General features: G+C 65.7%; 50 protein-coding genes (1 of these 50 only partly in view). 29 read left to right on the forward strand and 21 right to left on the reverse strand.

Translation table 11 applies throughout. From position 1 onward, the window contains the following. Positions 1–137 precede the first annotated feature (137 nt). The gene (locus HMPREF3088_RS08450) at positions 138–1,118 is read right to left on the reverse strand and encodes a hypothetical protein (RefSeq protein ID WP_246818133.1); all 981 of its coding nucleotides are present in this window, start codon (positions 1,116–1,118) and stop codon (positions 138–140) included. Between the two features lie 206 nt (positions 1,119–1,324). Here HMPREF3088_RS08450 and dnaJ point away from each other — a divergent pair, with 206 nt between their 5' ends. After that, positions 1,325–2,530: a molecular chaperone DnaJ gene (dnaJ, locus tag HMPREF3088_RS08455; protein WP_070759390.1), complete on the forward strand. Its 1,206-nt coding sequence runs from the start codon at positions 1,325–1,327 to the stop codon at positions 2,528–2,530. A gap of 26 nt (positions 2,531–2,556) precedes the next feature. Then, a complete protein-coding gene (locus HMPREF3088_RS08460) occupies positions 2,557–3,015 on the forward strand; it encodes a heat shock protein transcriptional repressor HspR (protein WP_070759392.1) in 459 nt (152 codons plus the stop codon). 86 nt (positions 3,016–3,101) lie between these two features. Here the strand turns inward: HMPREF3088_RS08460 and HMPREF3088_RS08465 are convergent, their stop codons facing one another. From HMPREF3088_RS08465 to HMPREF3088_RS08475, 3 genes are all read right to left on the reverse strand, one after another. Further along, positions 3,102–4,631 (reverse strand): basic amino acid/polyamine antiporter, encoded by a 1,530-nt coding sequence (locus tag HMPREF3088_RS08465; protein WP_070759394.1) that lies wholly within the window; start codon positions 4,629–4,631, stop codon positions 3,102–3,104. A 72-nt stretch (positions 4,632–4,703) separates the two neighbouring features. Further along, positions 4,704–5,993, reverse strand: a complete 1,290-nt coding sequence (locus tag HMPREF3088_RS08470; RefSeq protein ID WP_070759396.1) for an alpha/beta hydrolase — start codon at positions 5,991–5,993, stop codon at positions 4,704–4,706. After that, the gene (locus HMPREF3088_RS08475; RefSeq protein WP_070759398.1) at positions 5,990–6,550 is read right to left on the reverse strand and encodes a hypothetical protein; all 561 of its coding nucleotides are present in this window, start codon (positions 6,548–6,550) and stop codon (positions 5,990–5,992) included. The genes HMPREF3088_RS08470 and HMPREF3088_RS08475 overlap by 4 nt, the downstream gene beginning before the upstream one ends. A 224-nt stretch (positions 6,551–6,774) precedes the next feature. Between HMPREF3088_RS08475 and HMPREF3088_RS08480 the strand changes: the two genes are divergently transcribed. Next, positions 6,775–7,680 (forward strand): carbon-nitrogen hydrolase family protein, encoded by a 906-nt coding sequence (locus tag HMPREF3088_RS08480; protein ID WP_070759400.1) that lies wholly within the window; start codon positions 6,775–6,777, stop codon positions 7,678–7,680. Position 7,681: 1 nt separating this feature from the next. Here HMPREF3088_RS08480 and HMPREF3088_RS08485 read toward each other — a convergent pair whose 3' ends face one another. Continuing rightward, complete coding sequence (locus HMPREF3088_RS08485) at positions 7,682–8,920, reverse strand: flavohemoprotein (RefSeq protein ID WP_070759402.1); 1,239 nt, start codon at positions 8,918–8,920, stop codon at positions 7,682–7,684. 260 nt (positions 8,921–9,180) lie between these two features. On the opposite strand from HMPREF3088_RS08485, the gene clpB reads away from it, so the two are divergent. Continuing rightward, entirely contained in the window at positions 9,181–11,763 is a 2,583-nt protein-coding gene (gene clpB / locus HMPREF3088_RS08490) for an ATP-dependent chaperone ClpB (protein WP_070759404.1), read from the forward strand. Between the two features lie 126 nt (positions 11,764–11,889). Here the strand turns inward: clpB and HMPREF3088_RS08495 are convergent, their stop codons facing one another. After that, a complete protein-coding gene (locus tag HMPREF3088_RS08495; protein ID WP_070759406.1) occupies positions 11,890–12,990 on the reverse strand; it encodes a hypothetical protein in 1,101 nt (366 codons plus the stop codon). 165 nt (positions 12,991–13,155) lie between these two features. Between HMPREF3088_RS08495 and HMPREF3088_RS08500 the strand changes: the two genes are divergently transcribed. From HMPREF3088_RS08500 to HMPREF3088_RS08510, 3 genes are read left to right on the forward strand one after another with little or no spacing between them, the layout of a single operon-like run. Further along, positions 13,156–14,037: a sulfurtransferase gene (locus HMPREF3088_RS08500; RefSeq protein ID WP_070759526.1), complete on the forward strand. Its 882-nt coding sequence runs from the start codon at positions 13,156–13,158 to the stop codon at positions 14,035–14,037. 11 nt (positions 14,038–14,048) lie between these two features. Continuing rightward, entirely contained in the window at positions 14,049–14,627 is a 579-nt protein-coding gene (locus HMPREF3088_RS08505) for a PTS sugar transporter subunit IIA (RefSeq protein WP_246818134.1), read from the forward strand. Positions 14,628–14,631: 4 nt separating this feature from the next. Beyond that, a complete protein-coding gene (locus HMPREF3088_RS08510; RefSeq protein ID WP_070759410.1) occupies positions 14,632–15,174 on the forward strand; it encodes a hypothetical protein in 543 nt (180 codons plus the stop codon). A gap of 29 nt (positions 15,175–15,203) precedes the next feature. Here the strand turns inward: HMPREF3088_RS08510 and HMPREF3088_RS08515 are convergent, their stop codons facing one another. Next, on the reverse strand, positions 15,204–16,073 hold the full coding sequence (locus tag HMPREF3088_RS08515) for an SDR family oxidoreductase (RefSeq protein ID WP_210401516.1): 870 nt from the start codon (positions 16,071–16,073) through the stop codon (positions 15,204–15,206). Positions 16,074–16,179: 106 nt separating this feature from the next. On the opposite strand from HMPREF3088_RS08515, the gene gcvP reads away from it, so the two are divergent. The 12 genes from gcvP (at position 16,180) to HMPREF3088_RS08575 (ending at position 30,950) form a co-directional block, all read left to right on the forward strand. Next, complete coding sequence (gene gcvP / locus HMPREF3088_RS08520) at positions 16,180–19,101, forward strand: aminomethyl-transferring glycine dehydrogenase (protein ID WP_070759412.1); 2,922 nt, start codon at positions 16,180–16,182, stop codon at positions 19,099–19,101. 30 nt (positions 19,102–19,131) lie between these two features. Beyond that, on the forward strand, positions 19,132–20,322 hold the full coding sequence (gcvT, locus tag HMPREF3088_RS08525; protein ID WP_070759414.1) for a glycine cleavage system aminomethyltransferase GcvT: 1,191 nt from the start codon (positions 19,132–19,134) through the stop codon (positions 20,320–20,322). Positions 20,323–20,596: 274 nt separating this feature from the next. After that, a complete protein-coding gene (gcvH, locus tag HMPREF3088_RS08530; protein WP_070759416.1) occupies positions 20,597–20,980 on the forward strand; it encodes a glycine cleavage system protein GcvH in 384 nt (127 codons plus the stop codon). 99 nt (positions 20,981–21,079) lie between these two features. Further along, positions 21,080–22,750, forward strand: coding sequence for a type III secretion system chaperone family protein (locus HMPREF3088_RS08535; RefSeq protein WP_070759418.1), 1,671 nt, complete (start codon positions 21,080–21,082; stop codon positions 22,748–22,750). A gap of 241 nt (positions 22,751–22,991) precedes the next feature. Beyond that, positions 22,992–24,164, forward strand: coding sequence for a DMT family transporter (locus tag HMPREF3088_RS08540; protein WP_070759420.1), 1,173 nt, complete (start codon positions 22,992–22,994; stop codon positions 24,162–24,164). A 212-nt stretch (positions 24,165–24,376) separates the two neighbouring features. Next, entirely contained in the window at positions 24,377–24,934 is a 558-nt protein-coding gene (pyrE, locus tag HMPREF3088_RS08545) for an orotate phosphoribosyltransferase (protein ID WP_070759422.1), read from the forward strand. 58 nt (positions 24,935–24,992) lie between these two features. Continuing rightward, entirely contained in the window at positions 24,993–25,862 is an 870-nt protein-coding gene (locus tag HMPREF3088_RS08550; protein WP_070759530.1) for a lysoplasmalogenase, read from the forward strand. Further along, positions 25,862–26,593 (forward strand): TrmH family RNA methyltransferase, encoded by a 732-nt coding sequence (locus tag HMPREF3088_RS08555; RefSeq protein ID WP_070759424.1) that lies wholly within the window; start codon positions 25,862–25,864, stop codon positions 26,591–26,593. The genes HMPREF3088_RS08550 and HMPREF3088_RS08555 overlap by 1 nt, the downstream gene beginning before the upstream one ends. A 49-nt stretch (positions 26,594–26,642) precedes the next feature. Beyond that, entirely contained in the window at positions 26,643–27,824 is a 1,182-nt protein-coding gene (locus HMPREF3088_RS08560; RefSeq protein WP_070759426.1) for a glycoside hydrolase family 76 protein, read from the forward strand. A 190-nt stretch (positions 27,825–28,014) separates the two neighbouring features. After that, the gene (gene fbaA / locus HMPREF3088_RS08565; RefSeq protein WP_070759428.1) at positions 28,015–29,049 is read left to right on the forward strand and encodes a class II fructose-bisphosphate aldolase; all 1,035 of its coding nucleotides are present in this window, start codon (positions 28,015–28,017) and stop codon (positions 29,047–29,049) included. A 71-nt stretch (positions 29,050–29,120) separates the two neighbouring features. Next, positions 29,121–29,582, forward strand: coding sequence for a DUF3151 domain-containing protein (locus tag HMPREF3088_RS08570; protein ID WP_070759431.1), 462 nt, complete (start codon positions 29,121–29,123; stop codon positions 29,580–29,582). Positions 29,583–29,648: 66 nt separating this feature from the next. Beyond that, positions 29,649–30,950 carry an FUSC family protein gene (locus HMPREF3088_RS08575; RefSeq protein ID WP_070759433.1) on the forward strand — a complete coding sequence of 434 codons (1,302 nt, stop codon included), beginning with the start codon at positions 29,649–29,651 and terminating at the stop codon, positions 30,948–30,950. Positions 30,951–30,962: 12 nt separating this feature from the next. On the opposite strand, the gene HMPREF3088_RS08580 is transcribed toward HMPREF3088_RS08575, so the two are convergent. After that, complete coding sequence (locus HMPREF3088_RS08580) at positions 30,963–31,841, reverse strand: diacylglycerol kinase family protein (protein WP_070759435.1); 879 nt, start codon at positions 31,839–31,841, stop codon at positions 30,963–30,965. A 101-nt stretch (positions 31,842–31,942) separates the two neighbouring features. Between HMPREF3088_RS08580 and HMPREF3088_RS08585 the strand changes: the two genes are divergently transcribed. Genes HMPREF3088_RS08585 through HMPREF3088_RS08595 form a run of 3 tightly spaced genes read left to right on the forward strand, consistent with a single transcriptional unit; the run spans position 31,943 to position 35,144 of the window. After that, positions 31,943–33,280 carry a sodium/glutamate symporter gene (locus HMPREF3088_RS08585; RefSeq protein WP_070759437.1) on the forward strand — a complete coding sequence of 446 codons (1,338 nt, stop codon included), beginning with the start codon at positions 31,943–31,945 and terminating at the stop codon, positions 33,278–33,280. A 51-nt stretch (positions 33,281–33,331) separates the two neighbouring features. Further along, entirely contained in the window at positions 33,332–34,621 is a 1,290-nt protein-coding gene (locus HMPREF3088_RS08590) for an adenylosuccinate synthase (RefSeq protein WP_012361015.1), read from the forward strand. Beyond that, positions 34,602–35,144 carry a hypothetical protein gene (locus HMPREF3088_RS08595; protein ID WP_246818135.1) on the forward strand — a complete coding sequence of 181 codons (543 nt, stop codon included), beginning with the start codon at positions 34,602–34,604 and terminating at the stop codon, positions 35,142–35,144. Before HMPREF3088_RS08590 ends, HMPREF3088_RS08595 begins: the two co-directional genes overlap by 20 nt. Here HMPREF3088_RS08595 and HMPREF3088_RS08600 read toward each other — a convergent pair whose 3' ends face one another. The 10 genes from HMPREF3088_RS08600 to HMPREF3088_RS08645 form a co-directional block, all read right to left on the reverse strand. Continuing rightward, positions 35,145–35,762, reverse strand: a complete 618-nt coding sequence (locus HMPREF3088_RS08600) for a CueP family metal-binding protein (RefSeq protein WP_070759439.1) — start codon at positions 35,760–35,762, stop codon at positions 35,145–35,147. It abuts the gene before it with no gap. A 184-nt stretch (positions 35,763–35,946) separates the two neighbouring features. After that, positions 35,947–36,831, reverse strand: coding sequence for an urease accessory protein UreD (locus HMPREF3088_RS08605; protein ID WP_070759441.1), 885 nt, complete (start codon positions 36,829–36,831; stop codon positions 35,947–35,949). Between the two features lie 3 nt (positions 36,832–36,834). Further along, the gene (gene ureG / locus HMPREF3088_RS08610; RefSeq protein ID WP_012361011.1) at positions 36,835–37,452 is read right to left on the reverse strand and encodes an urease accessory protein UreG; all 618 of its coding nucleotides are present in this window, start codon (positions 37,450–37,452) and stop codon (positions 36,835–36,837) included. 159 nt (positions 37,453–37,611) lie between these two features. After that, positions 37,612–38,406, reverse strand: coding sequence for an urease accessory protein UreF (locus HMPREF3088_RS08615; protein ID WP_070759443.1), 795 nt, complete (start codon positions 38,404–38,406; stop codon positions 37,612–37,614). Beyond that, positions 38,387–38,863, reverse strand: a complete 477-nt coding sequence (ureE, locus tag HMPREF3088_RS08620; RefSeq protein WP_070759444.1) for an urease accessory protein UreE — start codon at positions 38,861–38,863, stop codon at positions 38,387–38,389. Before ureE ends, HMPREF3088_RS08615 begins: the two co-directional genes overlap by 20 nt. A 146-nt stretch (positions 38,864–39,009) precedes the next feature. After that, positions 39,010–40,725 (reverse strand): urease subunit alpha, encoded by a 1,716-nt coding sequence (ureC, locus tag HMPREF3088_RS08625; RefSeq protein ID WP_070759446.1) that lies wholly within the window; start codon positions 40,723–40,725, stop codon positions 39,010–39,012. Positions 40,726–40,779: 54 nt separating this feature from the next. After that, positions 40,780–41,091 carry an urease subunit beta gene (locus HMPREF3088_RS08630; protein WP_070759448.1) on the reverse strand — a complete coding sequence of 104 codons (312 nt, stop codon included), beginning with the start codon at positions 41,089–41,091 and terminating at the stop codon, positions 40,780–40,782. Positions 41,092–41,151: 60 nt separating this feature from the next. Then, positions 41,152–41,454 (reverse strand): urease subunit gamma, encoded by a 303-nt coding sequence (locus HMPREF3088_RS08635; protein WP_015381961.1) that lies wholly within the window; start codon positions 41,452–41,454, stop codon positions 41,152–41,154. Positions 41,455–41,790: 336 nt separating this feature from the next. Continuing rightward, a complete protein-coding gene (locus HMPREF3088_RS08640; protein WP_070759450.1) occupies positions 41,791–43,587 on the reverse strand; it encodes a choline/carnitine O-acyltransferase in 1,797 nt (598 codons plus the stop codon). A 10-nt stretch (positions 43,588–43,597) separates the two neighbouring features. Then, positions 43,598–44,827: a YibE/F family protein gene (locus HMPREF3088_RS08645; protein WP_070759452.1), complete on the reverse strand. Its 1,230-nt coding sequence runs from the start codon at positions 44,825–44,827 to the stop codon at positions 43,598–43,600. Positions 44,828–44,948: 121 nt separating this feature from the next. Between HMPREF3088_RS08645 and HMPREF3088_RS08650 the strand changes: the two genes are divergently transcribed. After that, positions 44,949–46,085 carry a nucleoside hydrolase gene (locus HMPREF3088_RS08650; RefSeq protein WP_070759454.1) on the forward strand — a complete coding sequence of 379 codons (1,137 nt, stop codon included), beginning with the start codon at positions 44,949–44,951 and terminating at the stop codon, positions 46,083–46,085. A 195-nt stretch (positions 46,086–46,280) separates the two neighbouring features. Further along, a complete protein-coding gene (locus HMPREF3088_RS08655; RefSeq protein ID WP_246818136.1) occupies positions 46,281–47,852 on the forward strand; it encodes an alpha/beta fold hydrolase in 1,572 nt (523 codons plus the stop codon). A gap of 101 nt (positions 47,853–47,953) precedes the next feature. Here the strand turns inward: HMPREF3088_RS08655 and metE are convergent, their stop codons facing one another. Next, positions 47,954–50,236 (reverse strand): 5-methyltetrahydropteroyltriglutamate--homocysteine S-methyltransferase, encoded by a 2,283-nt coding sequence (gene metE / locus HMPREF3088_RS08660; RefSeq protein WP_070759456.1) that lies wholly within the window; start codon positions 50,234–50,236, stop codon positions 47,954–47,956. Positions 50,237–50,693: 457 nt separating this feature from the next. On the opposite strand from metE, the gene HMPREF3088_RS08665 reads away from it, so the two are divergent. The 3 genes from HMPREF3088_RS08665 to HMPREF3088_RS08675 are packed head-to-tail and all read left to right on the forward strand — an operon-like array spanning position 50,694 to position 53,252. Next, positions 50,694–51,440: a glycosyl transferase family 9 gene (locus HMPREF3088_RS08665; protein ID WP_070759458.1), complete on the forward strand. Its 747-nt coding sequence runs from the start codon at positions 50,694–50,696 to the stop codon at positions 51,438–51,440. Further along, a complete protein-coding gene (locus HMPREF3088_RS08670) occupies positions 51,377–52,129 on the forward strand; it encodes an energy-coupling factor transporter transmembrane component T family protein (RefSeq protein WP_070759460.1) in 753 nt (250 codons plus the stop codon). The genes HMPREF3088_RS08665 and HMPREF3088_RS08670 overlap by 64 nt, the downstream gene beginning before the upstream one ends. A 4-nt stretch (positions 52,130–52,133) precedes the next feature. After that, positions 52,134–53,252, forward strand: a complete 1,119-nt coding sequence (locus HMPREF3088_RS08675; protein ID WP_070759461.1) for an ATP-binding cassette domain-containing protein — start codon at positions 52,134–52,136, stop codon at positions 53,250–53,252. A gap of 34 nt (positions 53,253–53,286) precedes the next feature. Here HMPREF3088_RS08675 and HMPREF3088_RS08680 read toward each other — a convergent pair whose 3' ends face one another. Continuing rightward, the gene (locus HMPREF3088_RS08680) at positions 53,287–53,742 is read right to left on the reverse strand and encodes a Rieske (2Fe-2S) protein (RefSeq protein ID WP_070759463.1); all 456 of its coding nucleotides are present in this window, start codon (positions 53,740–53,742) and stop codon (positions 53,287–53,289) included. A gap of 162 nt (positions 53,743–53,904) precedes the next feature. Between HMPREF3088_RS08680 and purT the strand changes: the two genes are divergently transcribed. Next, positions 53,905–55,218 carry a formate-dependent phosphoribosylglycinamide formyltransferase gene (gene purT, locus HMPREF3088_RS08685; RefSeq protein WP_070759465.1) on the forward strand — a complete coding sequence of 438 codons (1,314 nt, stop codon included), beginning with the start codon at positions 53,905–53,907 and terminating at the stop codon, positions 55,216–55,218. A gap of 67 nt (positions 55,219–55,285) precedes the next feature. Then, the gene (locus HMPREF3088_RS08690; RefSeq protein ID WP_070759468.1) at positions 55,286–56,179 is read left to right on the forward strand and encodes an oxygen-dependent tRNA uridine(34) hydroxylase TrhO; all 894 of its coding nucleotides are present in this window, start codon (positions 55,286–55,288) and stop codon (positions 56,177–56,179) included. A gap of 7 nt (positions 56,180–56,186) precedes the next feature. Here the strand turns inward: HMPREF3088_RS08690 and HMPREF3088_RS08695 are convergent, their stop codons facing one another. Further along, positions 56,187–56,634: the 3' portion of a GNAT family N-acetyltransferase gene (locus HMPREF3088_RS08695; RefSeq protein ID WP_070759470.1), read on the reverse strand. Its footprint extends 116 nt past the window's final position; 448 of the gene's 564 nt are visible here — the last part of the coding sequence; its start codon lies off the right edge, out of view; the stop codon is at positions 56,187–56,189.

Here is a 56,634-nt window from a genome sequence, read left to right on the forward strand (position 1 = left end):
ATTTCTCAGTCCAACTAATGGGGAGCAGTTCACTGGGCGGGGGCCTTTCGTGTTGCGGTTTTGCTAGGGGCGGGGGCGGGGCTGCGCGCTAGGGCGACTAGTTTTTTGGACGCCACCGGTCGGCCTGGAGGAAGGGGCTAGAGGCCGGGGCCACCTGGTCCTGGGTCGCTCGGGCCGCCTGGTCCACCGAAACCGAAACCGCCGTCACCGTCCAGGCCATCGCTGATGCGGCCCATCAGGTACGGGGTGGGCTTGACCTGGATCTCCACCTGGCGATCCTTATCTCCCCACACCACGTCCGTGAACGTGGTGACCTCACCCATGTGCAGCAGGTGTAGGCGTGGGCTGATCTGGCCCGGCTTCGAGCTGTATTGCTCCGCGGCCATCGTGGCCATCAGGCCGATCGAGCCCATCAGGTCATTGCCATTGGTGACCTCGCGCGCCAAGGTCAGGTGGCGGTGCGGGCTGGCGAAAATGATGCCCGAGCTCAAGTCCACATCGGGGCGATGGCGGGCGAAAAGCTCCTCCAAGAACAGCGGGGCAGAGCCGGCGTAATAGGAGCTGGAATCGATGGACCACACCATCTCCGGGTCCTGCTCGCCATCGTGGGGCAGAACGCCCGAATCCGAGCGCATCTCCCGGAAACGCAGGTCGGACTCGATGAGGTCCTGCCACAGATTGCGGTATCCCATCCGGTAGAGGTGCTCCACCAGGCCGCGGTCGTCGAGGTCGCGCTCCGTGAGCGCTCGGATCCCGCCGGGGCGGTCCAGGCAGAGGCGCACGATGAGGTCATCGGCGTAGGGGCGGACGGGGGAGTCCTTATCGAACTGGAAGGATCCCTTCGGCGCCACGCCCAGCTCCTTCTTGACCGGCGCCAAGCGCACGCGCATCGCGGCATAAAAATCCGCATCACGCATCTGGGAAACCGGGACCTCGGTGGGGGCCTGCGGGGTGACGCCCTGCGGGGCCGCGGGGGAGCCCTCCGACTCGCCATTCAAGCTCGCGGCGTCCGGAAAAGCAGCAGCGTCGGGCTGCTGGACCGGGGCGCTTTCCGCACCGCTGGCGGCGGCGGGTTGGCCGAAGAGCCGTTCAAACCAATTGGGCTTCCGAGAGGTCATATCCTCCAGCCTAACCGCTCGGGCGGAAAACCCCAGAAGAAGGAATACTTTGCCCGCAGAATCGTTGAGGCAGAATGGAAGCGCAAAGTTCAGCGCGGTAGACTCAAGGTTGAGTTGCGGGGCGTGCCCTGAGCAGCGCCGAACGGCATCGCGCAATAGCGCAAAAAATTTAGAAAAACAGCAGATGAGAACGAAGGCAGAAGACAATGAACCGTGAATGGATAGACAAGGACTATTACAAAGACCTCGGTGTGAGCGACAGCGCCAGCGCTGAGGAGATTAAGAAGGCCTACCGCAAGATCGCGCGGGATAACCACCCGGATAAACACCCCGGGGATACCGCAGCTGAAAACCGCTTTAAGGCAGCCTCCGAGGCCTACTCTGTCGTGGGTGATAAGGAGAAGCGCAAGGAATACGACGAGCTGAAGTCCATGGTCGCCTCCGGCGGTATGGGCGGCGGCTTTAGTGGTACCCCAGGTGGCTTTAGCGGCTTCGGCGGCGGTGGCGGCCGATTCGGCGGCTTTAGCGGTGGCACCGGGATGGGCGAGGAATTCAATATCTCGGACATCTTCGGTGACGTCTTCGGCGGCGCAAACAGCGGAGGCGGCGGCTTTAGCGGCTTCAGCGGCGGTGGCGGACGGCGCCAACGCAAGCGCAGCCGGGGCGCGGACGTAGAAACCGAGATCACCCTCGAATTCCGGGAAGCCACCAAGGGCGTGACCGTGCCCATCCGGCTCACCAGCGCGGCCCCCTGCACCAACTGCCACGGCTCCGGCGCGAAGCCCGGCACCAGCCCGCGCACCTGCGGGACCTGTAGCGGCAACGGGCTGGTCTCCGAGGACCGGGGCGCGTTCGGGTTCTCCCGGCCGTGCCCGGACTGCTCCGGCACCGGCACCCGCATCGAGGATCCGTGCCCGGACTGCTCCGGCACCGGCCAGCAGCACCGCCCCCGCACCATCACCGTCCGCGTGCCGGCCGGCGTGGTCGACGGCCAGAAGGTCCGCCTGGCAGGGCAGGGTGCCGCAGGCGAACGTGGCAAGCCCTCCGGCGACCTCTTCGTCACCGTCCACGTCAAGCCCGACAAGGTCTTCACCCGAAGCGGCGACGACCTGCAGCTCACCGTCCCGGTCAGCTACACCGAACTCGTCCTCGGTGGGGCGGTCACCGTCCCGACCCTGGACTCGAAGGTGCGCGTGCGCATCCCACAGGGCACCGCGGACGGCACGACCCTCCGGGTGCGGGGACGCGGCGTCCACAAGCGCAACGGCAACAGCGGCGACCTGCTGGTCACCGTGAAGGTGGAGATCCCGAACAACCTCGACGAAGGCGCGATGAGCGCCCTGCGCAGTTACGCCGAGGAGGAGAAGCGCTCCGGCTTCGACCCTCGTGCCAACTGGGCCGGTCGGGACTAACAGCCAGGAAGTGGAGGTGAAAGCCAATGTCTGAGGCAAGCAAGAAGCAGGGCCCGAATGAGCAGGCCGGGCCGGAGGCTGGTACGGCCGGGGCCAGAAGCAAGGGGGAGGAGCAGGAGGTCTTCGTGATCTCCGTGGCCGCCGAGATCACCGGCATGCACGCCCAAACCCTGCGCACCTACGACCGCATGGGGTTGGTCACCCCACAGCGCACCCGTGGTGGCGGGCGGCGCTACTCCCGGGACGATATCGCCCAGCTGCTGGAGATCCAGCGGCTCTCCCACGAGGAGGGCGTGAACCTCGCGGGCATCCAGCGCATCATCGAGCTGGAGGAACAGTTGCAGGCTGCACAGCAGGAAAATGCGGTGCTGCGCCAGCAGCTCGCCAATGCCCGAGGCGAATCGCGGGGCCGCAGCCGCGGCGAGATCGTGCACGTGCCGCGCTCCACCGCAGTGGTGCTATGGGAGCAGCGGCGCAAGCGCTAGCGGTATGTCTAGCCAGCCCGCCAGTGAGACGTTTCAGGCCCGCTCCCTACCTTGGGGCAGCGGGCCTGAAGTTCATTATTGGCGGTTTAGAGCGTGATCTCTCCGGTGAGGATGAGCCAGAGCCCCGCGATAGAAGAAATAGTCACGATAGCAGCGATCAGCCATTCGAAGGCGTTGAAGATCCGCTCGTTCGCGGAGATGCGGGTGAAGATGTAGATGATCATGCCCGGCATCACCAGCAGCGTTCCCAACAGCACGAAACGCAGGTCGGCGGCGTAGAGCAGCCACAGCGAGTAGATGAATGCCACCCCGCCGAGCAGCAGGTGAACCCGGTTGGTGGACTTCGGGATCTCCGGGCCGGAGAGGTTGAACAGGCGGCCGGCATCCGGGTGGGCGATGCCCGCGCCGCGGGTGGCCAGGAACAGCAGGTACAGCGAGCTGAAGACGTAAGGCAGCAGGTAGAGCGAGGTTGCCAGCTGCACCATCGTGGAGTACGTGGACTCGTTGAGGTAGAAGATCACGATGAACACCTGGATGATCACCGCGGAGAACAGCTGGGCGGTGACCGGGGCGCCCTTCGGGTTCGTCTTACCAACGAACTTTGGCAGCAGGCCATCCTGGGCCATCAGCATGATCGGCTCGGCGCACAGCATCTGCCAGGAGACGTAGGCTCCCAGCACGCTGATGCACAGGCCGATGGAGATCAGGCCCGCGCCCCACGGTCCGACGACGAGCTCCAGGACCTCCGCCATCGAGTTATCACCCATCGCGGCGAGCTCCTCGCGGCTGGCCACGCCGAAGGACAGGAAGCTGACGAGCACCAGCAGCAGGAAGACAACGAGGAAGCCCAGCAGGGTGGCCAGGGAGACGTCCTTGCGGTGGCGCGCCCGCTTGGAATAGGTGGACGCACCCTCCACACCGATGAACGCCCAGACGGTGAAGAGCATCATGCCCTTGACCTGGTCGGTGAGGGTGCTGACCTGGTTGCCATCCTCACCGAAAGAAGCGGCCTGACCCCAGAAGTCCGTTGTGAGGACCTCCGGCTTGAAGCCCACGAAGGCAACCAGCACGAGGAAGGCAATGATCGGCAGGATCTTCGCGACCGTGGCGACCACGTTCATGATCGCCGCCTGGCGCACGCCGCGCGAGAGCACCAGGAAGATCGTCCAGGTCAGCGCGGAGACCGCGAGGGACTGAACGAAGGGGTGATCGCCACCGAAGATGGGGAAGAAGAAGCCCAGCGAGCTGAAGAATAGGGTCGCATAGCCCACCTGGGCGATGATCGTGCCCAGCCAATAACCCCACGCCGAGGCGAAACCAATGAAGTCACCCAGCCCGGCGCGCACGTAGCTGTACACGCCCGAGTCGAGGTGCGGCTTGCGCTGCGCGAGAGCCTGGAAGACATAGGCCACACACAGCATGCCGAGGCCGGTGATGATCCAGCCGATCATCGCCGCGCCTGGGGAGGCCACCAGCGCGATGTTCTGCGGCATGGCGAAGATGCCGGCGCCCACAGCGCTGCCAATGATCAAACTGACAAGGGTGCCAAGCCGGACGGTGCGCGGGTCGTCGGCGACCAAGACCTCCGGGGTGGACGGCTGAGCGTTAGTCTTCATCTTTCGTAGGCTACAGCGAAGAAAGCACCGACGCGAATAAAATCAAAAAGGGGGTATCCCCTGGTGAGGCGCTTATTCGCGGAGGGCTGCCACCACCGCCGGGTCGTTGTAATAAGCGCTGTGAGAACTCGTCTCTCCACTAAGGGCCAGCCGCGCGTCGTCGACCCGGTCGATCCCGTACTCCAATAGCCGAGAAATGCCAGCACGCTCGCCACTGCCGCCCGGCTTCAGGAGGTCATCGGCCCCGAAAAGTGGGGAGGTGGGGTCGGCTCCGTGGATGCCCTGGTTCTTCGGGAGGACGGCGGCGGGGTCGGACGCCAGCTTCCCAACGGTGGCGGCGGAGCTGATGTTTTCGATGAGGTCGCCGGGTTCGGTGTAGGCCTCGACCCGAGCGCCGGGGTTGAGCCGCAGCTCGCTGGTGTGGTTGACGGGGACGCCGGGGCTGCCGAGGAAGGTGATGCGGTCGGCGTCGAGGTGGCCGTCGGCCGCGCCCTGACCGACGACGACGGAGCCGTAGCTATAGCCACTGACGTGCAGCGTGGCGTCGGGGTTAATCCGGCGCAGGCTGTCCTGGAAGGCCCGCAGCCGGGCGCCACCCGTCGTGGCGAGCTCCCCACTGGCGCCGCTGATCAGGTTGCTGGGGGCGTGGTAGCCGTTCCAGGACACCACCGCGACCTTTTCCCCGGCGAGTTGCTGGGCGAAGCGCACCTGCTTCGCTTTGGCGGCGTCCCCGCGGGACCCCACCCCGCCGACGAGGGTGATGACCCGATCTGCGCTGGCCACATCGCCGACCACGGTTGCGGTGCCGTAGGGCAGGTTGATGCTCTGGGCGGGCATCACGGCCGCCCCACCTGGTTCGGCCCCGCCCCAGCCGACCACGGGTACCGGGCGGACATGGGAGGCGAGTGCATCGACGGCGGATCCGGTCGCAGCGTCGACCGCCCGCACCAGTGTGAGCGCGGACTGCGCGATGCCGGTGAGCGGACCGGTCAGGGGTTGAAGTGCGGGAACCTCCGTGCGCGCCACACCAGCACTGTCGATGCGGATCATGGGCTCAACCCAACGCAGCGCTTTGAGGATGCCCTGAGCGATCTGCAGTGTCCGGGCGTAGCCGCTGGTCGAGGTGCCGCACAGGCCGGCTGCCCAGCCCGTGGAGTCCGCCTGTGTGAGCGCGGTGCTCAGCCGGTGGTGTGCCGCGTCCGCCGCCGCGCCCTGCCACACCTCCGGTTCGGTCATCCCCAGGCCCCTGCACTGCGCGGCGAGTTCGGAGATGTGATTGCCGGCATCCGACCAGGTACGTGCCTGCTCAAGAATCTCGCCGGTGGCGGCGTGCTCCACCGCGGGAACCGTCACCCCGCTCATGGCAGCTCACCTCCACCGGTGGGAGCCAGGCACCGTGCAGCCACCGAATCGGCCGCGGTGTTGGCGTCCTTAAAAGACGAGATATCGGCGCACATCCGCTGCCACTGATCCAGTTGGGAACGCAGGGCGACGGGGACGGCGGCGTTGGCGAGTTCCACTGCCGTGCCCATGCGTGGCCCGGGACCGGGAATCAGCCCTGGGCTGAGCCTTCCGGCCTGCTCGGAAGTCTGCGCGTGGAGTTTCTCGCTAGCCATGAGGACGTGCTCCAGGGCGATGGGGTCGAGGTTGAGGACGTCGCCGTAGTTCAGCTCTGTCTTGTTGTTTCCTGCTTCGAGTGGCTCGCCGGACTGGCCACCGGGGTCGGGGGAGGAGAGCCCGCGCAGGCTGCCCTCCACCTGGTCCGTGAGTTCTGCATGGTTGGTGAGCCCCAACCGGGCGCGTTCGGCCCCCGCCTGCACAACATCTTCGGCAGTCTGGTTTGCCGTGCTGGATACTGTGTCTCCGATGCGGCCGAGGATCTGCTCGATCCCCGGTGCGAGCGTGGTGGTCTCTGGCATTGTTCCCCCTTCGTGTTCGGTGGCCTGGTGGCGGGTCTGCTTTGCCGCCTGTGGCCGGTGCGTTTAGGAAAACACCGCCGGCGGGGAAGTCATAGGGGTTGCGGCCCCAAGAGAGATTTCTGTGGATAGCCACGTCGGGGATATCCACAGTGGCCGCGGAAGTACCCCAGACCTATTCGCTCCGAGCGGCAGCGCGGGGGCTGGTTTCTCGTTACCCTGGTGGCATGCGAATCTCCGTGATCCAGATGAGCGCCCAGCCGGATGTTGAGGCGAACCTCGCCCTCATCCGGAAGTACATCGCTGGCTCCGCGCAGAACGGTGCTGACCTCGTGGTTTTCCCCGAGGCTGCGATGTTTCCCTTCGATTCTGGGCGCCTCGACACGGTCGCTCAACCCCTCGACGGTCCCTTCGGTCGGGCCATCAAGGCCACTGCTGAGGAGCACGGGATCGTCGCCGTCGTGGGCATGTTCACCCCGGCGGATACGGTTTTCCGGCTGCCCAATGGGGAGCTGTCCACCGAGCGCCCGGATGATAGCGGTGGCATCCAGGAGTTCCGCCGCGTGACCAACACCCTGCTGGTTGCGGGGCCGGGAATCTTCGCGGGCTACGACAAGATCCACTGCTTCGACGCCTTCGGCCACCAGGAGTCCGCCACCGTGCGTCCTGGCAACCGTCGCGTGACTTTTGAGCTCAACGGCGTGAAGATCGGCCTGGCCACCTGCTACGACATCCGCTTCCCCGGCCACTTCATCGCCCTGGCGCAGTCCGGTGCGAAGGTCATCGTCGTGCCCACCAGCTGGGCCGATGGGCCGGGCAAGCTCGATCAGTGGCGTGCGCTGACCTCAGCACGGGCCCTGGACTCCAGCTCCTACCTCGTGGCCGCTGGTATGGCCCGCCCCGGCAGCCCCGAGGATTACGGCAAGCCAGAAGGCCCCACCGGCATCGGGCACTCCGTGGTGGTGAGCCCGCAGGGGGCCAAGCTCGCGGAGACCGGCTACGCCGCCCAGGTGCTGACGGTGGATATCGACCCGAATTCCGTGGATCACGTCCGCAAGGGCCTGCCGATCCTCGGCGGCCACAACCTCGACCGCGAGATCACCGAGACGATCCACATCGAGCCAGAGGACTAGCCTAAGCCCCATCCACGCTGAGCTGCTCGGAATCCGCGCCCGCTGCCAGCAGCGCATCCACGCTCGCGGTGACCTGCGCGTGGCTCCCGGCGACGAGCACCCGGGCGCCCTGCCACGCGCCGTCCCGGATGGCGGCGTTCACGGCATGGCCGACCCGCAGCAGTCCATCGAGCTCCGCCGACGTCCCCGTCAGCTCCTCCACCCCGGCCGCCTCCGCCGCCACGGGCACCACCCGCAGCCAGTCCCAGGCGCGCGCAAAGCCCAGCAGGCTGGGAAGCTCGTAGAATTCGGCGACGCTACCCGCTCCGACATACAGCGCGGTCTCCGGTGGTTCGGGCCGCTGCGCGAGCTCCAACAGCAGGGCCCGCAGTGGAGCCAGGCCTGTGTCCTGCGCAATCATGCACACCGGGCGCTCGTCCTCCGCATCCACACTGAGGAAGCCGTAGCTCGCCCCGAGCGCCCATTGATCACCGACCTGGGCCTGCGCGAGGATTGCGCGCCGGGCCTCGGTGTCCCCGCGCACGTGGAACTCGATCAGCCCGTCCGGGTTCGCGGGCGTGGCGGGGTGCAGGTATTGCCACTGGGTGTCGCCGTAGGGGGTACGGATGTCCAGGTACTGCCCGGTCCACCAGGGTTGCGGTGAGTTTTCCTGCACGCGAATGACGCCGATCGCGGGCCGTCCGGTCTCCTCGTCACCGGGGTAGGCTTCCGCCACGTCGAGAACCTCGGCGGTGCGCGTCGCGGTCGCGGTGCTGCGCTGGGCGCCGAGGGCGAGCAGGTGGCAGGTTAGGTCTGCGGCATCCTCCAGCGTGGCCTGTGCTTGCTCATCCAGGGTCAGGACGTCGGCCCCCGCGTGGCCGAGTGCCCGGGCGAGCGCACCGTAGTGCTCGGCCTCCAGCCCGTGCTTGCGCAGGTCGTGGCCGAGGGCAAGAAGGAAATCGGCTTCCTGGTGGGGGTATTCGCCGGTGTAATCCCCCGGGTCCTGAGCTAGCCCGAGGCTGGTGAGTAGTGCCCGGATGCTCCGTGCCAGGAGGGACTGGTCTGGTTTCAGATCCGACCACGTGCTCGGGGAAGCGTCTGGGAAACCCCCGGTGCGCACTGGCTGGGCGGTGGGAGCGAGCGCGGGGCCCTGGGTATCGAGGATGTCCCGGACGCGTGCGCTCAGGGGCCCGAGGTGGTTGAGGATGGGGGAGAGCAGGTCAATGGAGCCGCGGTCGCTGGGTGCTGCGTGATGTGACATTGTGTTGGGCTCCCTTCCTGGGCAGCTGCCGCGGAGGCAGCGGCCAGCTGTGATGCGGGCTCATTGTCCCATAATTCTTTAGCCCAAGGCCATCATCGGGGGCTGCGCGGCGTGGCCGGGGCAGGGAAGGGTAAGAGTGGGCCGGGGATCAAAAAATATTTTAGGTTGAGTGGAATAGACTCAAGGCTGGCGTGGTTGAGTCTAGTGAACTCAATTAGGATAGGTAGCAACAAACCTCACCACAGAAAGGTCACGACATCATGAGCTCCTTTACTCCAACCACCATGACCCGCGAAGCAATGCAGACCGCCCTGCAGGACGCCTCGAACCGCGGGAACCCGGACATCCGTCCCGGCCACCTGCTGGTGGCCCTGCTCGAGCAGCAGGACTCCATTACCCAGCCGATCCTCACCGCAGCTGGCGTCAACGCCGACGCCGTGCGGACCCAGGCGAAGTCCCTCGTGGAGGGCTACCCCACCGCACAGGGCTCCGGCATGGCCAATCCGCAGTTCAACCGCGACGCCCTGAACGCCATGACGGCCGCCCAGGAACTCGCCGGGGAACTCGGCGACACCTACGTCTCTACCGAGGTGCTGCTCGCCGGCATCGCCAAGGGCAGCTCGGACGCCGCCACGATTCTGCACAACCTGGGCGGCACCTTCGACGCCCTGCGTGGTGCTTTCGAGAGCGTGCGCGGCAACCGCAAGGTCACCACCGAAGAGCCGGAAGGCCAGTTCCAGGCCCTGGAGAAGTACTCCACAGACCTCACCGCCGCCGCCCGCGCCGGGAAGATTGACCCGGTCATCGGCCGCGACCAGGAGATCCGCCGCGTGGTCCAAGTGCTATCGAGGCGCACGAAAAACAACCCCGTGCTCATCGGTGAACCGGGCGTGGGTAAGACCGCGATCGTCGAGGGACTGGCCCGCCGCATCGTCGCCGGCGACGTCCCCGAGTCCCTGAAGGGTAAGAAGCTGGTCTCCCTGGACCTGGGCGCGATGCTCGCCGGTGCGAAGTACCGCGGCGAGTTCGAGGAGCGCCTCAAGGCCGTCCTCGACGAGATCAAGGAAGCCGACGGCGAGATCGTCACCTTCATCGACGAGCTGCACACCATCGTCGGCGCCGGTGCCGGTGGCGACTCCGCGATGGATGCCGGCAATATGATCAAGCCGCTGCTCGCCCGCGGTGAGCTGCGCCTGGTCGGTGCGACCACCCTGGACGAGTATCGCCAGCACATCGAGAAGGACCCGGCCCTGGAGCGCCGCTTCCAGCAGGTCTACGTCGGCGAGCCGACCCCGGAGGACACCATCGGTATCCTCCGCGGGCTCAAGGAGCGCTACGAGGTGCACCACGGCGTGCGCATCCAGGACTCCGCCCTGGTCGCCGCCGCCAGCCTCTCGGATCGCTACATCACCAGCCGCTTCCTGCCGGATAAGGCCATCGACCTGGTCGACGAGGCCGCCTCGCGCCTGCGTATGGAGATCGACTCCCGACCGGAGGAGATCGACAACGCCGAGCGCATCGTGCGCCGCCTCGAGATCGAGGAGATGGCCCTGGCCAAGGAGACGGACGCCGCCTCCAAGGACCGCCTCGAGCGCCTGCGCTCGGAGCTGGCCGATGAGAAGGAAAAGCTCGCCGGCCTGACCGCCCGCTGGGAGAACGAGAAGTCCAGCATCGACTCGCTGCGCGGAATCAAGGAGGAGCTCGACGCCCTGCGCCGAGACTCCGAGATCGCGGAGCGCGACGGCGACTACGCCAAGGTCGCTGAGCTGCGCTACGGCCGCATCCCGGACGTCGAGCGCCGCCTCGAGGAGGCCGAGCAGGCCCAGGCCAAGGCGCAGGCCGACAACCAGGAGATGATGCTCACCGAGGAAGTCACCCCGGACACCATCGCCGAGGTCGTCTCCGCGTGGACCGGCATCCCGGCCGGCAAGATGCTGCAGGGAGAAACCGAGAAGCTGCTGGAGATGGAGAGCGTCCTGGCGGGCCGCGTCGTCGGCCAGAAGGATGCAGTCAACGCGGTCTCCGACGCCGTGCGCCGCGCGCGTGCCGGCGTGGCCGACCCGAACCGTCCGACCGGCTCCTTCCTCTTCCTCGGTCCCACGGGCGTGGGTAAAACAGAGCTGGCCAAGGCTTTGGCGGAGTTCCTCTTCGACGACGAGCACGCGATGGTCCGCATCGACATGTCCGAGTTCGGCGAGAAGCACTCCGTCGCCCGCCTGGTCGGTGCCCCTCCGGGATACGTCGGCTACGACCAGGGCGGTCAGCTGACCGAGGCGGTGCGCCGTCGCCCGTACACGGTCGTGCTCTTCGACGAGGTGGAGAAGGCTCACCCGGACGTCTTCGATATCCTGCTGCAGGTTCTCGACGAGGGCCGACTGACTGATGGCCAGGGACGGACGGTGGACTTCCGCAACACGATGCTGATCCTGACGTCCAACCTGGGCGCTGGCGGTAACCACGAGCAGATCATGGACGCGGTGAAGGCTCACTTCAAGCCGGAGTTCATCAACCGCCTGGATGATGTGCTGATCTTCGACCCGCTGTCCGAGGAGCAGCTGGAGCACATCGTGGACATCCAGATCGGTGGGCTGGCGGATCGCCTAGCCTCCCGTCGCCTCACCCTGGATGTCTCCCCGGAGGCGAAGGCCTGGCTCGCCAAGCGAGGCTACGACCCGGCCTACGGCGCCCGCCCGCTGCGCAGGCTGATCCAGAAGGCCATCGGCGATGCGCTGGCCAAGGAGCTGCTCTCCGGCGCGATCCGGGACGGCGATACCGTCCGCGTGGACGTGGACCCACACGAGGTCGACGGCGTGGACAGCCTCTGGATCCACCGCGGCGAGTAATCGCATCCTGCCGGGGCGGGTGAATCCTCGCCCCGGCACAGCCAAAGGCCCGGCGGCCCCTCAGTAAAACTGAGTGCTCGCCGGGCCTTTTCCTCTGCTCGCTGTGTTTATGCAGGGCGCAGCGGCTTAGTAGTTCGGGTTATAGAACGCCTTCGGCAGGCGCTGGGAGTCCAGCTCGCTGCCGTCCGCTCCAATCACGCGCAGGGTCTTGCCGTCGATCACGATGGTGTTCGGCGCGGCTGGGACGCGGAACTTGCCGCTGGCCACGTTCGCGGAAGCCATGTCGACGTCCTCCTCGTAGCCCATGCCGTCGCTGTAGCCACGGTAGTAGTAGCGGCCGTTATCCGGGTTTTCGCAGATCGAGACGTAGGTGGAGCCGTTGGTCGCCGCGTATACCCACTCGTCGGTGGAGTTGCAGCGGGCGTTACTGCTGACCTCCCAGCCGTCGGAGCGCAGCCCGGAGGGGTAGTCGGACGGAGACGAGACCGCCTTCGGGCCGTTGGAATCTTCCGGCTCGGAGGTCTCGGTGTCCTCGTCTTCGTCCTCGTCGTCCTCCTTGGTGGTCGTCTTCTCGGAGGAGGGTTCGTCCTCGTACTCCGTCTCGTAGACGGTGACAGGCTCATCGTTGGAGCCACCCTCCTTGGAGCCCGCGAGGAACCACCACAAGCCGCCACCGATCAGCGCGAGGATCAGGAGGAGGATGAGCGCGATCAGCCAGCCCTTGCCCGATTTCTTTTCCGGGGCTTGCTGATAAGGGGCCTGCTGTTGTGGCCCCTGGGCGTAACTCTGCTGGTAGCCACCCTGCTGATAAGGGCCTTGCTGGTAAGGGGCTTGCTGATAGCCCTGACCATTCGGCGGCCCCTGCTGGAAACCTTGCTGATAGGGGCCCTGCTGGAAGTTCTGACCGTAGTTCGCCGTGCCAGCCGCCGCCCCTGCCGAGGCCGCGCCCCGCTGGTAGTTCGGTGGCTGCGGAGAGTTCGCCAGCGCCGCCCAGTCCCCCTCCGGGTTCGACGAGCGCAGGTCCGGGTCGGTGGTCTCCTTGCCCGAGTCCCGCGGCGCGTTGGGGGACGTCGGCGCGGGCTGGTCGGCGCTCGGCTGGTTGGTGCTCGGTTGGTTGGTGCCTGGCTGGCTCCGCGCCCACGGATTATCCGAGGGCTGATTCCATGGGTTCTCCGGCTGACCGTCGCCGGAGCCAGACGGCTTCTTCTCCCACGGGTTTTCAGACATCCACTGCTCCAGTCTTTGAAGGGTAGAAAGCTAACCTAAAAAGCATATAAGAAAGCGCGCCTGAGCGGGGGATAGGCCCGCCCGAAGGACGCTCCCACGGGGGCTCGTGGGGAAGAGGCTGAGTAATGAAAACCTCGGGCGTGCACAATCTCTAGGATGGTGACCATGAGCCAAGCAACTTCCCGGCGCGTGCACGATACCTTCTCCAAAATTCCGGGCCCATTCATCAGCGGTGAGCATCTTTATGAGGCCTATCGCCTCGGCGAGCGCATGACCATCATCGACTCCCACTGGGCTAAAACCGAGAACAGCGCGTGGGAAGCCTACGTGGGTCAGCACCTGCCGGGGGCGATGTTCTGCAACCCTCTCCAGCACCTGGCCGGCACCCCGTCGCGTGCCCGGGGCCGCAATCCCATGCCGGGTCTGGCTGCCCTCCAGCGCAACTTTTATAACTGGGGCATCACGGAAGGTCGCCCCGTCGTTATCTATGACGCCGGTCGCAATATTTACGCTGCTCGCGCCTGGTGGATCCTGCGCTGGGCTGGCGTCGAGAATGTGAAGATCCTGAACGGCGGAACCTCCCAATGGGAGAAGGCGGGCGGCGACGTCGCCGGCGGAATCGGTGCCCTCCGGGGACGCGGGGACTTCAAGGTCCGGCCGCGGTCCATGCCGGAGCTATACATCGACGAGATCGACGTCTGGTGCCGCGACCGGATGCTGGTTGACTGCCGCGACCCGGAGCGCTTCCGCGGTGTTCGGGAGCCCTTCGACCACCAGGCAGGTCACATCCCGAGCGCGGTGAACATCCCCGTGGCCTCCCTGCTGGATGAGGAGGGCAAGGTACTGGGTGGCGCACAACTGCGTGAGATCTTCACCAGCCACGGCATCGATGAGAACACCGAGCTGACCGTGCACTCCGGGTCCGGGCTGGACTCCGCCCTCTTCCTGGCAGCGATGGAGGAGGCAGGCCTCCCCGTCGGGCGGCACTTCGTAGGGGGTTGGTCACAATGGTCCGCTTCCTCCTCCCGCAAGATCGCGCGTGGTTAAGCTGGGGAAGCATGACAGATGGGCACGACTTTGAGGACCTCGGCGGCGCGGGGGATGTAGGCGCCGCAGGCTTCGGCGCGGCCGACGTGGACGCCGTCGCTGCAGACCGCGGGGAAGCCCTGAAGGCGGAGCGCACCCCGGTGGGGGCACCTCTCGCTGGAACGACCGCGCCGCTGAGCGCAGTGCCGCACCCTGTGTTCGCCTCCGGCTCCGCAGGCGCGGGAGTGGCTGTGATCCCAGACCCCGATAAGGAGATCGTGGAGGTGCAGTCCCCGGTCGCGGGAACCATCGTGCGGATGCAGCCCCACATGTTCGTCGTGGAGCTGGAGGACGAGAGTGCCCGCGTGCTGGTGCAGATGGGCATCGACACTGATCAGCTCAACGGGCAGGGCTTCGCGACCCGCTGGGTTGAGGGCTCGACCGTGCAGGCGGGAGCCCCGGTGGTCACCTACGCGCCCAAAGAGGTTGGCCGCCTCGGCTACGACCCGATCGTGCTGGTGTTGGCGCTATCCCACGGGTCGGGGGAGATCGAGTTTCCCGTCGCGCTGAGCGGCCCGTGCGCGGCGCAAGACGAGCTGTTTAGGGTTTAGCCACATGGCACGGCGTCTATTGAACCTCGTCACGATGCTGTGGATGCTCACCGCGTTGACGGGCTTTCCGCAGTTGCTGGACACCGACGTGCTGCGCCGGGTGGCGACCTATTACTTCCTGGGGCTGTTCGCGCTGCAGATCATCCCGTTGGTGATGACCTACAACGGCAGCTTCGGCCACCGGCTCCACCCGATCAACGTGGCCTATATGTCGCTGGCCTCGCTCGGGCTGGTCGGCAGCGTGATGCTGGCGATCGTGTTCGGGGTACACGGCGGCCCGGCGGTCACCATTTTCGCGGGCGCGCTGCTGTTCATGGGGGTTGTGGGAGCGACGGTACTCGCACTCTTTGCCCAGCCGTGGCGCGACTGGGCCTTTAAGCAGCGTGAGAGCGAATATCTGGAGCGGATGAATCACCGCTTAGAGGTGCGCGCGGAGGTGCGCCCCCAGCTGCACTCTGCCTTTGGGGAGAGGGCCTTTGGGGAGCGGGCTTTTGGGGAGAAGGCCGCTGGGGGCGAAGGCGGCAGGAAAACCAGCGAAGAGGACTAACCCGCCGGCTGGGGCTTCGCCCGCAAGTTCTAGAGGCCGTGCTTGGCGCGCATGATGCGCAACATCGTCTCCCGCGGCACGAGTCGCTGCAGGATATACGGCACCGGCGCCAGCGAACCCTGGGCGTACACCGCACGCGGGCGCGCTTCTGCCACCACGGTGTCCACCAGCTCCGCGACGTCCTCAGCGCTGATGCCCTTGGCTTCGTTGTCGTTGAGGGTGTCGAGCATCCGGTGGAAGTCCCGCGAGTACGGGCCGGTGTCGTCGACGTAGATGGTGCGCCGCGAACTGAGCCCCGTGGCGATCGCGCCGGGCTCCACGGTGGAAATGCTGACCCCGAACGGTGAGAGCTCGCTGCGGGCGGAGTCGGCGAGGCTGCGGATCGCGGCCTTCGAGGCCACGTAGCTGCCCCGGTAGCTCAGCGGGAAGCTCCCCAACATGGAGCCGATCATGACGATGCGGCCGAAACCCTGCTCGCGCATCGCCGGCAGGAACTTCTGGGTGAGATCCACGTGCCCGATGACATTGACCTGGAATAGCCGCTCCAGCGCCTCCCGGGGTAGTTCCTCCAGTGGGCCGTTCTGGCTCTCGCCGGCATTGTTAACGAGCACGCCCGGCGCGCCAAGTGCCAGGACGTCCTCGGCGAAGGTCTCAATAGAGGCCTGATCTGCGAGGTCTAAGGCTAGGTACTCCACATTCGGTACCGGGTCGGTGAGCGTAGCCGGGTTACGTGTGGTTCCGACCACCCGGAATCCGGAAGCCACGAAGCGGGCTGCGACCGCCTTGCCGATCCCGCTGCTCGCCCCGGTCACGACGGCGAGGCTGCCGTCCGGGACCTGGGGCAGGGCTGGGGGCAGGAGCCACGAGCTGAAGGAATTCACAGAAGTCTTTTTAGGCACAAAAGGAACCTTACCCCTGAAAACGTGACCCCGGCCACTATTGTCTGGAGCCTCCGATAGGATTTAGGCGGAATAAGCACACCACAAACCGGAAAGTTTGAGCTTGATGGCTACTGATCACGCAGCTTTTGTCCACCGCCACATCGGGCCCAACGGCAGCGATACCCAGGAGATTCTCGACTTCCTGGGCTATGAGTCCTCCGCTGCGCTCGCGGAGGCCGCCCTTCCTTCCTCCATCGTTCAGGAGGGGCCGATCGGCCTGCCCGACGCGCTGACCGAAACCGATACTCTCGCCGCGCTCAAGGCGATGGCGTCGAAGAATAAGCCGATGAAGCAGCTCATCGGCAACGGTTACTACGACACGATCACCCCCGCGGTGATCCGCCGCAACGTGGTCGAGAACCCGGGCTGGTACACCGCCTACACCCCGTACCAGCCGGAGATTTCCCAGGGTCGCTTGGAGGCGCTGCTGAACTTCCAGACCATGGTGCAGGACCTCACCGGCCTGCCGATTGCGGGCGCATCCCTGCTGGACGAAGCCACCGCCGTCGCCGAGGCCGTGCAGCTCATGGCCCGCGGCAACACCAAGGCCGCCAAGCAGGGTGGTGTGGTGCTGCTGGACTCCTCCCTCCACCAGCAGTCCATCACCGTGACTGAGGCCCGCGCCGAGGCTGCGGACATCCCGGTCAAGGTCGTCGATTTTAAGGACGCCACCGCCGCTGATTTCGCCGCCGCCGCGGGAGACACCCCGCTGGTCGGTGTTGTGGTCTCCAACCCGGGGTCCACCGGCCGGGTCCGCGACCTGAGCGGTCTGATCTCCGCTGCGAAGGAGGCTGGCGCGCTGGTCACCGTCGCCGCCGACCTGCTGGCCCAGGTTCTGGTGACCTCCCCGGGCTCCCTGGGTGCGGACATCGCGGTGGGCTCTGCCCAGCGTTTCGGTGTGCCGCTGTTCTTCGGCGGCCCGCACGCCGGCTTCATGGCCTGCGTCGATTCCCTGCAGCGCAAGATGCCGGGCCGCCTCGTGGGCGTGTCCAAGGACGCCGAGGGCACCCCGGCGTACCGCCTGGCGCTGCAGACCCGCGAGCAGCACATTCGTCGCGACAAGGCGACCTCGAACATCTGTACCGCCCAGGCCCTGCTGGCCGTCGTGGCGGGCTTCTACGCCGTCTGGCACGGCCCGGCTGGCCTGCGCCAGATCGCAACCCAGGTGCACGGCCGCGCCGTCGCTCTGGGCGTGGGCCTGTCCGAGGCCGGCCTGGCCCTGGCTCACGACTCCTTCTTCGACACCGTGACCGTGGATGTGTCCAGCGTCGGTGGCGCGGACGCCGTCCTGCAGCGTGCGGTAGACGCGGGATTCAACCTGCGGAAGGTCGACGAGGACCACGTCGGAATTTCCGTCGGCGAGTCCACCACTGACGAGGACGTCGCCGAGCTGCTGGCCGTCGTCGCGGAGAAGAAGGGCGCGACCGCGGATACCTCCGGCTTCGAGCTTTCCGCCGGCCCGCTGGCCGACCTCGGTGTGCTGCGCGATGACGAGATCCTCACCCACCCGATCTTCACCGCCATCACCTCCGAGACTCAGATGATGCGCTACATGCGCAAGCTGGCGGACCGCGACCTGGCGCTGGACCGCACGATGATCCCGCTGGGCTCCTGCACCATGAAGCTCAACGCCGCCGTCTCCATGGAGCCGATCACCTGGCCAGAGTTCGCGGGCATCCACCCGCACGTCCCTGAGGACCAGGCCGCGGGCTGGCTGGAACTCATCGATGACCTGGAGGAGCGCCTGGCCAAGATCACCGGCTATGCGAAGGTCTCCGTCCAGCCGAATGCTGGTTCCCAGGGCGAATTCGCCGGCCTGCTGGCGATCCACCGCTACCACCTGTCCCGCGGCGATGACCAGCGTGACAAGGTGCTGATCCCGACCTCCGCGCACGGCACCAACGCCGCCTCCGCAGCACTGGCCGGCCTGAAGGTCGTGGCCGTGAAGTCCGCCGAAGACGGCTCGATCCTGCTGGATGATCTGGACGCCAAGCTCGAGAAGTACGGCCCAGAGGTCGCCGGCATCATGATCACCTACCCGTCCACCCACGGCGTGTTCGAGGAGCACGTCCGCGAGGTTTGCGACAAGGTCCACGCCGCGGGCGGCCAGGTGTACATCGACGGCGCGAACCTCAACGCGCTGGTCGGCCTGGGACAGCCGGGGCAGTTCGGTGGCGACGTCTCCCACCTGAACCTGCACAAGACCTTCACCATCCCGCACGGCGGCGGTGGCCCGGGCGTGGGCCCGGTCTGCGTGGCCGAGCACCTCATCCCGTTCCTGCCGACCGACGCGACCGCCGAGAAGTCCGAGGACCCGGGCACCGGCCTGCCGGTCTCCGGCGCGCGCTACGGCTCCGCCGGCGTCCTGCCGATCACCTGGTCCTACATCGCGATGATGGGTGACGAGGGACTGACCGAGGCCTCCCGCATGGCCCTGGTCAACGCGAACTACATCTCCCGCAAGCTCGCCGACTACTTCCCGACGCTCTACACGGGCAAGAACGACCTGGTCGCCCACGAATGCATCCTGGACCTCAATGCCCTGACCAAGGCCTCCGGCGTGACCGCCGAGGACGTCTCCAAGCGCCTGATGGACTTCGGTTTCCACGCCCCGACCCTGGCCTTCCCGGTGCCGGGCACCCTGATGGTCGAGCCGACCGAGTCCGAGGACAAGGAAGAGCTGGACCGCTTCATCGAGGCGATGATCACCATCCACGGTGAGATCCAGGAGATCATCGACGGCAAGGTCACCGTTGAGGAGTCCGTGCTGCGCCACGCGCCGTTCACCGCATTCAGCGTGACCCGCGACGACTTCGAGGAGGCCGTCTCCGGCGGCAAGTACTCCCGCCAGCAGGCAGCCTTCCCAGTGGACGGCCTGCGCCACACGAAGTACTTCCCACCGGTGCGCCGCATCGACAACGCCTATGGCGACCGCAATCTGGTGTGCTCCTGCCCGCCGCTCGAGGCATTCGCCATCGAGGACTAAGCCCAAGCACGTTTGAAGGAAGGTTTTGCAATGACTGATTCTGCAAGCACCCCGAAGCACACCGCCCTGCACCACGTGCACGAGCAGCTCGACGCCCGCTTCACCGACTTCGGCGGCTGGGACATGCCCCTGAAGTACGGCAAGGAGCTCGACGAGCACCGCGCCGTCCGCGAGACCGTCGGCGTCTTCGACCTCTCCCACATGGGCGAGGTGGAAGTCTCCGGGCCCCAGGCCGCGGAGTTCCTGGACTACGCGCTGATCTCCCGCCTGTCCGCCGTCAAGGTCGGCAAGGCGAAGTACTCCATGCTCTGCACCGAGGACGGCGGCATCGTGGACGACCTGATCACCTACCGTCTCGCGGAGGACGACTTCCTCGTCGTCCCGAACGCCGGCAACGCCCCGCGCGTCGCTGAGGCCCTGGCGCAGCGCGCCGAAGGTTTCGACGTCACCGTCGTGGACCAGACTGGGGACAAGTCCCTCGTCGCGATCCAGGGTCCGAAGGCCGCCGAGGTCATGCACTCGATCGTCGAGAACGTCACCGACGCCCCGGAGGCTTCCGGCGCGACCGAGGACGTCAAGGGCGCGGTTGACGGCCTGGGCTACTATGCCGCCTTCAAGGGCATCGTCGCCGGTCAGCCGGCGCTGATCGCTCGCACGGGCTACACCGGCGAGGACGGCTTCGAGATCATCGTGGACAACGACGCTGCCGAGCAGGTGTGGAACGTCGCGCTGGGCAAGGCCACGGAGCTGGACGGCCTGCCCTGTGGTCTGGCTGCCCGCGACACTCTGCGCCTGGAGGCGGGCATGCCGCTCTACGGCAATGAGCTCAACGACGAGCTCACCCCGGTCGACGCGGGTCTCGGCATTCTCGCTGCGACGAAGTCCAAGGATTCCTTCGTGGGGCGCGATGCGATCGTGACGGCGAAGGAGAAGGGCGCGGCGCGGGTGCTCATCGGCCTGCAGGGTGAGGGGCGCCGCGCGGCCCGCAGCGGTTATACGGTCCTGGCCGGCGAGGGCGAGGATGCCCAGCCGATCGGAGAGGTCACCTCGGGCGCGCTCTCGCCGACCCTGGGGTACCCGGTCGCGATGGCCTACGTGGATAAGGCCGCGACCGAGGAGGGCGGGGCAGCCGCCGTGGGGCAGACCGTGCAGGTCGATATCCGCGGCAAGCAGTACCCGTACCAGGTCGTGGAGATGCCCTTCTACCAGCGCGAAAAGTAAGACAGCCGGGGCTTGACGGCCTCGTGTTACCCCTATTTCACGTTTATTTCACGTTTTGCAGAGTTTGAAGTCGGAAAACCGCAGAAAAGCGGCATCAAACTCTGCAAAACATGAAATGGGGGTGGCCCAGCCGGCCCCGGGCCAAGGTATCCCCGTGATATTCGCCGCAGCGGGCTGGCTGTGTAGTACAGTTTGCCGTGTTCGATGTGGTGGGGATTACACCCTAGGCCCATGTCACGCCCACTGTTTTTGAAGATGATCGTGAGGAGCGACCATGACTGCTTTGCCTACTGACTTCCTGTACTCCGAAGAGCACGAGTGGGTTAACACCACCGACATCACGGAGGGTGAGGTCGTTCGCGTCGGCATCACCCACATTGCTGCAGAGGCTCTCGGCGAGATCGTGTTCGTCGAGCTCCCGGAGGTCGGCGACGAGGTTGAGGCCGGTGAGCCATTCGGCGAGGTCGAGTCCACCAAGTCCGTGTCCGACATCTACGCACCGGTCTCCGGCGAGATCGTCGCCGTGAACGAGGAGCTCGAGGATAACGCCGGGATCATCAACGAGGATCCGTACGGCGAGGGCTGGCTCTATGACGTCCGCGTCTCCGAGCCGGGCGAGCTGATGGACAGCGCCGACTACGCTGCTGCCAACGAGTAAGAGGCGCTGACGCGCCGATCGGGCGGGGAGTGAGGCTGGCTGCCAGACTCGCTCCCCGCTTTCTGTTGCTGTACGGGGAGGCGGACTAGGCTGAACGACATGAGTGGATCGATTGTTGCCCTGCTCATCGGGCTGATTTTGCTCGTTGTGGCGGTGTGGTTGCTGAAGCACGCGAGCTCCCAGGGGGAGTCCGGTGGTGCTGCGGCAGCTAGGCAGTCGGTTCCTCCCGCTTCTTCCCTCCCGGACGCCGACTCCACCGACGACGACGGCGACGCGAACGGCGCAGCGTCGACCGCTGGGGCGGTTCCTTGGGGGACCGATGGCAGCGAGCTCGCCGACGAGCGGGCTGACCGTGCGACCGAGGGGGCTGTCGCGGACCCGGTTGGGGAGCAAGCCCAGCCAGAGGACGCGCCGGAGCTGCCCCCGGAGGACGCACAGGCCCCCGAGGAGGGGCCGGATATGGTGACCGCCGAGACTGCCCAGGGTGGGCTGTTTGCCTCGATCCGCCGCCGGCGCCGCCAGTGGGCTGCTGCGAACGGGGCGGAGTTCACCCGTGAGGATCTCGAACTGCCACAGGAATGGCCGATTGCCGCGCTGCACTCAGTGAGCGTCTCTCCCATTCGGGCCCTGGCCAAGGATGTGGTCAGTGGCTTCTGGGAGGGGCACGAGTACCACGTGGCAGACCTGGGAGAGGGTACGCTCATGGCGATGCGCCGGGCGGCCGCCTCCCCGGTGACGGTGCACTATTCCCGCGAGCAGGGGGTGACGGAGGGGCTGCGACGTTCCGAGCTGCTGGATCAGCCACCTTATGCCGCTTATACCTCCGACGTGCGGGCTCTCGACCGCATGCTGGATGTCCGGGTGGAGGACAGCCTCGCGGCGCTGAGCCAGGTCGCCTCCGACGTTATCTGGGGTGGCGACTGGGTCATCTTGAGCATTAGCCGGAAGCTGGACTTCAGCATCTGGCTGCGGATCCTGCCGGAGCTGCTTTCCCTGGCGCATGCGGCGATGGTTCTTCCGCCGCGCACGATGAGTGTGGTCCTGGAGCTGGAGAACGCGGACCAGACGCGGGCGCTGCCGGGTACTGCGGTCTCCCTCAGCCCCGCCGGTGCGGAATCTGCTGATTGCCAGCAGGGCGAGGGGGCGTTGCAGGAGAAGATCGGTCGGGGGCGTGGCGAGGAAAACGCGAGCCCGGCGGGGGAGAGGAAGTCACGGCCGGGCTACCTGCGTCCCGTGGGGCAGACCCCCGCCGCGCCCGTGGCGGAAGGGGAACCAGAAGGGGCTGCCGCGCCACCGAGCTCAGAATCGATCGCTTCGGAAGTTTATGCCGGACAAGAATGTGACGAATCATCTTTCTCTGATCGTCCGCATATTGAGCGGCCGGCTAATCCGGTGGAATTCCCGAGCCGTTTCGACCGGGGTCGTGAGGCGGACCCGGCTGATGATTTCAGTGACTCGGTGCTCGAAATGGATTCAGAGAATATCCCCCTTATTGGGGAGGATCCCGACCATATATCTGCATCAGTCGGCCAGCGCCCCCAAGTTATTCGTGCGGATATTGAGAGGGCGCCCACAATCTTTAGCGACGAGCTGTCCGCCACTGCTGCAGAGCGACGGGGGCAGCGCCGCCGTAGCGGGCGTCACCGCGCCCCGGATGCGCGCCATGCGCTCCCTTCCCCGATTGAGCCAGTAGAGGCGGAGATTGAGCTGGTAGAAGCGGAAATCGTCGAGCCGGGTGATGACGAAGATTGGCGTTCGGAGGGGCGTTAAATTCTTTAGGTCGAGGTGGTGTCCGGAACTTCCTGACGGCGAGGACAATGATCGAATTATTCGAGCCTGAATTGTTGAAAGAGATATCTCGGCATAAGGAATTCACTTCCCTTTAGAACATAACTCCCGTTATGCCCACTAAAATAGGTGATTGATCAATTGCGGAAACAATACGGGCATATTGGGTTATTTGTGATATTGGGCATAAATTATTGCAATTGCCTTAACGGGAAATGTAAAAATGGACACCATGAACACTGTTAAGGGTCAAGGCGCTACGGCGTCCGGACGCATGCTTCCAGTCAAGCCTGTGTCCCACGGCAAGGCCGTGCTCATTCTCGGACTGGGTACCGCATTCCTCGCTTTCACTCCTATCTGGGTGAAGGCCTCCAACATGGATCCCGCAACGCAGGCATTCCTGCGTGTGTTGATTGGCTTGCTCGTTCTGCTGCCATTCGGCTTCTGGGAGATCAAGCGTAAGGGCTCCCTGCCCAAGGCGGGCATTATCATGTCCCTCGTTGCAGGCCTGTTCTTGGGTGTTGACTTCACCTGTTGGAACTACTCGATCTTCTACGTTGGCGCCGGCATCGCGGCCATCCTGCTGAACCTGCAGGTGATCGTCGTTCCGATGCTGACGGCGATCTTCGATAAGTACAAGATCCCGCCGGTCTTCCTGGTGCTCGTGCCGATCATGATCGTCGGTGTCATGCTCACCGGTGGCGTCTTCGAGGGCAGTGGCGAGTCCACCGGCCCGGAGCAGATCGCTGGCATCAATACCGCAACCCTGGGCACCCTGCTCGGCCTGACCTCTGGTATCTGCTACTCCTTCTACCTGTACTTCTCCCGCAAGGCTGGTACCACCGCCCCGCGTAAGGATCTGTACGTCCAGCCCATGATGTACACGGCTATCTCCCAGCTGGTTGCCCCGGCTCTGTGGGCATACACTGGCTCCCCGCGCGGTGGCTTTGACTTCACTCACGGTGTCCTGGTCGATGGTCACCTGCCTGCCGTGAACCCTGAGTCCGCTCTGGGTGACGAACTGACCACCATGAACTGGATCTGGCTGATCATGCTGGCCACCCTCGGCCAGGCAATCGCGTGGACCTTTGTCCAGTGGGGTTCCGTCTGGCTGGATCCGACGCTGTCCGCCGGTATCCTGCTGCTCTCCCCGGTCTCCTCGGTGGTCATCGCTTGGCCGCTGTTCGGTGAGGTTCCGTCCCTGCTGCAGTTCCTGGGTATTATCATGATTCTGGGAACGGTGATGTACCAAAATGGCCTCTTCGATAAGTGGCTAGGAAAGAAACAAAAGACAGGCGATGTCGGTAACCCGGAGGACACAATCGAAGATGAACTCGTTCGAGAAGGCCTCGCTCCGGGGCACGATCCAGATGAGGCCAAGCCCCTGCGGGACTAAAGCAAGCCCCTCCCGGGACTAAAAGAAGACTGTGAATCCGCTTCAATCGGAAGTGTGACCACGAAAAGCTAGCGTGGTCTGACCCTTCCACGCGGCAACCCACCCAATGAGCCCTCGCTGAACGCGAGGCCCACTGGGTGGGTTTTGTTTTTCCTGCGGTAACTTAAAGAACAGCAAATCTTTCATCCCCTCCTCCGGAAGGAACGCGTCCCATGGCACAGGAAACCCCCTCCGTCGACCGCGCCGCCGCTGCGCGACTCGCAGAGCTCGTCAAGGAACTCGCCGTCGTCCACGGTAAAGTCACCCTCTCCTCCGGCAAGGAGGCCGACTACTACGTCGACCTGCGCCGCGCCACCCTTCACGCGGAGGCCTCGAAACTCATCGGCCAGCTCCTGCGCCAGCTGACCAGCGACTGGGAGTACACCAACGTCGGCGGGCTGACCCTCGGTGCCGACCCGGTCGCCACCGCGATCATGCACGCCGGCGAGGGGGTCGATTCCTTCGTCGTCCGCAAGGAAGCCAAGAAGCACGGCATGCAGCGCCGCATCGAAGGCCCGGACATCGCCGGCAAGAACGTGCTCATCGTCGAGGACACCACGACCACGGGCAACTCCCCACTCACCGCCGTGGCCGCTGCCCGTGAGGCCGGGGCGAACGTCGTCGGCGTGGCCACGGTCGTGGACCGCGACACCGGCGCCCGCGACGTCATCGAGGCAGAAGGCCTGGAATACCGCCCGCTGCTCGGCCTGGCTGACCTCGGTCTGGACTAGGCCCGCCCGCCGCCGCGGTGAAGCGATGGCCGCGCCGCGAAACCACAAGGAGACCCCGATGCGCAGCACCCTGATAAAGAACCGACTTTTCAGCCACGTGCTGGAGCGAGCTGCCGAAGGCGCCCACGCCCTGCGCGCCGCCGCCCGCCACCCACACCCAGGGCGCATCGCCTACCTGGCGGCCGGTGCCGTCTCCGTCGCTGCTGCGGCCACGCGCTCGGATCGCATCACGCGCGCAGTGAAGCCAACACTCATGCCCTTGCTCGCGAGCACCGTCCTCACACCTAGTGCCACCGCAGATAACCCGCGCTCCTGGCGCACCATCCGCACACCCAACGCGGGCCAGGCGCTTCTCCTCGCTGGTCTCGTGGGCGGCTGGCTGGGGGATATCACCCTGATGAATACCCAGTCCCGCAGCCCGAAACCGATCGAGCGGGCCACAAACCTCAACCGGGGTGCGGCGTGGTTCAGCGCCAACCAGCTGGCCTATATCTGGCTGCTCGCCAAGCGGGGCGCCCGGCCCTCCCCAATGGTCGCTGCAGCCCACCTACCGGCGCTGGCAACGGGGCTGGGGCTGGCCAGCTGGAAGCTGCCGAAGGCATTGCCCGCTGCTGGCGGCTACGGCTCCCTCCTGGGGGCAACCAACGTGCTGGCCCAGGACCCGTCTCTCCTTCGCAGCACGCCAGAGGAAACCCCGGAGGACTACGGCCACGCCCTCGGCGGAACGCTCTTCTTGCTCTCCGACGCCCTGATCCTCAACCGCCTCACCCTGTTGAAGCACGCGCAGCGCCCCACCGCGCCAACGGCCCTCAAGATTATCGACGCGCTTACCGACGGCGCGGTCATGGCGACCTACGTCATTGCGCAGCTGCTGCTCGTCGACGGGATCAATGGCGCCCTGCAACTGACAAAGAAAGGGGGCGCGTAGTGAGTCGCGAAGACGCCCCGGACACCACGCAACCAGGCCATCAGAAGGCCCAGCAATCGGAACCCAACGGCCCCTCCGGAAAGGGACCGACCGAGTGGTTCGAGGCCCGCGTCGGCGTCGGCCCCTGGGAGCAGGAGTATCCGGGGGTGCCGCTGCCTACGGAAGAACACTTCGACCCGGAACTGCTCGCACACGGTGACCGCCGCAACGTCGTCGACGCCTACCGCTACTGGAAGATGGACGCCATCGTCGCGGACATCGACTCCCGCCGCCACGAGCTGCACATCGCCATCGAAAACTTCGAGAACGACGCCAACATCGGCACCGTCGTCCGCACCGCCAACGCCTTCGCGGTGGATACGGTCCACATCGTCGGGCGCAAGCGCTGGAACCGACGGGGAGCGATGGTCACCGACCGCTACCAGCACCTCGAACACCACAAGACCGTCGCCGAGGTGCTGGAGTATGCGGCGGAGCGGGACCTGGCGGTCGTCGCCGTGGACAACACCCCCGGTTCCGTGCCCCTGGAAACTGCCGAGCTACCGCGCCGCTGCCTGCTGCTGTTTGGCCAAGAAGGGCCCGGCGTGACGGAGGAGGCGCAGCGCGGGGCGCGGATGACCGTCTCCATCGCGCAATTCGGATCCACCCGCTCGATCAACGCGGGCGTGGCGGCGGGGATCGCGATGCACGCCTGGGTCCGGCAGCACGCGGACCTCTCCCAGGCCTGGTAAAAGCTGCAAAACTTCGCGAAAATCGCCCGGATTGGGCAGACTTAAAGGCGTGCATGAACGTTGGGATCACCGGGCCGATCTGGCCCAGCAAGCAATCACGGACCGCCACGCCTCGAAAGTATGGGGTGTGCCGCGGACCAATCTTGCCGTGATCGCCTGGCCGCCCCTGGCGCGGGATAAGGCCTTTTACCGGTGGCACTACTGGTGGCAGGCCCACTACGTGGACTGCCAGGTGGACGCCACGCGCCGTCGCCCATCCAAGGCCCGCCAGCGCGAACTGCGGGCCACGCTGCGTGGCATGCGGCTGCGTAACCTCGCGCCGCTGACGCGGAATAACTACTACGACGACAAGGCCTGGCTTGCGCTGGCCTTGTGGCGTGCGGAGCAGTACCCCAAGGTCAAGCGCGTCTCTGCCCGCAAGGACTTGGAGGAGAACATCCTGGAGGGCGTGGATTCGCTCACGGGGGTGCTGCCGTGGCGCAGCAACGAGACTTTCTACAACGTCCCCACCAACGGGCCGGTCGCGATCATGGCGGCCCGCACCGGGCGTCTCGACCTGGCTCGCCAGCTGGTCGACTGGATCTGGGAGAACATGATCAACGAGGACGGCCTGGTCATGGACGGGCTGTGGATGCGCATGAACGGCCCTGTCCCGGAGCCCACGATCCACAGCTACTGCCAGGGCGTTGCCCTCGGGGCCTGCGTCGAGCTGGCCGTCGCCGAGCGCGAGCAGGCCCGCGTCGGAGACGATGAGGTCTCCGAGGCCGGGATGGACTATATCTACCGCGCTTGCGGACTCATCGACGCGATCTCCGAGCACCTGACCAACTCCAACTACGTCATCACCGCGCCCACCGCTGGTGGCGACGGTGGCCTGTTCAACGGCATCCTCGTCCGTTACCTGGCGCTCGCGGCGGAGAAGCTGCCGGAGCTGGGGCCGCGGACGCGCAAGGCTCGTTCCCAGGCGCGCCGGATCGTGCTGCACTCCGCGGAGTCCGCCTGGCGCTACCGCCTGGAAGTCGATGGTCTGCCGGTGTTCCCGTCGCGGTGGGATCGGGACGCGACGTTGCCGCATTCCGGTGGCCTGGTTGGCGCGACGATCGCCGGCGCGGTGGCTAGTTCAGACATCGCCGAGCGCGATCTTTCGGTGCAGCTTTCCGGGTGGAAGCTGATGGAGGCCGCCGCGCGCATCACGGGGTTGGAGGCCGCCCAGCGCGAGCAGGGGAACTAGCGCGCCACCTTTTCGGGAATCCCTGGTCGCAAGGGTTCTTTGCCACCTGCCCGTGCTGCTTGCCCCCTCAAACGGGCGGGGACCGGCGGGGCTGCCGACGCGTAGAATGAAGTGCAGGCATAATTCAGGTGAGTAAATCATGCTGAGCGGGTGGCCCATGCCGCCCCGAAGCGGCACTTAGGAGGCATCAATGGCAATTGCAACCCCGGACGTCTACCGCGACATGCTGGACAAGGCTAAGGAGGGTGGCTTCGCGTACCCGGCGATTAACTGCACCTCCTCCGAGACCATCAACGCAGCCCTGAAGGGCTTCGCGGATGCCGAGTCCGACGGCATCATCCAGTTCTCCATCGGTGGCGCGGAGTTCGGTTCCGGCCTGAATGTGAAGAACATGGTGGCCGGTGCGGAGGCTCTCGCGGCATTCACCCACGAGGCCGCCAAGCACTACGGCGTGAACGTCGCCCTGCACACCGACCACTGCCAGAAGGAGAAGCTGGACACCTTCGTCCTGCCGCTGCTGGAGATCTCCCGCAAGCGCGTCGAGGCCGGTGAGAACCCGCTGTTCCAGTCCCACATGTGGGACGGCTCTGCCACCCCGATTGACGAGAACCTGCAGATCGCCAAGGACCTGCTCGACAAGTCCGTCGCCGCAAACATCGTCCTCGAGGTTGAGATCGGCGTCGTCGGTGGCGAGGAGGACGGTGTCTCCGCCGACCCGAACGCAAACCTCTACACCACCGAAGAGGACTTCGAGAAGACCATCGACGTCCTCGGCCTGGGGGAGAAGGGCCGCTACCTGCTGGCCGCAACCTTCGGCAACGTCCACGGCATCTACAAGCCGGGCAACGTGAAGCTGCGCCCGGAGGTCCTGGACATGGGCCAGAAGGTCGCGGAGAAGAAGCTGGGCCTGGCTGAGGGGGCCAACCCATTCGACTTCGTCTTCCACGGTGGCTCCGGCTCCGAGAAGGAGAAGATCGAGGAGTCCCTGCGCTACGGCGTCATCAAGATGAACATCGACACCGACACGCAGTACTCCTTCACCAACCCGGTCGCGCGCCACATGTTCGAAAACTACGACGGCGTGTTCAAGATCGACGGCGAGGTCGGCAACAAGAAGGTCTTCGACCCGCGCTCCTACCTGCGCAAGGCCGAGCAGGCGATGTCCGAGCGCGTCGTCGAGGCCTGCCAGGACCTGCGCTCCGCAGGCAACACGCTGGGCAAGTAACACCCGCTTCAGGTGGCGCGGGTAGTGAATGCTCCCGCGCCGATGCAATAACTGATCAGGAGGAACGACCAATGGCTGAACAACTGCGTACCGGCCGTGATCTCTTCGGTGCCGAGCACCCCGAGGTTCGCCTGCCGGAGGAACTGACCAGCGCCGTCACCGCCGATGACGCGGGCGCGGACCTGGACTCGCTGGCGAAGATCGCGAAAGCCAACCCGAAGGACTCCGGTGCGTGGGCCGCGCTGGCCTTCCGCCTGATTGAGGCCGACGAGCCGGTCACCGCCTACGCCTGCGCCCGCACCGGCTACCACCGGGGCCTGGATGCGCTGCGCGGCAACGGCTGGCGGGGCACCGGCCCAGTGCCGTGGGACCACGTCCCCAACCAGGGCGTTCTCCGTGCGATCGGCGCGCTCGTCGTCGCCGCGAAGCGCATCAACGAGGACGACGAGGTCATCCGCTGCCTCAACCTGCTCAACGACTGCGACCCCGCAGCCGTGCCGGCGATGAACCTCGAGGACGTCGACAAGCTGTAAGGCGGGCCCTCTAGCTCTCAGCCCTTCGTGCCCGGGGCCACAGGCGGACGTGGCACACTGAAGGGCATGAGCACGCATCGGCCGAAAGATATCCCGCTGGGGGAGGACCTGGGCGAAATCCTCGATAAAGAGGAGGCCCAGTCCCGCCCCGCGCGAGCCCGGCTGCGTGCCCTGATCCGCCGCCGGCCGGGCATCGCGGCCGCGGCGCGCAGCATCCGAGACATTGCACCGAAGCAGCGCCTAGCGCGCGTGCAGGTCTCCATCATCTTCGCCTTCCAGTGCGCGCTCGCCGCCGCGCTGGCGTATTTCATTGCGATCGAGCTTTTCGGCCACCACAACCCGTTCTTCGCCCCGATGGCGGGCATCATCACCCTGGGGGTCAACGGGGGCAAGCGCCTGCGCCGCGCCTTCGAACTGGTGCTGGGGGTCAGCCTCGGCGTGGGCATCGGCGACCTCGTGATCCGGGAGATTGGTGCTGGTTATTGGCAGATCGCCGTGGTGGTCTTCACCGGCATCGTTATCGCTAGCTTCGTCGACCGCAGCCCGATGGTCGCGATGCAGGCTGCCAATACCGGGGTGCTGATCGCCACCTTGTTGCCTCCCGGCTCCGGGGGTTCTACCGACCGCATGGTCGACGCCCTGATCGGCGGGGTGATCGGCATGCTCGTCATGGCTATCGTTCCCCGCTCTCCGCTGCGCGCCGCCCGCCGTGACCTGTCCTCCCTGATCTCCAAGTCCGCGCTCGTCCTCGATGAGGTTGCGGCGGCGATGGAGCTCGGCGACGGCGACGCCCTCGCTGAGGCGCTAGAGACCGCGCGCGGCACCCAATCCACGGTGAACTCCCTGATGGCGGAGTCTAAGGGTGGCGACGAGATCGTCACCATCTCTCCGCTCTACTGGTCCGCCCGGCGCCACTCCCGCTCCATGCAGCGGGCGCTCCTGCCGGTGGATAACCTGGTCCGCAACATCCGGGTTCTCGCCCGCCGGGCGGAGATCATGGTGGAGGATGGCGAGCCGGTGTCGGAGGAGCTCGTGGAGGTCGTCCGTGACCTCTCCGACGCACTCGGCCACCTGGGCGCGCTGTACACGATGGGTGGCACCCGTGGCAGCCGCCAGGAGCTGGTGGAGATCCCGGAAGTGATCCGTGCGCTGCAGAAGCTCGCTTCGGAGGCCAAGCCGGAGATCATTCCAAACCAGGGGCTCTCAGGTCTGGTGATCGTGGCGCAGGTGCGCTCCGCGATCGTGGATGCGCTGATGGTCTGCGGCTACTCCCGCCCCTCCGCGATGGCCTCTCTGGCGCCCACGGTGAAGAATCCGTGGCACCCGCCGGAGGTCTGGGGCGAGGACCCAGATTTCGACGAGGACTGATCGCCACCGCTGCTAGCGGCGGATGAACTGCCCGTCGCGCAGGTGCCGGTAGAAGGTCACGGCCTTCAGTGGCCGCGGGTGCGTGACCGTATCGCGGGTGACCGTCATCTCCCGGGCGCCGGCCTGCAGCGCCCGGCCCTTCAAGATCGTGGGCTCGGCCGGCGGTCGGAAGCCCGCGGTAAACCTCGCCCACCACCCACCCGTGCGGGCCTTTTCCAGGCGCTTGACCTGCTCCGGGCTCGGCAGCTGCACTGCGGCGATCCCCGGCGCCGACGGGGTCGGCACCAGCCGGACCCCGTGGGTGAAGTCCCCGCGTGCCCCGCGGTCGTGGTGGTAGAGCGTGTCGGAGTCCACGATGACCTCCCCGAAAAGCTCCCCGCCCTCCGGCCCGGTCAGCTCCGCGCTGCCCAGCACCACGATGGAGTGGTCGTCGCGGATGACGGGCGTGGGGACCGGCGGGGCGGTGAGCGCGAACTCCAGTGCTGCGCCCGGTTCCTCGGGCAGTCCCCAGCTGTGTGCGATGTCGCTCTCCCCGCCGGTGGGGACGAAGGCCAGTTGGGCCCACAGCGCGTCGATGCGCATGAGCTTGGAGGCCACGGCGGCCACGGTGGCGTCCTCACCGATGACGACCACCCGCACCGGCTCACTGGTCACGTGCGGGGCGGGCTGTGGCTCGCCCTGGTGGGGCACGTCCGGTTGGGCCGCGATCTCGTCGAGCGTGGGGGTGGGCTCGGTGACCAGGCTCGGCAGCGGGTTCAGAACCTTCAGCTCGCGGCGGGTCGGGATCGTGGAGACCTCGTGAAACTCCAGCTTCTCCGGACCCTCGCCGACGGCAGCGCGGACGTCCTGGTCCGTGAAGTTGGATTCTGGAGTGAGCAACACGACTATCATGGCGTTTAGCTTAACCCGGGTGGCCACCACCGCGAGAGTGAGCCAAACGCGATGACAGCCGCCCGTGAGAACCCGTAAGAGAAGAAAGGTGATTTATTCACGTGGATGGCTTCACACCCTTCGACGTCGTGATGGATATCGGCTGGATTTCGGTGCTGCTCATCGTAGGCAACCTCATGCGGCGCTTCATTCCCTGGTTCCAGAAACTCTTGATCCCCGCCCCGATCACAGCGGGTCTACTGGGCCTGCTGCTGGGACCCAACGGGTTGGGGCTGATCCAGTTCAGCGAGCACTTCGGGGACTATGCGACCATCCTCATCGCCGTCGTCTTCGGTGCGCTGCCGTTCACGATGAATTTCGACGCCAAGGTGCGCCAGGGCGCGCGCACGATGTGGTCCTACTCCGTGGGCATGTACCTGGCGCAGTGGGGCTTCTTCGCACTGTTGGGTGTGCTGGTGTTCGCCCCACTGTTTGGGACGCCAGACTGGTTCGGCATCATGCTGCCCGTCGGCTTCGTCGGTGGTTTCGGCGTCGCGGCCGCGGTTGGTGGCGCGCTGGACTCCGCGGGCATGACTGAGGCCACGAGCCTGGGCTTCACCGCCGCTGCGGTGGGCATGTTCTCCGCGATCATCGGTGGTGTGATCTTCGCCCGGTGGGGTTCGAAGCGGGGCCACACCAATGAGCTGCCTCGCCTGGACCAGCTGCCGGAGGATATGCGCACCGGCATCATCTCCCTGCCTGGTCAGCGACCGAGCGTGGGGCGGGCGACCACGAGCCCATCCTCGATTGAGCCGATCGCGCTGCACATCGCGGTGCTGACCGTGACGATCTTCCTGGCGAATATCCTGACCAACTGGGTCAACGAGACCTTCCCGGCCTTGAGCTTCCCGCTGTTCGCGATGGCCTTCCTCGTGGGCCTGGCCGGGGTGGGTGCGCTGCACCTGCTCAAGGCTCCACACTATCTGGACACGAAGCTGATGGGCTCAGTCTCGGGTGCGTCGACGGACTTCCTGGTGGCGGTGGGTATCGCGTCCATCATCCCGGCGGTGGTTGCGAGCTACATCGTCCCGCTGATCATCCTGTTCCTGGTGGGGCTGGCGTTCTGCCTGTTCCTCTTCTTCTACGTTGCACCCCGCACCTTCGACCACGGCTGGTTCGAGCGCGCGGTGTTCGGCTGGGGCTGGGCCACCGCCTCGGTGGCCACGGGTATTGCCGTGCTGAAGATCGTCGACCCGGAGATGCGCTCCGGAACCCTCGAAGAGTTCGGTATGGCCTACGTGGGCTTCGCCCCCTTCGAGATCGCCGCGGCGATCCTCGCGCCCATCGCGATCATCGCGGGGCTGGTGTGGCTCTTCGGCGGAGTCGCCCTCATCGCCGGGCTGGTGATGCTGATCCCGCCGATCATCGCGCTGAAGAAGAGTCGGGCTGCGACCTCGTAGTATGATCTTTAAGTTGGACTACCCCCAATAAGCGAGGACAAGAGAAGTCAAATGGCAGCAATCATCGTTGTCGGTGCCCAGTGGGGCGATGAGGGCAAGGGTAAGGCGACGGACATCCTGGGTGGCCAGGTCGATTACGTCGTGAAGCCCAACGGCGGTAACAACGCCGGCCACACCGTCGTCGTGGGAGGGGAGAAGTATGAGCTGAAGCTCCTGCCAGCCGGCATCCTCTCCGACAATGCGACCTCCATCATTGGCAATGGCTGCGTGGTGAACCTGGAGGCCCTGTTCGAGGAGATCGACGGCCTTCAGGCCCGCGGTGCGGACACCTCTCACCTGCGTGTTTCCGCCAACGCTCAGCTCGTCGCCCCGTACCACGTGGCGATCGACCGCGTCTCCGAGCGTTTCCTCGGCAAGCGCGCCATCGGCACCACCGGCCGCGGCATCGGCCCGACCTACCAGGACAAGGTCGGCCGCGTCGGCATCCGCGCCCAGGACCTGCTGGACGAGTCCATCCTGCGCCAGAAGATCGAATCCGCGCTGGATAAGAAGAACCAGATGCTGGTGAAGATGTACAACCGCCGCGCGATTGAGCCGGAGGAGGTCGTGCAGTACTTCCTGTCCTACGCGGACCGCCTGGCTCCGATGCTCATCGATTCTTCGAAGGTCCTCAACGAGGCCCTGGATCGCGGCGAGCGCGTGCTGATGGAGGGTGGCCAGGCCACCATGCTGGACGTGGACCACGGCACCTACCCGTTCGTGACCTCCTCCAACCCGACCACCGGTGGCGCCTGCGTGGGCTCGGGCGTGGGGCCGACCCGCATCACCAGCTCCCTGGGCATCATCAAGGCTTACACCACCCGCGTTGGTGCCGGCCCGTTCCCGACGGAGCTCTTCGACAAGTGGGGCGAGTACCTGCAGACCACCGGTGGCGAGGTCGGCGTGAACACCGGCCGCCCGCGCCGTTGCGGTTGGTACGACTCCGTCATCGCGCGCTACGCCTCCCGCGTCAACGGCTTCACGGACTACTTCCTGACGAAGCTGGACGTCCTGACCGGCATCGGTGAGATCCCGATCTGCGTGGCTTACGACGTCGACGGTGTCCGCCACGACGAGATGCCGATGACCCAGACCGAGTTCCACCACGCCACCCCGATCTACGAGACGATGCCGGCGTGGGACGAGGACATCACCGGCTGCCGCACCTTCGAGGAGCTGCCGGAGAAGGCGCAGGACTACGTCAAGCGCCTGGAGGAGCTCTCCGGCTGCCGCATGTCCTACATCGGTGTGGGGCCGGGTCGCGATCAGACCATCGTGATCAATGACATCCTCAAGGACTAACGGGGCTAGTCAGCCCCACGGTGCGGGCGGAGGCTCGGGCAGCGAGCAGGCGATGGGCTCGGGGAGCGCGCCGGAGGGCATACCGGGGGAGGCGCCCTCGGCCGATCGCGGCGAGGCGGACAGCGTTCCCAGCCGGGACACCGACTGGGTCTTCGCCGCCTCCAATGGCTTCGCCCACCGGGTGGGGGATCCTGAGGAGCTGCATCAATTGCTGGCTGCAGCCCTTCAGGCACCTCCGGCGGCCGGCCTGGAGTGGATCCAGGTGCAGCACGCGGTGGAAACCCACGTCTACGTGGCTTTTGACGTCGCGGATGGCACCGATGCCGCCACGGACGGCACGGACGCCGCGACCGTCACCGACGGCGCCACCGATGCTGTGGATTCGCCCGCCACAGGTACCGATTCCGGGCAGCAAAAATGGCGGGTCAGCGCCGATGAATCGACACGACCCGCCATGGGGGAAGCCGCTGGTGCGGTGCTGACCCCGGATGAGGCCACGCAGCTCGCCCGGCGGCTGCTCTAGTTAGCTCAGCTTGAGATCAGTGACACACGTGGCGCCGTTTGCCTTGGTTGAAAAATCGGCGCTGCCGGTTTTGCCCTCGTGGGTGACCTCAATCTTGCCTTCGATATCGCGCGGCAGCCAGACGCCGTAGAAACCGTTATCGAAGGTCTTTACGCGCTCGTCGACCAGTACTCGGTTCGAGCCTGATTCCGTAATTTTGATGTGGATCGGGGCGTTACGCATTTCCCCCTGGCACGTTGTCAGGCTGTGGAACGTGCAGGGGTGAGTGCTATCAACGTAGGGCGCGAAGGACACGTACGTCTTGTCTTTGGGCATATCCATAGCGGCGTTGCCCTCGTTGGTGCTCAGTTCCAGCTGATCGATGCGTACGGAGGCTATGAGGTCCTCCGGCCGTTCATTCACCGGCATCTGATCCAGAGCATCGACCACATCGTCGACGTTGCGATCCTCCAAGGAATATGGGGCGAGGATGTCCGCAGGGGTCATCTGGGAGTTTTCCTGGCTCTGGGTTTCGACGGCGCTCGTCGCAGTATCAGTTGACGGGTCGCCATTGGAAGCACAGCCGGCGAGCCCGAGTGTTACGGCCGCGAGGAGGAAGGGGAACTGTGTTTTGCGCATGTTTAACGCGGACCTCGTTCTTCAACTGAGTGGGTGATGGAACTTGTCCAGCATGGCACAATGCCGGGGCAAAATGCCCCGGCATTGGCGTGGAGTCCTCTGTGAATCCGTTGATAGCAGCCGGAACTTGAATTGCAAAGAGCCTTGTGTGCTCTAGATGCAGTTTGCCCGGCGGGTGCTCTAACTAGTACTTGCGCAGGTGCAGCCGTGGCTGGTTGCGGAACTTCGCGCGGAGGAAGTTAGCGACCTCCGTGTTCAGCAGGTACAGATCCTCCGTCAGCGTGCCGAGGGAGCGCAGCGCGAGCCCCGGCCCGTCGATGAGGGTGACCCCGAAGCGCACGGTCTCCTTGAACTCCAGGCCCGCGAGGTACTCCCGCAGCTCGTCGAGCAGCGCGGCGTCGATGCGACGGTCCACGGCCAGCAGGGAGCCCACGTGGGTCTTGTCCTCCATGTAGAGGATCGAGTCCTCGGTGAACTCGCTGGAGCCCGGCAGGATCAGCAAGTTATCCAGCACCGCCAGCTTGCCGTCCACCTCGACGGTGGTGTGCAGGCGCACGTCCTGGAACTTAAAACGGGTGCCGTCCGGGGACCAGCCCGGTGTGACGATCTCCGCGGTGACCAGGGAGGCGCTGGAGTCCATCTGCACGTTCATGAACTGCGCATAGGAGGCGTCCTCGTACGCGATCAGCTGGTCGGGCAGGTACTCAAAGACGGCGTCCTCGCCCAGCACGACGTGGACGTCCTGCAGGGAGCGGTCATCCGGCGTCTTGTAGATCTTCGTCGCGGATTGGTCGCTCAGCAGCAGGCTCGCGCCCTCGTCCACGCGGACGGTGATGTGGTAGTCATCGCCGCGCAGGTAGCCGCCACCCGGGTTGACGATCTGGTAGTAGACCTGGCCGGAATCGTCGAGGTAGTGGGGGCGGATGACGCGCAGGGCGTTGTGATAGTACTGCCGCTTCGAGTAGGACTTACCGTCCCGCTGCGCGATGTGCAGGTCGAGCCTGCCGATGGGGTCGCGCAGCGAGTGATACCGCTTCGGTGGGGTGTCGATGAACGGGGAGGCTTTCACGGATTAGCTCTCCGCCAGGTCGCTCATCAGGACGTCCTCGCGGATCCAGCGCAGGACGCCGTCCAGGCCCTCGTCGGTCTTCAGGTTGGTCATGACGAAAGGCTTCTCGCCGCGGAAGTTCTTGGAGTCGGCCTCCATGACGGACAGGTCAGCGCCGACGTAGGGTGCCAGGTCCGTCTTGTTGATGACGAAGAGGTCGGACTTGATCATGCCCTGACCAGCCTTGCGCGGGATCTTCTCGCCCTGCGCGACGTCGATGATGTAGATGGAGAAGTCGACGAGCTCCGGGGAGAAGGTCGCGGAGAGGTTATCGCCACCGGACTCGACGAAGACGATGTCCAGGTTCGGGTGGCGCTTGACGATCTCCTCGTAGGCCGCGTCGTTCATGGACGTGTCCTCACGGATCGCGGTGTGTGGGCAGCCACCGGTCTCGACACCGATGATGCGGTCCTCGTCCAGCACGGAGTTGCGTGCCAGGATCTTCGCATCCTCGAGGGTGTAAATATCGTTCGTGATCGCGGCCATCTCGATCTCGCCGTCGAGGGCGCGGGTGATGCGCTCGATGAGTTCGGTCTTGCCGGAGCCGACCGGGCCGCCGATACCAATCTTGATAGGTGCCATGACTGTCTAGGCCTTCTTTCTTGTCTTCTTTTCTTCTCTAATATTTTCAGCGCGCCGCTGGTCTCGGGTATTCCCCAGCTAGGGGAGCAGCGGGGCGCGGTGCCCTTGTGTCCCGCCGGAGGACCCTTGGACGACCGGCGGGCACGTGTGCCCCAAGGGCTAGGACATAAACATGCGGGAACGGTGCGTCTCGTGCTGGATCTGCGCGATCTCCAGGCCGGGGGAGGACATGCCCAGGTCGATCATGCCCAGGGTCTGGATCTTCTCCGCGGTGCGGTTGATCACCGGGTACATCGCGGAGAGCACGCGCTGGCCGGCGTCCTGGCCGATCGGGATGCCACGGATGCCGTTCTGGGTCAGCGAGACGGTCAGCTGCATGAGGTAGCTGCGCACCGCCTCGACGATGTCCAGACCCAGCACACCGAGCGCGAGCCCGTGCACGATGGCGGGGCTGCCGTGCAACTCACCCTCGCGGACGTCCTTGCAGTAGCGCTGCAGGATCGGTGACTCGGGCACCGCGACGGGGCCGATCTTGGCCATGCGGGTGCCCATCGAGGAGTTCGCGTCGCGGACCTGGCGTGGCACGAGGGAGACGTGCGCGAGCTGGTCCAGCTCAGCCAGGCGCGCGTAGGCGGTGTCCTCGTCGATGTCCTTGGTCTTGACCTGCGCGCCGACCTCTGCGGCGTAGCGGCAGATCAGGCCGTCGTTATAGGCGGCCTGGCGCAGATAGGCCCGCAACCAGGTCGCGAAGGTCTCCGGGTCGTGGACATCGTCGCGCTGCAGGTAGGTCTCCATGCCGTAGGAGTGGCTGAAGCCACCGGTGGGCAGCGCGGAGTCCGTGAAGTGCAGCATCGCGAGCTGCGCGCGCACTGCGGAGGGGACGTGCTGGGGGCCGGTTTCGGCCTGCTCGGCCTTCTTCCCGTTCTTCTTGCTCTTAGTGGGAGTGTTCTGCATGGCGGAATGCCTCCGGCATAACTCGGTCTTCGCGGGTGTACTGCGCGTCGACGTGCTTGAGGTGGTCCTCGACCGTGTGGTCGTACTGGAGCACCATGACGGTCTCGCCGTACTCGGAGTCCTCACCGAAGAACTGGGCCTGGAGGTGGCGGTTGCCCAGGGAGTGGGCGACCTTGCCCATCTCCAGGGTGTTGCGTGGACGGTAGACCAGGACGTCGGTCGGCAGTACCTCGACGGTGATCAGCAGGCCGTCGTTCTGATACAGGATGTCGCCGTCCTTGAGCTCCTTGACCTCCGACGGCAGGCGGAGGCCGATCTCGCGGTCCGCGTCGGTGGTGACGCGCTGGATACGCTTGACCAGGTCGAGGTTGGGCAGCTTGACCTTTTCCTCGGTGTACTGGCCGATCTCATCGGCGGAGAGCTGTGCGCGGTTCCCCAGAATCTCGGTGATAATCATTTCCGGCTCCTAATAAATGACGTTGCTCAATTGACTGCGTGTTTATTTGCGCAGCCTCAAGTCTAACGAAAAAGAATGCACCGCAATGGCGGCAAAAGCCGCCGGTCGCGGTGCATTAGATCACAGAAGCAATACTGCCTTTGGCTTTAGAAGAGGAAGAACTTCTGGCCCATTGGCAGGGTCTCGGTCGGCTTGGAGCCCTCGACGAGCTCGCCGTCCAGACGAACCTGGTAGGTCTGCGGATCCACCTCGATCTTCGGGGTGGCTGCGTTGTGCTTTAGATCCTTCTTGGTGACCTCGCGCATGTCGCGCGCCTCGAGCAGCGCACGACCGCCACGCAGCTTGTCTTCGACGCCGGACTGCAGTGCAACACTCGGAACGAAGGTTACCGCGGAAGTCTCGGCGGCTGCGCCGGTAGCACCCCAGTTGCGACGGTAGGTCACCGGCTGCGGGGTCGGGATGGAGCCGTTGGAGTCGCCCATCTCGGAGTATGCAGCCTGGCCGGACTTCAGGACCACCTTCGGCTTCACGCCGAAGAAGCGTGGCTCCCAGAGCACCAGGTCAGCCATCTTGCCGACCTCCACGGAGCCAACGAGGTGGCTGATGCCGTGAGCGATGGCCGGGTTGATGGTGTACTTGGAGACGTAGCGCTTGATGCGGTTGTTGTCGTTGCCCTCGGAGTCGCCCTCCAGTGGACCGCGCTGCTGCTTGTTGATGTGTGCGACCTGCCAGGTGCGCAGGACGACCTCACCGACGCGGCCCATGGCCTGGGAGTCGGAGGAGGTAATGGAGAACACACCGAGGTCGTGCAGCACGTCCTCAACACCAATCGTCTCGCCACGAATACGGGAGTCCGCGAACGCGACATCCTCCGGGATGTCCTTGTTCAGGTGGTGGCAAACCATGAGCATGTCGAGGTGCTCATCGACGGTGTTCTTGGTGAACGGCAGGGTCGGGTTGGTCGACGCCGGGATCACGTTCTCCTCGCCAGCGATGGCGATGATGTCCGGAGCGTGGCCACCGCCGGCACCCTCGGTGTGGAAGGTGTGGATCGTGGGGGGGTCGATGGCCTTAATCGTGTCCTCGAGGTAGCCGTACTCGTTCAGGGTATCCGTGTGGATAGCGATCTGGACGTCCAGCTCATCGGCAACCTGCAGCGAGGTGTCGATGGCGGAGCGGGTAGCCCCCCAGTCCTCGTGGATCTTTAGTCCGATGGCGCCGGCGCGGATCTGGGCCTTCAGGGGGCCTGGAACTGCCGCGTGTCCCTTGCCGAGGAAGCCGATGTTCACCGGTGCGTCGGAGGTGGCCTCGATCATGCGGTGGATGTGCCACTCGCCCGGGGTGATGGTCGTGGCCTTGGTGCCATCAGCCGGGCCGGTGCCACCGCCGATGAAGGTGGTGGTGCCGTTCGACAGTGCAGTGTCGAACTGATCCGGGGAGATCATGTGAATGTGGGTATCGATCGCGCCCGCGGTCACGATGGTGTGTTCACCGGCGTAGGCCTCGGTGTTGACGCCGACCGGGATGTCGATATCGTCCTGGATGTCCGGGTTGCCTGCGCGACCGATGCCGACGATCAGGCCGTCGCGGATGCCGATGTCGGCCTTAAAGATGCCGGAGTGGTCGACGATGATCGCGTTGGTGATGACGGTGTCCACGACACCCTCGTCGCGGGTCATGCGGGCGTTCATGCCCATGCCCTCGCGGATCACCTTGCCGCCACCGAAGCCGACCTCGTCGCCCTTAGCGGTGAGGTCCTTTTCGATGCGCAGAACCAGGTCGGTATCAGCAAGACGAATGCCGTCACCCGTGGTCGGGCCGTACAGCTCCCCGTACTGCTGACGAGAAATCTCGTAAGCCATGAATGCTCTCCTTAGGAGTGAAGTGTGAGAAGTTGTTCGCTGTTTTTAAACGGCTTAGTCCAGCGGGCCGTTGACCTGCTGGTTGAAGCCATAGGCCTGACGGTGGCCACCGAAGTCGACGAGGTCGACAGTGCGCTTATCGCCTGGTTCGAGGCGGACAGCGGTGCCGGCGGGGATGTCGAGGCGCTTGCCGTAGGCAGCGTCGCGGTCGAACTCCACAGCCTTGTTGATCTCGTAGAAGTGGAAGTGGGATCCGATCTGGATCGGGCGGTCGCCGGTGTTGGTGACCTCGATGGTCGTGGTCTCGCGACCCTCGTTTAGGATGATCGGCTCGTCGCCGATGAAGTACTCACCGGAAATGGTCATTGAGAAAATCCTCTCGAAGCGTGCCGGTTGCGCGGCCAAACGTGAAGGTTTGGGCGCTACTTAGCGGATCGGGTTGTGGACAGTGACAAGCTTCGTGCCGTCCGGGAAGGTGGTCTCCACCTGGACGTCGGAAATCATCTCCGGGACGCCTTCCATGACGTCGTCGCGAGTCAGGTACTGCTGGCCCTCGCTCATGAGCTCGGCGACGGTCTTTCCGTCACGCGCGCCCTCCATGAGCTCGGCGGTGATGTACGCGACCGCTTCCGGGTGGTTCAGCTTGACGCCGCGCTCCTTGCGGCGACGCGCCACGTCGGCGGCGACAACAATGAGAAGCTTCTCCTGCTCTCGTGCTGTGAGGTGCATGTCTCTCCTGTGGTCAAAGAATGATTGGGTGAACCCTTATTAGTTCACCGCTCTGCCGATTAATGCCTATTGCTATTCATTACTGCGGCAGGAGCCATGACACCCAGAAGTCTACCAGTTTTAAGGAGGGGGTAAGGGGGTGATGTGAAGCACTAAAGTAATGGTCAAACACCTAAAAGATAGTTCGCGTAATGGGGATGTTGAAATGTGATTAAGGCCATTACTTTTTCGTCATGGTGATTGATATCACCAAATACATTCCTTGCCTTGGAATAGGTAATTCAAGCAATAAATAAAGGCCGACGCGGACGTATCCGCGCCGGCCTAGCCGGAAGCCTATTTTTCCAATGCGCCCAGGTAGTCGGCGAGCAGCTGGCCAGCGGTCACGAGGTTCTCCAGGAACCACTGCGGATCCTCTGCGCTCTCGCTGTAGCTCACCAGGTACTCGATGTGATCCTGATCCGGCGTGTAGTTCACACCGAAGCCCTCGGCGACGCTCGGCGCGAAGGCATAGCGAATAATCTGATCCGCCGAACCCACCGACGTCGTGGAGAGGAAGTCCCGGAGCGCGAGCGCTACTCCTTCGTCCTTCAGCAGGGCGATGCCGTCCGCGCCCTCCTCGGACTTCCGGGCGGTGAAGTTCAGTGCCCACAGGTGGCGGTCGATGCCCGCACCCGCCTTGCAGCTCTTCACCCACCCCCGGTGGGCGGCCAACACTGCGTCCAGCTTCTCGCGGAGCTCCGCATCCGCCGCGGCGGACTCCGTGTCCTCCGCCTTGATCAAGGCCTTAGCGAAGGTCACGGCCTCCGGGGTTGCAGCGCGCAGGCATTCCGTGCGTCCCGCCTTGTACTCCCGCATATCCACGGCCTCGTAGACCCCGCGGGTGCGGCCAAAGGACAGCTCCTGAGCCAGGGTGAGGATGAGCTGGCTCATGGCATCGGCGCTGAACTTGAAGGGAATCTCATCCTGCGGCAGGCGAGGGGCATCCACGATGCGCAGCTCCGGCTCCGCGCCGACGCTCGCCCCGCCCGGGGTGCCCACGCTCGCCAGCTCCTCAGGCACCCGAACCCAGGTCAGCTCCTCGGGGCGGGCCAGCGCGGGCGAGCCCGGGGCCTCGTCCTTGACCTTGACCTCCTGGATGCGCCGCAGCGCCGTGACCAGGGTCGCGCCGTCCACCGTGGAATGCTCCACGTGCATGGCCTGGAAGTTCTGAACCGTGCTGATCACGTAGGTGATCGGCTTGTAGACCCAGGCCAGCCCTGTGCTAAACGCAGCACGCCGCAGCAGCTCCGCCTCGGAGCCGCGGGTCGAATCGAGAGAGACGTGGAAGAGCTGGTCACGCAGCTGGTCATAGGTCTCGGCATTGTCCCGGTCGCGGATCATCTCGTTGAACGGCTCCGCCAGCAGACCCGAGCCCAGGTAGCTCATATCCGCAAAACCCGGGCGCGCGGCGAGAGCCGCCTCGCCATCCGCCTCAGCCTCCGGGGCTGGTGCATCGACGATCTTGCCGAGTGCGGCGCGGATCGTGGAGATGGACAGGGCATGCCCACTGCCGTCAGAGATGGGGACATTCCACATGCGTCCCTCGTGAAGAACGCCGATCCGGCGGCTACGCGCCCCCTTGGTGCAGCGCAGGATCTCGTCGCGATCCACATTCGGGTGGCGCAGGCCGCCGTTGAAGCAACGCCACTGTGTCGAGCTCAGCGGGTTATCGCGGAAGTCGCGCTCCTCCGGCATCTGCCCGCGCGCCTGCATCAGGTGCACCTCCGCAACGCGGCGGATGACGCGAGCCACCCGATCCAGGCCTTCACCGGCGACGTCGATGCGTGCCTGGAAACCGACGTTCGTGGTCACCGGGAGGGAGGTGCGGACGTCGAGGTAATCATCCAGCCACTGCTCGGCCAGCCAGCTGGAGTTCTCGGCCTCCTTCTCCTCGGCGAACTCCCGCAGCTGAGCCTGCAGGCGCGGCCCCTCCTGCTGCTTGAAAGAGGCGATGGCCTCGTCGGTGTGGGCCAGCTGATCGTTGCTGGCCACGGCACTGACCACATGCCGCAACCGACCCAGGGTGTCCTCTAGCTCCGGCAGCGGCAGAGGCTTCAAAATTGCAGCATTGGATACCGGGTTATTCGTCATGAATCTAATCCTAATGGCTGTGGATATGCGCGTGCCCCGAATCCCTGCTGTTTGGGTCCGCGGTCACAGCCGCGATGGCGGTAGTCAGCGGAATCGCGAGCAGCAACGCGATCGCGCCCGTGACGGAACGCAGCAGCTCGGTGGCCATCACGTCCGAAGTCAGCACCTGCTCGATCGGCCGACCGGAGATGCTCAGCAGCAGCATCATGGGGATCGCCACACCCGCGTACCCCAACACCAGGGTGTAGACCATCGAAGCGATGTGATCCTCGCCGACCCGCATGGCGTTGCGGAAAAGCTGCCAGGACGAGGCGTCCGGCTCCGCGCGCTTGAGTTCAGTGATCGTAGAGGCCTGCGCGATCGTGGCGTCGTTGAGTACGCCCAGCGCGCCGATGATCATTCCGGCCAGCATCAGCCCGGTGATGTCGAGCTCCGGCAGGTAGAGCAGGATCTGCAGATTCGATTCATCCCCCAAACCCCGCAGAGAGGTGGAGTCGATGGCCAGTCCCGATAGCGCCGTGGCGATGGCTACCGCCACAAGGGAACCGCCCATCGCGGCCGCGGATTTCCAGTTCACCCCGTGGACGAGGAAGACGACGAGGAGGATGACGGTCGCCGCCGTCGTCACCGCCAACCACAGTGGGGAGCCACCCCGCAGCAACGCGGGCAGCAGGAAGGCGAGGATCATCACCATCGTGATCGCCAGCCCCACGAGTGCCCGCAGCCCGCGCCAGCGGCCGACCGCGATGATCAACACGATCGTGGCCAGCACCCACGCCCACAGCGGTCCCGTGCGGTCGTAGTCCTGGAAGGCATAAGTGCCGTGGCTGTGGATCAGCTTGATGCTATCGCCCTCATGTAGCTCCGGTTCGCCGGGCATGTGCCGGGACTCTAGTGCGGTGTATGTGCCCTCGTCGGCACCGTCGGTGAGCCGGACGATGACCTGCGTGCAGTGCTTCTCCGCGAAGGGATTCTTATCCTCCGGGATGGCTTCGCTGGTCACGCCGATCTCGGTGGCCCCGCACTTCGCGGGGCGGGTGAAGAGCACCTCGCCGTTGGTCAGCGGCCCCGCGTAGCCGGAGTTTTGGTACGCCGGGGTGATCTTGGGTTCTTCGCTGCTGTGCGGCCACTGCACGACGAGTCCGGCGAGGGTGGCGATGGCGAATACCGCCAGGCCGATGGCGAGCACCCACTGGGGTGTGCTCCACCGCTGCGTCGTGTTCTTATGGTGCTTGGCCACGGGTTATCCCTCGCTAAATTAGGCGCGCGGGCGATCGCGCGCGCCGGGTAAAAGAAAAGTATTACCAATAACTTTGGTGTACCTTACCCGGCGGTCGTGGTGATCGGTAGCGTGAGAGTTTGTGAGCACACCTTCCTTGACAGTCGTGGCCGACGTGGACACCGGCATCGACGATGCCCTGGCCCTGATCTACCTTTACCGGCTGCATCTGGCCGGGCGGATTGACCTCTCGGTGACCACCAGCGCCGGCAACTGCACCGCCGATGACGCCGCCCGTAATTCCGCGGAAGTCCTCCGGGTCGCCGCCCAGCAGCGGGGCCCTTCTTCTTTAGGACGTCACCGCGCCCAACGCGGTGAGGAGTCGGATGCTGTGATCCCGAAGATCACGATCGGCGCGGCACACCCGCGGGTGCTGCCTTTGGTGACGACGCCGGAAACCCATGGGCCGAGGGGGCTGGGGTACTGGCTGGGAGAGTCCGGCGACGCCCGGCGGGGGCAGGCGGAGGGATCGCCAGGGCAGGCTGAAGCGCCCCTCGCGCCGGGCAACGGCACGCCGAGTGGCACCGCGGCTGCGGCGGTGGCTCACTGGGCGGATGCGCAGCCCACCCACCTGCTGGTGTGTGGGCCTGCGACGAACCTGGCCTGGGCGGTGGAGCACGCCCCGGAGGTGCTGCGGGGCTGCCAGGTGGTCATCATGGGCGGGTCATTTGGGTATCCCGGCAACACCACCCCGGTCGCGGAGTGGAACGCGTGGGTGGACCCGCACGCCCTGAAGTATTCCCTGCAGCACTGGCCCGAGGGCGCACCCCTGCCCGTGATCGCTCCGCTGAACATGACCGAGCAGGTGTTGCTCTCCCCGGAGCGGCTCCGCGACTGGGTTGGTGGGCTCGATGGCGCCCAAGCAGGTGGCCATCGAGGCGGCCGGGAGGGCGCGCAGGCGGAGTCGCAGCTCGGCCAGCTGCTGACCGCCGCTATTGAGTTCTACTTCGAGTTCCACGAGCAGGTCGGGGTTGGCTATCAGGCGCAAATCCACGACCTTGCAGCCGCGATGGTGCTGCTTGAGGACGTGGGCTTCGAGGCAACTGAGTTCCACGTGGATGTGGAGGCCGACTCCGAACTCACTCGGGGTGCGACCCTGGCCTTTGATCCGCAGCCACCCTTCGGCCCGCAGCTCACCCCGAATGCGCGGGTGCTGGAGCGCCTGGACGCGACTCGGGTGCTGGAGCGCTTCGGCGAGCTGTTGGTCGGCAAGCCTTGAGTCTTCCCCGGCGGCGCGTCCGGGGCTCTTGTTAGACTTTCCACCGCGAAGTATCAGGTCGCTTGTAGCCAAGGGCAACGCGCTGAGACGCAAGAACGCGTGTTCAGCGGCGAGGGCACGGCTGAGAAGAGACACGGACGAGAAAACACGGTGAGGAGCAGCCCCTTAATGCGAGTAGGTCACAAAATTGCAGGAATGCTGGGAGGCCTCGGACTACTCAGCGCCCTGGTCGCCCCGGCAGCGGCCGCGGAGACACAGCAACTTTCCTGGAGCGATTGCCCCGCGGACGTCTTCGTCGCGAAGCGGGCGAAGTGCGCGGAGTTCCAGGTGCCGATGGACTACTCGCAGCCCGATGGGCAGAAGATCACGCTCACGATGAGCAAGATCCCGGCGACCGGTGCGAAGCGCGGCGTCATCGCCGGTAACCCGGGCGGCCCGGGCGGCAGCGCGCTGGAGATGTTCGCGGACAACGCCGCCCCAGACAAGCTCAACGGGCAGCGGGTCAAGCTCCCCGCCGACGTGCAGAAGCACTACGACCTCATCGCGGTCCAGCCCCGCGGCCTCGCCCACGGGGAGGCGCTGAAGTGTAGCTTCGGGCACCTCGCCAGCGGTGTCATCCCGACCCTCGCCGCCGGGCTCTTCCGCGACCTGTGCAACCTCGAGCAGCCCGGCTACTCCCAGCAGGTCACCACCGCAAACACCGCCCGCGACCTCGACCGAGCCCGCCAGCTGCTGGGGGAGGAGCGCCTCAACCTCTACGGCGTCTCCTATGGTGGGGTTCTCATGGGCACCTACGCCACGATGTTCCCGCAGCACACCGGCAAGGCGCTGATCGATAGCTCCGCGAGCCCGGAGAGCCTGTGGTTCAAGACCGGCCGCGACCGCGAATCCTGGCGCCGCGACGGGCTGCACGATGTCTTCCAGTGGATCGCCGACCGGGACGATGAGTACCACCTGGGCACCACGCCGCTGCAGGTCTACCAGCGTTGGTCGGCCGTCATTGATAAGGAAAGTGGCGCACCCGCGCAGGTCGCGCCGCCGCCGGCTGAGATCGGAGACCTCCCAGCGGGGTTGAAGGAGCACGCCAATATCGCGCTGCCCGCCGCGAACCAGGCGCTGCCGCCCGCGTGGCGACTCGGCTCGGCCATGGTCACGCTCGCCAAGGGCAAGCAGCAGGCCACGCTGGCCTCCCCGCTGTTCACCTTCACCTACTTCGGGGCGCTGTATAACCCGGAGATGCGCCCGAAGCTCGCCGAGTACATCCGCACGGGCACGCCGCCGAAGATGGCGGGTCAGGAACTGGGGCCGAACGGTCGGCCGATCAACCCCGTGACTGGCAAGGAGCTCTCCGAGGAAGAGACCATGGGCCTGCTGGAGCAGATGACCTCCCTGGGCTCCGTGGAACTCTCGATCGTCTGCAACGACAACGCCACGCCGACCAAGCCCGAGATGCTGCCGCAACTGTTCATCGACCAGCTCACCGGCGGCGACTCGATCTCCGCGATCGAGGGCAACCTCGGCTCGGGGCGCGTCTGCGCGGGCTGGCCACTGCCGCACCCGGGAGCGCCAATCAACGGCGAGAAGCTGGAGACCAAGCCCCTGCACGTGGGATTCACGAATGATTCGGCGGTCACCGGCGACGCCATCTGGAAGATGCAGAAGGCTCTCGGCGGCGAGGCCGTGCAGGTGCCGGGCCACGCCCACGGTGTGATGCTCGTTGCACCGGAGAAGGTCGCCGGCAAAGTCAGCGCCTACTTCAACGGCTAGCCATACGCTCTAAAGCATGGCAACGGCCCCGCGCCGCAGAAAGTTTCTCCTGCAGCGCGGGGCCGAATGCTTAACCCAGCGCGGGGTCTAGAGCGCGGTTTTTAGAGGGTGGCGCGCGCCTTCTTCGCGGCGTCGACCAGCACCTCGAGGCTGGCGGTGGTCTCCTCCCAGCCACGGGTCTTCAGGCCACAGTCCGGGTTGACCCACAGCAGCTCTGGGGCGACGTTAGCCAGCGCATCGGCCAGCAGCTGGTCGACCTCCTCCTGCTTCGGGACACGCGGGGAGTGGATGTCCCACACGCCCGGGCCGACACCCAGGTCGTAGCCCGCCTCGTGCAGGGCGGCGAGCACCTGCATGCCGTTGCGGGCAGCCTCGATGGAGGTGACATCCGCGTCGAGGTCGCCGACCGTGCCGATGAGCTCGTTGAACTCCGAGTAGCACATGTGGGTGTGGATCTGAGTCTTCGGCGCCACGCCGGAGGTGGCCAGGCGGAAGGAGCCCACGGCCCACTTCAGGTACGCCGGCTGCTCAGCCTCGCGCAGCGGCAGCAGCTCGCGGATGGCCGGCTCGTCGACCTGAACAACCTTCGCACCAGCGGAGACGAGGTCGTCGATCTCGTCACGCAGTGCCAGGGCAACCTGGTCGGCGGTCTCGCCCAGCGGCTGGTCGTCGCGGACGAAGGACCACGCGAGCATCGTCACCGGACCGGTGAGCATGCCCTTGACCGGCTTGTCGGTCAGCTTCTGGGCCTCCTCGAACCAGGAGACGGTCATCGGCTCCGGACGACGGACGTCGCCGAACAGGATTGGCGGACGGACGCAGCGGGAACCGTAGGACTGCACCCACGCGTGCTCGGTGGAGTGGTAGCCCTCCAGCTGCTCGGAGAAGTACTGCACCATGTCGTTGCGCTCCGGCTCACCGTGGACGAGGACGTCCAGATCCAGCTTCTCCTGGCGCTCGATGACGTCCGCGATTTCGTCGCGCATCGCCTGGGTGTACTGTTCCTCGGTGATTTCACCCTTGCGCAGCTTCGCGCGCGCCTGGCGGATCTGAGTGGTCTGCGGGAAGGAACCGATCGTGGTGGTCGGCAGTGGCGGGAGGTTCAGCTCCTCCTGCTGGGCCTTGCGGCGCTCCTCGATATCACCGCGGTGGCGGTCTTCCTCGGTGATCTTGGCGGTGCGCTCACGGACCTCGTCGTTGTGGGTCAGCTTGGAGGTCGCGCGGGACTGCACGGCTTCGCGGGCCTCGGCCAGCGCCTTCTCGTCGGCCTCGGTGCCCTCACCGCGCAGGACGCGGGAGAGGAGGGCGACCTCGCGGATCTTCTCCTCTCCGAACGCCAGCCAGCTGCGCAGCTCGTCGCCCAGGGTGGTCTCGCGGGCCAGGGTGTACGGCACGTGCAGCAGGGACGCGGAGGTGGAGACGGCGACCGGGCCACGCTCGGCCAGCGCCTTCAGGGTCTCCAGGGCCGCGTCCAGGTCGGTGCGCCAGATGTTGCGGCCGTCGACGACACCGGCGACCAGCAGCTCCTCGCCGGTCCAGCTCGGCAGCTCCTTGCCACCAGCGACGAGGTCGGCGCCGAAAGCGTCGATGCCCAGACCGCTGAGGGTCTTGATGGCCTGGTCGGCGTCGCCGTAGTACGTCTGGACCAGCAGCTTCAGACCGGCGTCGTGGGCGACCTGGGTGAGCTTCTTGTAACCAGCCTTGACGCGGGACAGGGTGGCTGGATCGACGTCGGTGACCAGGGAGGGCTCGTCGAGCTGCAGCCAGGTGACGCCACGGTTAGCGATGCGCGGCAGCAGGCGGCCGTAGGTCTCGAAGAGGGACTCCAGGTGCTCCAGCGGGTTGGAGCCGTCGGTGGAGCGGGCCAGTGCCAGGTAGGTGAACGGGCCGACGAGGACCGGGCGGACCTTATCGCCGTGGCGGTTGACCTGGTCGCGAATGTCGTCCAGCCAGGCGCCGTCCTCGAGGCGGAACTCCTGGTCAGCGGACAGCTCCGGGACGATGTAGTGGTAGTTGGTGTCGAACCACTTGGTCATCGCGGAGGCCGGCAGCTCGGCGGTGCCGCGGGCGGCGGCGAAGAGGCGGTCGATGAACTGCGGCAGGCCATCGTTCTCGTGGTCGCTGATCTCGGCAACGCGCTCCGGCAGTGCGCCGAGGATCGCGGAGGTGTCGAGGACGGCGTCGTAGTAGGAGCGGCCCTGGAAGGGAGCGGAGTCGAGGCCCTCGTTGACCAGGCCGTCGGTGTAGTCGTTGACCAGGCGGGTGGCGGTGCCGGCGAGGTCGCGGCCCGTGGCGGAGTCGCGCCAGTAGGCTTCGAGTGCTTTCTTGAGCTCGCGATCAGGTCCGATGCGTGGGACCCCGGCGGTGGTTGCGTGGAAAGTCATGTTTTCCTTCTTCGTGGTTGGTGTTTGGTGACTCACACAGCGGTCGTGCCCAACCCGAAGGCGCAAGAAAGCATGAAACCCCGGGTGATATTTCCTAGCGGCTGTGGCAGTGGTGACCCACAGACTGGTGGCTAGGCGAATATCTCAGGCAAAACCAACGGTTCCTACCGACCGTGTCCGGGGCTCCAGGGGTCGGCAGGTGCTCGCGGCGAACCGTTGTGCGTTGAGTGATATAAAACACTAGACAGCTTGGTCTGTCAACTGCTGTGTAAGAAACAGTGCTCGACCAGTCAGGTTGAGTGTGGCGTCCACCCCGCCCGGCCGCGCGGGAAACCCGGCGTGATCATTTGACGAAACTTAGGCTGATCGACCAGGATGTTTGAGCAACTTTCCACGTTTCCCGCGCCGAGGTGACATAGGCTTTTCGGGGATCACTTCAACCCTGTTTGGAATAGCTATGTCACGCATGCAAAAAAGCCTTCTCGGCCTGGCGGTTCTCATCATCGCCGCGACGTGGTTGACCCTCGTCATCTCCCAGCCCACGGACTCGAATTGGGAGTCGCTGGCTGACTCCCGCAGCTCCACGATCGCGCTCGTGGGCTTCTTGGTTCCGGCGATTCTTGCCCTGATCGCGGTCGTGCCGCAGCTGCCGGTGCGCACCCTCTCGCTGATCCCGGTGGCCCTGGCGCTGAACATCATTACCGGCCAGGTCATCGGCACCATGGGCCTGCCGCTGCCGCTGTACCTGGACTCCATCGGCACCGTTTTGGTCGGCGCGCTCGCCGGCCCCTGGGCGGGCCTGGTCACAGGTGTGCTGAGTTCCCTGGTGTGGGGCACCTTCAACCCGACCGTCGTGCCCTTCGCCGCCGCCTATGCCTTCGTCGGCGTGGCCTCCGGTCTGCTGCGCAAGCTCTTCGTCGGCACGTGGTGGCGCGTGGGTGGGGCGGGCCTCGTCGTCGGCTTCATCACGGCGCTGCTCTCCGCGCCGGTGGCTTCCTTCATCTTTGGCGGCACCGCGGGCACCGGAACCGGCCTGCTGGTCACGGCTTATCGCGGCCTCGGCTTCGACCAGCTGACTGCTGTGTTCCTGCAGTCCTGGACCTCCGATCCGATCGATAAGCTCATCGTCTTCACCATCGTGTGGCTGGTGCTGCGCTGGCTGCCGAAGCGCACCCGCGTGACCTTCAGCCCCGAGAGCAAGTGAGAAAACTCCACCCCTATACGCCGCTGACCGCCGCCATCTGCGCGGTGGTCGTGGTGTTGCTGGCCCACAAGCTGGTTGTCTCGCTCACCGCGCTGGGGATCGCCGCCCTGCTCGCAGCCTTTTTCCGGACTGCTCGTGGCCCGCTGTTCGCGGCGGTGCTGCTCGCGATCCCGACCACCGTGGGCCTGTTTTTGATGCACGCCCCGTTTGGTCAGCACCCCGTTTTCGGTCCGCTGACCTCCGACGGCATGCAGCTTGCGGGCTTGCTCTCCCTGCGCCTCTTTGGTGCCGCGGCGATTGGTTTGACCCTGGGTTCCTTCGTGGATGGGGACCGGTTGATGCGGGCGATGCAGGAGCAGTTCCCCGCGAAGATCGTTTACGTCGTGGGCTCGACCATCCGGCTGTATCCGATGGCCCGGGCACGGGTGGAGACGCTGCACCAGATGTTCACGGCCCGCGGGGTGAACACCGCAGGGGTGCGTGGAAAGCTGAACTTCGTGATGCCCCTGATCGTGGGGCTGGTGGACGACGCCGCGCAGCGCGCTCGGCCCCTGCAGCGCACCGGGATCGGGGAGCCCGGCCCCCGCACTGTGCTGAACCCGGTTGCGAACCCGATGGGGCAGCGTGTCCTGCGCTGGGTGTTGATCGCCGCCACGTGTGCGGCCGTCGTCTGGATTGGAGTGAGCTAGCGCCATGCCAGTGACCCGTTTTATCTGGGGCGATGGGCTATCGGACCACGCCTGGGAAGCAGCGGAGGCGACGGGGGCCGCCTGGGTGGGGAACAACGCCTCCGCCCACATTTCGCTGCTGCGCGCCACGGTGGCCGAAGAGCTGGCCTTCGGCATGGAGCAACAGGGCGTGTCGCGGGAGCAGATGCGCCCCCGCGTGGACCAGGCCCTTCAGACCTGGGGTTTGCAGCACGTCGCGGGCCAGGACCCGATGCGGCTGTCCACCGGGCAGACCCGCCGCATGGCGATCGCCCAAGCGCTGTTGACCCGTCCCGGGGCGCTGGTTCTCGACTGCCCGCTGGACGGGCTGGATACCGCTGCGGTCAACCAGCTCGCCGAGGTGCTAGACGCCTATCCCGGCGAGGTGACGGTCTACGATCGCCGCCCGTCCGCGGTATCCGAGGCAGCAGTTCAGCAGTTCCAGCTTTCCGACGGCGAGTTGCGTCAGCGGCCGATTCCGGAGTTCGACCTGCCGGTTTTCCCTCCCCGTACCCGCTCCGACGAGGCCAGTGCTCACGCCAGCGTCGACGACGTCGCCGCGCAGCGGCTCGCGCTGTCTGCCCGGAACATCCAGGTTCGTGGCCTGGGGCCGTTTACGGTGGACGCCCCGGCGGGCCAGGTCACCCACATCGCTGGGCCCAATGGTTGCGGCAAGACCTCTTTGATGCTGGCGGCACTTGGCCTGGTCGACTACGAGGGCACCATCATGGTCGGCCGCTGTGGCTGGGCACCCACCGCGCTGGACCAGTCCTTCCTCTACCGCCGGGTGATCGATGAGGTCGCTGGCGACCGGAAGGTGCTGGAAATCTTCGGCCTGGAGAAATGGGCCGAGGAGCACCCCTTGGACGTTCCCACCTCCGACCGTCGGTTGGTGCTGGTGGCAGCGACGATGGCGGGCCAGCCGGACGTCCTGCTGCTCGACGAACCGACGGTGGGCCTGGACGTGGACGGTCACCGCAAGCTGTTGGAGGGCATCGACGCCTTCGTGCGGCAGGATCGCAAGCCCGCGGTGCTGTGGACCTGTCACGACCAACGGGTGGCGGACGCGGTGAGCGACCGCTCGATCGTCATCGCGCAGGATTAGAACACCCAGGCCACAGCCCTGGGAGGGAACGCGGTTAGTTGATGACCTCGACGGCGTCCCCGTTGACCTGGACGTCGCTGGACAGGGCCATCGGGTCGCGGGAGGGCCCCTCCACCACATCGCCGGTGGCGGTGTCGAAGACCGAGCCGTGCTTTGGGCAGATCGCGACGGTCATGCCGTCCTGCTCGGCGATCTGGTCGATGCGGCCGCGGGCGTGCGGGCACTCGGTGGAGAAAGCCATGAACTTATCCTTCTCCGGCTGCGCGATGATCCAGTTATCGATGATCTTCGCCCCGCCGACTGGGATATCCGCCTTCGCGGCCTTCGCCACGGTTTCCTCACCCGCGCAGGCGGCGAGTAGCGCGCCCGCGGCCGTAGCTGCCGTTGCGAGTGCTGCGCCGCGCAGCAGGCTGCGGCGGGAGCAGGAGAACTGGCCGGCGCCGGTGGCCGAAGGGGAGGTGAACTGGGGGCTGGAAGACTGCGAGCTCATGGCTCCATTATGGGCGCGCCAGAACGGCAAAGCCACTAGCGCGGGATGCCCGTGTCTGCGGTTGGGGCTGCGCGCTCTGAAGCCCCGGGATCGCTGCCCGGGTGCCTGATGATCGCGAAAGCGGATTAGACGCGCCCGCGTTGCCAGCTAGAATTGCGCATCATGTACACCCCACAAGCGATCGGCACCCCCAACAGTGACTGCGCGACAGTCGTTATGATCCTGGGAGCCGGTGAGCTCGGCCGTGAGTTGACCATCGCCCTCCAGAGGTTCGGCGTGGAGGTGCACGCCGTGGACCGCTACCAGGGCGCGCCCGCACACAACGTGGCCAATCACGCGCACGTGTTAGACCTCATGGACGGCGACGCGCTGCGCGAACTCATCACCGAGGTCCGCCCGCACATCGTGGTCCCGGAAATCGAGGCGCTGGCGGTGAACGTCCTCGCTGAACTGGAAGAGGAAGGCGCCGTCACCGTCGCTCCGACGGCGCGAGCCGCGCAGCTGACGATGGACCGCGAGAAGATCCGCACGATGGTCAGCGAGGAGCTTGGCATCCCCACGGGCGTGCACCGCTTTGCATCAACCCCCGAGGAACTGCACACCGCGGCCGAAAAGATCGGTTTCCCGTGCGTGGTCAAGCCGGTCGTGTCCTCCGCGGGGCGGGGTCAGAGCTACGTCGCCAGCGCCGATGAGCTCGACGCCGCCTGGGACTTCGCGCTCTCCGACGTGCGCGTGAACTGCGAGAAGGTCATCGTCGAGCAGTTCGTCCCCTTCGATTACGAGATCACCCTGCTCACGGTGCGCAGCATCGACCCGGTCAGCGGCCAGCCCGCCACGTGGTTCTGCGAGCCCATCGGCCACCGCCAGGACCTCGGCAAGTACGTGGAGTCCTGGCAGCCGGCGACGATGGGGGACTCCGCGCTCGATAATGCCCGCTCGGTGGCGGCTCGCGTGACCAACGCCCTGGGCGGCCGGGGAGTGTTCGGCGTGGAGCTGTTCATCAAGGGCGACGATGTGTACTTCTCCGAGGTCTCACCGCGGCCACACGACACGGGCATGGTGACCATCGGCACGCAGCGCTGCAGCGAGTTCGAGCTGCACGCCCGTGCGATTCTGGGTCTACCGATCGATACGACTCTGATCTCCCCGGGCGCCTCCGCCGTGGTCCTCTGTGAGGACCTGCCGGAAGGTGCTGCGGTGGAGTATCACGGCCTGGCCGAAGCGCTCGCCGTCCCGGAGACGAAGGTCCGCCTCTTCGGAAAGCCGGTCGGCTACAACCGACGCCGCATGGGCGTGGCCGTGTCCACTGCGGAGACGATCGAGGATGCCCGCGACCGGGCCGCCGATGCCGCCGGGGCGATCAAGATCCGGGCAGCAGAGGCCGCCCACGAGGCCCACGCGGCAGCCGAGGACGCCGGGCACGAGGCTGAGGACGATGCCGACCTGCCGACGGGCGAGCAGCCCGCGGTGGACTAGCCTGCCACCGTTGGTGCAGCTCCCGGCGGTTTAGGGCGTCCCCGCTGGTGGGGCTACACTTTGAGGCATGGCTGTTAGCGCGACCGACCTCAAAGAATCCCGCATCCTGCTGTACTACTGGTTCACGCCCATCGCGGACCCCACGGCGATCATGCTGTGGCAGAAGCAGCTCTGTGAAAACCTCGGCCTGACCGGGCGCATCCTCATCTCCGAACACGGCATCAATGGCACCGTGGGCGGCTCCCTGCACGCCTGCAAGCAGTACGCGCGCCGAACCCGCGAATACCCTGGCTTCAAAGGCATGGAATTCAAGTGGTCGCAGGGCGGGGCGGATGACTTCCCACGCCTGTCCGTCAAGGTGCGCGACGAGATCGTCGCCTTCGGCGCGCCGGGCGAGCTGAAGGTGGACGAGAACGGCGTCATCGGGGGAGGAACCCACCTGAAGCCGGAAGAGGTCAACAAGCTGGTCGAGGAGCGCGGCGACGACGTCGTCTTCTTCGACGGACGTAACGCGATGGAAGCCGAAATCGGCCGGTTCAAGAACGCCGTCGTCCCTGATGTGGAGACCACCCACGACTTCATCAAGGAACTGGAGAGCGGCAAGTACGACTGGATGAAGGACAAGCCGGTTGTTAGCTACTGCACCGGCGGTATCCGGTGCGAGGTGCTCAGCGCGCTGATGAAGAACCGTGGCTTCGAGGAGGTCTACCAGATCGACGGCGGCATCGTCCGCTACGGCGAGAAGTATGGCGATAAGGGCCTATGGGAGGGCTCGCTGTACGTCTTCGACAAGCGCATGCACATGGAGTTTTCCGAGGACGCGAAGCAGCTGGGCTTCTGCAAGAACTGCGGGGCGGCGACGAATACCTTCCACAACTGCGAGAACTCCGAGTGCCGCGAACAGGTCCTGCTGTGCGAGGACTGCGCGGCCGACCCGGCGGTGACCTGCGGGGAGTGCTAGCCGCCGGCTAGTCGAGCTCGAGCTGCATCTCCACGTGGTCGATGCCCTCGACGTCGAAGGGCTCGCCCACGGTGGCGAAACCGTAGCCCTCGTAGAAGGGCACGGAGTGGCTCTGTGCCTCGATCTTTACGATCGACTTCTGGGTCGTGGGGTCCAGGGCGGCGGCGCGCTCGCGGACGACCTCCAGGGAGCGCGCGACAAGGTTGTGCGCGATCCCGTAACCGCGCAGGTCCGGGTGGACGCAGAGGCGGCCGATGTGCTGCTCCTCCGGCGGTCCGAAGACTCGCACGGTGCCCACGAGCCGCATGGGGGAGCCGGGGTCCGCGGTGCCCCACGGGTAGTCCGGGCCGCTGCCGGGGTGGACGTATGCCAGCAGGTGATGGGTCTCCGGCAGGGCGTCCTGGTCGTCGATCTCCGGGAATGCGGCGCGCTGTTCATTAACGAAGACGTCCACC

Origin of the sequence: Corynebacterium sp. HMSC22B11, assembly GCF_001815965.1 — a bacterium.
In the GTDB taxonomy this organism is placed as follows: domain Bacteria; phylum Actinomycetota; class Actinomycetes; order Mycobacteriales; family Mycobacteriaceae; genus Corynebacterium.

Excerpts from the sequence above, each read along its gene's own strand:
- HMPREF3088_RS08480 (WP_070759400.1), top strand. The coding sequence starts at position 6,775 with ATGCGAATCTCCGTGATCCAGATGAGCGCCCAGCCGGATGTTGAGGCG.
- pyrE (WP_070759422.1), top strand. The coding sequence starts at position 24,377 with ATGGCACAGGAAACCCCCTCCGTCGACCGCGCCGCCGCTGCGCGACTC.
- HMPREF3088_RS08475 (WP_070759398.1), bottom strand. The coding sequence starts at position 6,550 with ATGCCAGAGACCACCACGCTCGCACCGGGGATCGAGCAGATCCTCGGC.
- HMPREF3088_RS08640 (WP_070759450.1), bottom strand. The coding sequence starts at position 43,587 with ATGACGAATAACCCGGTATCCAATGCTGCAATTTTGAAGCCTCTGCCG.
- HMPREF3088_RS08495 (WP_070759406.1), bottom strand. The coding sequence starts at position 12,990 with ATGTCTGAAAACCCGTGGGAGAAGAAGCCGTCTGGCTCCGGCGACGGT.
- ureC (WP_070759446.1), bottom strand. The coding sequence starts at position 40,725 with ATGGCTTACGAGATTTCTCGTCAGCAGTACGGGGAGCTGTACGGCCCG.
- ureG (WP_012361011.1), bottom strand. The coding sequence starts at position 37,452 with ATGGCACCTATCAAGATTGGTATCGGCGGCCCGGTCGGCTCCGGCAAG.
- HMPREF3088_RS08615 (WP_070759443.1), bottom strand. The coding sequence starts at position 38,406 with ATGCAGAACACTCCCACTAAGAGCAAGAAGAACGGGAAGAAGGCCGAG.
- ureE (WP_070759444.1), bottom strand. The coding sequence starts at position 38,863 with ATGATTATCACCGAGATTCTGGGGAACCGCGCACAGCTCTCCGCCGAT.
- HMPREF3088_RS08690 (WP_070759468.1), top strand. The coding sequence starts at position 55,286 with ATGGCTGTTAGCGCGACCGACCTCAAAGAATCCCGCATCCTGCTGTAC.
- HMPREF3088_RS08535 (WP_070759418.1), top strand. The coding sequence starts at position 21,080 with ATGAGTGGATCGATTGTTGCCCTGCTCATCGGGCTGATTTTGCTCGTT.
- gcvP (WP_070759412.1), top strand. The coding sequence starts at position 16,180 with ATGGCTACTGATCACGCAGCTTTTGTCCACCGCCACATCGGGCCCAAC.
- HMPREF3088_RS08460 (WP_070759392.1), top strand. The coding sequence starts at position 2,557 with ATGTCTGAGGCAAGCAAGAAGCAGGGCCCGAATGAGCAGGCCGGGCCG.
- HMPREF3088_RS08450 (WP_246818133.1), bottom strand. The coding sequence starts at position 1,118 with ATGACCTCTCGGAAGCCCAATTGGTTTGAACGGCTCTTCGGCCAACCC.
- dnaJ (WP_070759390.1), top strand. The coding sequence starts at position 1,325 with ATGAACCGTGAATGGATAGACAAGGACTATTACAAAGACCTCGGTGTG.
- purT (WP_070759465.1), top strand. The coding sequence starts at position 53,905 with ATGTACACCCCACAAGCGATCGGCACCCCCAACAGTGACTGCGCGACA.
- fbaA (WP_070759428.1), top strand. The coding sequence starts at position 28,015 with ATGGCAATTGCAACCCCGGACGTCTACCGCGACATGCTGGACAAGGCT.
- HMPREF3088_RS08580 (WP_070759435.1), bottom strand. The coding sequence starts at position 31,841 with ATGATAGTCGTGTTGCTCACTCCAGAATCCAACTTCACGGACCAGGAC.
- HMPREF3088_RS08575 (WP_070759433.1), top strand. The coding sequence starts at position 29,649 with ATGAGCACGCATCGGCCGAAAGATATCCCGCTGGGGGAGGACCTGGGC.
- HMPREF3088_RS08630 (WP_070759448.1), bottom strand. The coding sequence starts at position 41,091 with ATGACCATTTCCGGTGAGTACTTCATCGGCGACGAGCCGATCATCCTA.
- HMPREF3088_RS08505 (WP_246818134.1), top strand. The coding sequence starts at position 14,049 with ATGACAGATGGGCACGACTTTGAGGACCTCGGCGGCGCGGGGGATGTA.
- HMPREF3088_RS08680 (WP_070759463.1), bottom strand. The coding sequence starts at position 53,742 with ATGAGCTCGCAGTCTTCCAGCCCCCAGTTCACCTCCCCTTCGGCCACC.
- HMPREF3088_RS08665 (WP_070759458.1), top strand. The coding sequence starts at position 50,694 with ATGTCACGCATGCAAAAAAGCCTTCTCGGCCTGGCGGTTCTCATCATC.
- HMPREF3088_RS08465 (WP_070759394.1), bottom strand. The coding sequence starts at position 4,631 with ATGAAGACTAACGCTCAGCCGTCCACCCCGGAGGTCTTGGTCGCCGAC.
- HMPREF3088_RS08590 (WP_012361015.1), top strand. The coding sequence starts at position 33,332 with ATGGCAGCAATCATCGTTGTCGGTGCCCAGTGGGGCGATGAGGGCAAG.
- HMPREF3088_RS08550 (WP_070759530.1), top strand. The coding sequence starts at position 24,993 with ATGCGCAGCACCCTGATAAAGAACCGACTTTTCAGCCACGTGCTGGAG.
- HMPREF3088_RS08675 (WP_070759461.1), top strand. The coding sequence starts at position 52,134 with ATGCCAGTGACCCGTTTTATCTGGGGCGATGGGCTATCGGACCACGCC.
- clpB (WP_070759404.1), top strand. The coding sequence starts at position 9,181 with ATGAGCTCCTTTACTCCAACCACCATGACCCGCGAAGCAATGCAGACC.
- HMPREF3088_RS08595 (WP_246818135.1), top strand. The coding sequence starts at position 34,602 with ATGACATCCTCAAGGACTAACGGGGCTAGTCAGCCCCACGGTGCGGGC.
- metE (WP_070759456.1), bottom strand. The coding sequence starts at position 50,236 with ATGACTTTCCACGCAACCACCGCCGGGGTCCCACGCATCGGACCTGAT.
- HMPREF3088_RS08600 (WP_070759439.1), bottom strand. The coding sequence starts at position 35,762 with ATGCGCAAAACACAGTTCCCCTTCCTCCTCGCGGCCGTAACACTCGGG.
- HMPREF3088_RS08485 (WP_070759402.1), bottom strand. The coding sequence starts at position 8,920 with ATGTCACATCACGCAGCACCCAGCGACCGCGGCTCCATTGACCTGCTC.
- gcvT (WP_070759414.1), top strand. The coding sequence starts at position 19,132 with ATGACTGATTCTGCAAGCACCCCGAAGCACACCGCCCTGCACCACGTG.
- HMPREF3088_RS08570 (WP_070759431.1), top strand. The coding sequence starts at position 29,121 with ATGGCTGAACAACTGCGTACCGGCCGTGATCTCTTCGGTGCCGAGCAC.
- HMPREF3088_RS08655 (WP_246818136.1), top strand. The coding sequence starts at position 46,281 with ATGCTGGGAGGCCTCGGACTACTCAGCGCCCTGGTCGCCCCGGCAGCG.
- HMPREF3088_RS08470 (WP_070759396.1), bottom strand. The coding sequence starts at position 5,993 with ATGAGCGGGGTGACGGTTCCCGCGGTGGAGCACGCCGCCACCGGCGAG.
- HMPREF3088_RS08635 (WP_015381961.1), bottom strand. The coding sequence starts at position 41,454 with ATGCACCTCACAGCACGAGAGCAGGAGAAGCTTCTCATTGTTGTCGCC.
- HMPREF3088_RS08540 (WP_070759420.1), top strand. The coding sequence starts at position 22,992 with ATGGACACCATGAACACTGTTAAGGGTCAAGGCGCTACGGCGTCCGGA.
- HMPREF3088_RS08510 (WP_070759410.1), top strand. The coding sequence starts at position 14,632 with ATGGCACGGCGTCTATTGAACCTCGTCACGATGCTGTGGATGCTCACC.
- gcvH (WP_070759416.1), top strand. The coding sequence starts at position 20,597 with ATGACTGCTTTGCCTACTGACTTCCTGTACTCCGAAGAGCACGAGTGG.
- HMPREF3088_RS08500 (WP_070759526.1), top strand. The coding sequence starts at position 13,156 with ATGAGCCAAGCAACTTCCCGGCGCGTGCACGATACCTTCTCCAAAATT.